This window comes from Undibacterium umbellatum (genome assembly GCF_014284125.1).
GTDB lineage: Bacteria > Pseudomonadota > Gammaproteobacteria > Burkholderiales > Burkholderiaceae_D > Undibacterium > Undibacterium umbellatum.
Window position 1 is genome coordinate 88,028 of the sequence record NZ_JACOFX010000011.1, and the last position, 56,827, is coordinate 144,854.

Consider the following 56,827-nt stretch of genomic DNA (forward strand, 5'->3'; position numbering starts at 1 on the left):
CGGGGTTGGGGTTGGGGTTGGGGTTGGGGTTGGGGTTGGGGTTGGGGTTGGGGTTGGGGTTGGGGTTGGGGTTGGGGTTGGGGTTGGGGTTGGGGTTGGGGTTGGGGTTGGGGTTGGGGTTGGGGTTGACTTTCGCAGTCCCCATGTGTAGCCGCCGTTTGTGCAGTACAGAAGATGGAAAAAGAAGGGCCGCTGTTTGAGCCGCAGGCGAGTTTCGGACCTTCCCATTTTTTGTACTGCTCAAACGGGAACCCCCTTTAGGGGGCGGCTACGCCTGGGTCGCCTTCTTTGGCTTACTTTTCTTGGCGAGACAAGAAAAGTGAGTAGCCGCCGGTCTACCACCGGCCTGCAATCTCAAATTACGTGTGCAGGCATTTGAAAATCCGAATGTTCATGCACGATGAATCAGAAATTAACCCACGCAATAGTTTCCAACGAACGCCACTGGATTCCAGCCAAAAGCACACTGGAATGACTTAGCTAAGGAGAATAATTTATTATCAAACAGGGCTTCGATATAGAACATTCGTGCAAGGCCTTGGGCACAGCAAGGCTATAGCCTTCCTCCCAGATCACAACCCCAGCCGAATATAAGTAAACACCGCCATCCCAAAAAATATCGTCTGCAACATATTCTTGCGCACCAAAAAGAACGCCGTCGCCAGCAAGCCCGCCAGCAGACGCGGGTTTTGCAAACCCACTTCGACCTGGCCATTGGTCAGCAACAAGTCCGGCACGATAATCGCGGCCAAAGCACAGGCAGGGGCATAGCGCAAGGCTTCCTGCACCCGCTTAGGCAGGTTGATGTGATGCCCCACCAGCCAGAAGCCGCTGCGCGCGATGAAGGTAGCGAGTGTCAGCAGGCCGATGACGAGCCAGATTTCCCAGTCACTCATGCTTGCTCCTCATTGTTCTTGTCAGTGGCGCTTTCTTTTTTACCGTCCAGATATTCTTCCAGCATCATGGCCGTGCCCATGCCGAGCAAAACCGCCAGCAACAGGCCCAGTTTGTAGGGCAGATTCACCGCCAGCAGGGCGACGATGCCTGCCACGACGACACCGGCAAAGGCAGCGCGGTTGATGATCAGGGGCAGCATAATGCACAGAATGGCCAGCGTGCCGGCAAAGCCCAGCCCCCAGCTGCTTGGCACCTGGCTACCCAGCAAAATGCCGATGATAGAGCCGGTTTGCCAGGCGCCCCAATTCGGGAAGACCAGGGATTTGAGGTAGGCCAGCTTGCCTCTTTCCTCAATGAATTTGGGATAACGCTGTATGAACAGGCTGACAGAAATGTCGCCCGTCATAAATCCCAGCCAGGCGCGGGTACGCCAGTGCAGGTGCGCAAAATGGGGGGCGAGGATGGCAGAAAAGATCAAGAATCGCAGATTCACCACCAGTGCCGTGGCAAAAATCACCCACACTGGGGCGTGTGCGGCAATCAGCGGGAGTGAAGCGAGTTGGGCAGAACCAGCAAAGACCAGCAGGGTCATACCGAGTGCTTGTGGCAGCGTCAGGCCAGCCTTGATCATGGCAACGCCAACCACCATTCCCCAGGCACCTATGCCAAACCATGTGGGTGCTCCTACTCTCAAACCTTCCTTGATCGCAGCCTTGTCTGATTCAAATGACATGAGAGTGTAGATAGAGCGGGAAAGTGCATCATTGTAACGTGGAAACAGGAAGCTTGCCTGTGAGGGCTGATTTGTGAGCAGATTGATAAATCACATTTTCCCTGCTGGAAGTATGCATTCTCACTCTGAAGAGTCAGAATCCGTTAAAATCGCGGTAGCAAAGTCTAATTGGAATTCTTCCTGCGCTGCCCACATGGCGCGCAAGCTTCCTGCACCACTTTTAATTACGGAGTCCCTATGTCCACCACAGCCAGCACCACCAATAACGTCGTCGAACTACAAGCCAGCGATTTGCCTGCGCACTGCCCTAACCCGGCCATGCCACTGTGGTCATCCCACCCGCGTGTTTATCTCGACTTGTCGCATGGCGGCACGGCTACTTGCTCTTATTGCGGCACGCAATACAAGCTGGCACCTGGCGTTGTGCTCAAAGCCCACTAATTCCCCTAATCCCACCAATCACCTGCCCCCAATCATGGCCGCTAAAAAACAGTTGAATGGCAGTGCCGACGACGTCGAAGCGGCCTTTTATGATGCACTCAGCCGTGCCGATCTCGATGGCATGATGGCCCTGTGGGCAGAGGATGAAGAGATCGTCTGCATCCACCCCGGTGCAGGCAGGCTGATAGGCCATGCTGCCATCCGCAGCTCATGGGAAGGTATTTTCGAGCGTGGCAGCGTGCAAATCCGCCCCTTGCAATTGCATGCGACCCACAATATGCTCACTGCCGTACACAGCATTGTGGAAGAATTCCAGCGCCCAGGCGAGAGCAGCCAGGATGTGCATATCATCGCCACCAATGTGTATGTCAAAACCCCGCATGGCTGGCGCATCACCATGCACCATGCATCAGTAGCGTCTGGCAAAGCACCGCTGGACATGTTCAAGGCCAGCATTCTGCATTAATGAAGCGTCAATGAAATACCTCTCACCTCGCTGGTTACCCGGTGGCCACCTGCAAACGATCTACCCTGCTGTGTTCATCAACAAGCCGCTGACGCCACTTCGGCGCGAACGCTGGACCACGCCGGATAATGATTTCATCGACATTGATTTTCTCGACGGTGAAGCAGGCAAACCCTTTGTCGTGCTCTTTCACGGCCTCGAAGGTTCCAGCGACAGCCATTATGCGCGCGCCATGATGGCTGCCTTGCGTGAACGTGGCTGGTCGGGCGCTATACCGCATTTTCGTGGTTGCTCTGGCGAGCTGAATCAGGCACCACGTTTTTATCATTCTGGTGATGCGCAAGAGATAGGCTGGATCATAGAGCGCCTGTACCAGCAATTCCACCACCGTCATGATGGTGGCAAGTTTTATGCGGCAGGTGTTTCACTCGGCGGCAATGCCCTGCTGCGCTGGCTAGGGGAATCGCAACATCATGCCGAGATCGTCAATGCTGCCTGCGCCGTTTCTGCGCCGCTTGATCTGGCACAGGGCGGTGCTTCACTGTCCAGCGGTTTCAATATGATCTACACCCGCATGTTCTTGAAGACACTGAAACCCAAGTGTCTGAAGAAGCTCGAGCAATTTCCCGGCCTGTTCAATAAGACGGCCATGCTGGAAGCCAAAGACTTGTACGAGTTCGACAATGTCGTCACCGCGCCCCTGCACGGCTATCTGGATACAGATGACTACTGGCACAGGGCCAGCGCCAAGCATATACTGGGAGACATTACCGTACCCACCCTGGTGCTGAATGCCAAAAATGACCCTTTCCTGCCTGGCCAGCATTTGCCCACCCATGCGGCCAAATGCGTGACGCTGGAATACCCCGACCATGGTGGCCATGTTGGCTTTGCAGCTGGCAAGGCCCCCGGTCATTTGAACTGGTTACCACAAAAGATCCTGCATTTTTTTGAGGCGAATAGCTAATGGATGAGATCGTCAAGGCAGCCATGGCCAAGTGGCCCAATGTACCGCATTGCTTTGGCTGGCTGGCGCTGGATGCGCGTGGCAACTGGCGCATGCGCGACGAGCGCAGCCAGACACTGAACCTGCCTGGCGACATCATCCGCCACCCTACCCTGCTGGCCTTCATCAGCCGCAATTACCTGTGCAATGAAGAAGGCTGCTGGTATTTCCAGAACGGCCCACAACGGGTCTATGTCGATCTTGAAGCCACACCCTATATCGCGAATACGACCGCAGACGGTAACTTTGCCCTGCAACATGGTGAACAGGCTTTCACCCCTGAGCTGGCCTTCCTCGACCCGCAAGGCAGGCTGCAACTCAGCAGCGGCACCACCCTGGCCCAACTCGACGACCGCGACCTGGCACACTGCCTGCCCTGGCTGACGCTGGACCAAAAAGCCGTCAGCGATGAAGCCATATTACAGTGGCTGGAAGATGGCGCGATGCCCGGCGAATTGCAATTGAATCCACCAGGCACGCCAGGCTTGCGCCTGAACGTGCAGCGCTGTGAAGAGGGGCAACTGATGCGGGAATTCGGGTTTGTGGCAAAGCCCAGAGCCAGTGATTGAAGGCCGTATTAATAGCATTCACATACAAATCAACACACAACTGCCAAGCAGCAGTTTAAAGAAATGAACAGGCATTGCAGACGAGATTATTCAGTTTGCGGCAAGCCGGCAGAATGCGACTCTGCGCGATGTTTCAATACTGCCGTAAACACTTGCGCCAGTTCCATTGCATCTTCACCTGCGTGATGAGTATGCGGCAAACCTTCGAGATTGAGTGCATACTTGATCTTGCCCTTGCGGCTTTCTACCCATTCGCAACCAGTCAGGCCCATCCAGTAACTACGCAAATCCACGCCAGAACCGGTAGCACCAAACGGGCTGGTGCCAACATATCTCATGAAATACCAGTGTACGAACATGCCATCCCACACCGCAGGCGCAGCCAAAAATACCGGTCTGCCTATTTTGCGCAAGGAATTCACCCAGTCATAGGCTGCGCGCATGGCTTGCGTGGCATCTGGTGCATTGCGGATTAAATGATCTCTGTCCAAGCCTGACACAGCCAGGGCAGCCGGATCAAACTCTTCCGATATGGGTTTGATCTCGGTATAAAAGCTCAACTCAGGATGCCCGGCTACGGCCATGCCCAAAGAGATCATGCTATACGGCCCTGGTATCGGGCCATCTGCCTCGACATCAACCGCAATAAAAATTTCCGGGAGTTCTTTGACTTTTTTTCTGTCATGTTTGTATTCTCATGTCATCAGGACTTACACAAAATTGTACCCACACGGGGTAGCGACGAAGAAAGTACTTAAACTACGCGACGCCCAAGAGATGAACTATAGCGCAGCAGGTGCAGATTCGCGCAAATCCTAAATCTACGCTTGTGGCCCATCCGCAGGAGATGCCTCTTCCAGCCAGGGGCCATCGTCCCACCAGTCCTGTGCCAGGATGGTGGCGACGTCATAGCTGGAATCTGCCTGCTCTTGATAAAATTCCAGTCCTAGCAAGCCAGCTATTTCCAAATCATAGGATTTGAATGCAGCATGTATAGCTGGCGAACACTGATGAGGGTACACGGCACAACAAAGCAGCCTGTCTTTTTCATCAATGGCCAGCAACTGCCTTGCGATCACCCTACCCTTTTCATTGCGGGCATAGACCACTTGCTTATTGGCGTCGAGCAGGCAGGCAACTGCAGAATAATCACAAAAACCACCCACGGATAAACAAGATCCGGCATACGTCCCCAGTTTGAGAATTTCAAACGGGTCTTGCTCAAATGCCAGTTGTACAGTCGCACCATCAATCGTCGTTGTTTTTCGCAAGCCCACCTGCCATTGCGTTTTTTTGAGACGTGGATGTGCTGCGTACCAGTCAAGATTGAGTGTGTGATCCAGATAGCTCAACGGCAACCCCGCTTTCGCGTTCTGTAAAAACCGGCGCAAACCCTTGCGATTGCTGGCGGGTCGACTATCTAAGCTCGCTGCCAAACGCAGAGCATGGCGAACCGATACAGAGTTCTCACGCAGTTGAAATGATTTATCCATGTCTTGCCAAATCGCCTGCTCCAATGCACGCAAACGCAGTGCAGGAAAACGTCTCAAGGTCATTTGGCAATGTCTCTGCACCTGCATCTCTGTCAGTGTTATCTCACCTTTAAAATACAGGCGCAGGCGACGTGGCAAAGGACTATCGAGTTGACTCAATTTACTCAGTGTCAGCATTTTATGGCTTGCTGCTTGCGCATCCAAAGTCGCCCAATCACAAACAAACCAATCCGTTTGCATTTGCTCACGCATGAATTGCAGCCTGCGCTCATATTCCATGCTGCCTAACAGCCGTAGAGTGTGAAACAGGCGTAGCGCAGCACTCTGCAAACCTTGCCACAAAAGATCCGGGCTGAGTTCTGCCATTCCGACAATACCAAAGGCAAGCAGGCGGGTATCATTTTTCACGACGGCAGGCGCGCTCAAATGTACGCCAAAAGTGCCCACCCAAACTAGGTAATGCACGACGCAGATGTGCTGGTAGATAGCTGATCAAATTCGGCAAAGCATAGCCATAGTCGATCTCGTTTGCATAAGGTGCCTGGCTAAGCATGTGCATCACAGGCAAGGCATCAATCACCGTAGCACACATGCCAGCAGCATCATCCAGGCTATCAATGAGCTTATACCAAAGCAAGGAGAATTTTTCTTGGCTTCCCCCTTCAAGTTGAATGAGCATGGCATGAAAGTTTGGATAAATTCTTAGATAAGCCCGCCATTTGGCGAGCCTATCGGCATCATCATCCAACCACCTGAATTGAAAAATAACATTGATCAAATTGTCGGCAGTCTGCGCAGTCAATGCTGACCAACAAGTTTCACGCAAGAGTTGGGTGAGGCCAGGTAATTCACCACAATTGCGCCAGAGTGACGTTTGCATGCGTATCCCTGCGCAATCACAAACTAGCGTGATGATATCGACCAGTTCTTCCTTACAGTCCTGACCGATGTCCAAGTAGCAATCGCGCAGATCAGCCACGCCACTGGTCTCAAATAAAAGACAACCATCCAGAGTATATTCCACACTCACCTGCCTGCCCAGATTGCGCAAGACACTGCCAAGGTAATGCTCAAAGCGCGCCTCATATTCTGACAATCCATGCAAGCGCATGAGCTGCCCGGCGCTCATCTGCTGTGCAGACAATTGCCCCTGCGCTTCACGTATCAACACGCGCAGGAAGATATTCTCGCGGGTGGCGGGCAATAGTTGCGCCAGTTCGGCAGCATGGCATTGCGATGGATTCAAGGCGCACAAGCGTGCCAGCAAGCCCAGGTTTTCTGCCCGGTATGCGGCTTCTGCATACATGCTCAGATGCCTGTGCCATATCTGTAGCCAGGCCAATTGCTGATGCGCACTGCTGGCGCGCAACTGCCACAAGAAGTAGCGACGAAAGCCATCCGATAAAACTGGCAAGGCTTGCACTGGTGCTTGCCAGTGACGGAAAAACAGTGAGGCACTGGTCGGCGGTAACTCATCTGCGGCCAGCACAATAATCTGTCCTTGCGCATCCAGTGCAGGCAAAGCGGCAAAATCATGCTGGGCAAAAAAGGCATCGAGCAAACGCGGGTCTGCCAGCCAGGTGCACAAGTCTAAGACAGGCTATGCAGGCTTGGGCGGTTGGTATTTGGTGCCGCGAAATGCGCGTGGATGGGCAGCCGTAGCGACTGGCTTTTTGATTGCCACTACTTGTGGCATGGCTGGCATCAAGACATAGTCAGGATCAGGCAAGGTCATCCAGAACATGCGCCAGAATGCTGGCCAGACACTGGCAAGATCTGTGGCCTTTTGCAGGCTATGCCAGTCAGCCACCAGGTCGGCAGCCTTGGGAAACAGCCTGGTATCAAGTTCAGCCAAGCTCATTTGGTGCAAGCTTGGTTGCAAGACGTGATCGATTTCATCACCTAGCAAGGCAATGATGTCGCCCGGCTGACGCAACAGGCTGATTAATATGGTTTTGGTGACTGGCGCCTTAAATGGTCTAAGTGCTATCTTGGCTTTGACAGGATGAGCTGACGACATATGAATGAAAAATGAAAATCAGCAAATAAAAAGCTGAACAAGCAACAAGCGTGTTATTTTCACGCAAGGCCGCTTGTAGCAATTCAACTGAGGAAACTGCCAAGTTAGACAGTTAAATTTTTCACTTTGAATTTCACATGGTTAAATATCTTTTGGTTTGATTAGCAGTTGCGATTTTGCATTTCTTTTCAAGCCAATTATACATTCAGAAAGGATTGATTCATCTCGATTATCAGACAAAAAAATAGTTAACTTAACCAGCTTTTGAGATTACATTTTTTTATCATGACAGAATCAGCTCGCCAATCGAAGTTAAAATCAACCTTATGACAACCCTTGAAAAATTTGAAATCGAGTTAAAAAACCTCATTGAAAAACCAACAGGCCTTCGCCCATTCGTGTGCAATGGTTCGCCTCTGGAATGTAAGGTGTTTATTGTTGGATTCAATCCAGCCTCATCTATGTCGACAGATTTTTGGAATTTTTGGACCACCCAAGAAGGTTTCGATAAAAGTAAGTGGTTTGAAGAATACAAAAAAGAACGCCAGCTAAGTCCATTAAGGCCAGGAAAAAAACGCCGTAATACTGTCAGCAATTCACGTCGGGTTATCGAATGGGTGTTAGAAGGTGCATCAACGCTTCAATGCCTGGAAACAAACATTTATGCACGTGCCACGGAACAAGCAGCGGACCTAAAAACAGAACTGCGAATTGCCACCAATTTTGACTTTCTTGTTAAGAAAATAAAGCCGCTCATCATCGTTACACATGGCAGGGACGCTGAGAGTCACATCCAAAGCACAGCTACAACTGCCAAGATAATATCAGTGCCACATTTTTCGCGTGGTTGGTCAAAGGAGAAAGCTCTTGCTCTTGGATTAAGGATCAATACTGAATATGATCTTCTTCAATTGAATTCCATTCATGCAGAACAATCTAACTAACGCCGTTTCTTCTCATCTGCGAGTTGCTCCTTATGCTTCTCTTTCCACTCACGCTCGCGGGCGTCGATGACGGACAATTCATAATACAGGGCATCTTTTTCGCGGCGAGCGATGTCGAGTTGTTGCAGGGCGGCGGCGAGGTTGCCTTCTATGCCGTAGGCTTCGGCCAGGGCGACGTGCTGGGCGGCCTGCTTGCCCTGGGCGGCGTAGACCTTGGCCAGCAGGTGAAACAGTTGGGATTCCTGCCGGTACAGGACGATCTGGTCGCGTAAAAAGACGGCGGCTTTTTCTTCCTTGCTGTCAGCCAGCAGTGCTTCTGCATATTGCAGGGCAACGCCGCGCGACAGGGGCAAGTCACGCATGCCTTTTTCTGCCTCTTTGACGGCGGCTGCTGTTTGTTTGTCGCCGATCAGGATGTCGATGGACAGGTCAACATACATATTGCTGTAACTGAGCATGCCCTTATAGACCGTAGATTGCTCCAGCATTTTGCGCGATTGTTCGAGCTGTTTGCGCGCGCTGGCAAATTCCAGTCGTTTATAGGCGACGAAGGCCAGGCCATAGCGGGCGGTGATCTGGTCTTCCAGCTTGCCGGATTTGAGCTGGTTATCAAAAAACGTGCTGGCATCCATCAAGCCCTGGATAGTGCTGTCCTGCAAAACCCTGACCCTGGCCTTGGTGAGTAAAAATTCAAGGCTGTCGGCATGCTGGCGATAACGCTCGTCTATCAGGCGCGACTGAATATCGGCGATCCTTTCGCTGGTCAGTGGGTGGCTGCGTAAATATGGTGGCAGGTTGTCGTTATAGTTGCGCGAAGCATTTTGCAGGCGGCCAAAAAAACTCACCATGCCAGAAGTGTCAAAGCCGGATTCACGCAAGATCTGGAAGCCGACACGGTCAGCCTCGCGTTCGGCATCGCGGCCAAAGTTCAATTGTTTTTGTATCGCCAGCCCCTGGCCACCAGTTGCAATGGCCATGGCTGCATCGGGGCTGGAACGGGCGGCCAGCACGGCCAATGCCAAGGCTGCCAGGGGGATAAGGGCGTCATTTTTCTGGCTGGTCAGCATGCGGGCAATGTGCCGCTGGGACACATGGCCAATTTCATGCCCCATGACCGAGGCCAGCTCGGACTCTGTTTGTGCAGCCAGTATCAGGCCAGAATGAAAACCGATAAATCCACCTGGAAAAGCAAAGGCATTCAGCACCGGATCGCGCACGGCGAAGAATTCAAAATTGTAGCTGGTTTCGCCGCGCGCATCCTGGCGGCTTTCCAGCATCTTGTTGCCAAGGCGGTTCAGGTATTCGCTGACGGGGGCGTCGTTCATGAAATCAGGGTCACGCCTGACGAAACTCATGATTTGCTCGCCCAGCTTGCGTTCAGCCAGGGGCGACAAATCTTCCCGCGAAGTATCACCCAGAGTGGGCAGGTTTTGCGCCTGGACTAGTCCGGGTGACAGATGAGCACTCCCCAGACTGACTGCCAGCAACACTGCCAGACGGAGTACCGGCAGGCGAAAAGCGCGCCGCGACGGTTTCTCAATGCTATGATGCTTGGACAATAATTCAGGCACGAATTTGGACACGAAGGTGAACACTAAGAGCTTCCTTTTCTTCAGGACTTAGGTAAAACAGCTTTTGCTGCAAGAACGTGCATCGCGCAAACAATTTTACCTAAGTCTTCATTTCGACATTCTTATCTTGACACAACAATGAGCACAGAAACTAGCAAGCCAGAACTGACCCATTTTGATGCCACTGGCCAAGCCCATATGGTGGATGTTGGCAATAAAAACAATAGCCACCGCATCGCCCTCGCCCGCGGCCATATCCGCATGCAGGCTGCCACGCTGGCCATTATCCAGCAAGGCAATGCAAAAAAAGGCGATGTCATCGGCATAGCCCGCATTGCCGCCATCATGGCTGCCAAGCGTACCAGCGACCTGATCCCGCTCTGCCACCCGTTGGCCCTGACCCGCGTTAGCGTTGATTTTAGCATTGATGCAAGTAACAACACCGTTACTTGCGAAGCCCAGGTAGAAACCGTCGGCAAGACCGGCGTAGAAATGGAAGCCCTGACCGCAGTCCAGGTTGGCTTGCTGACAATTTATGATATGTGCAAGGCCGTTGACCGGGGCATGGTCATGACCGATATACGGGTGCTGGAGAAACACGGCGGTAAATCGGGCGACTGGGTGGCGGATATCGACAAGTGATGACCAAACAAATTACTTTGCTGGCCATTGATGTGGCTTATGCCGACAACGGCGCACCTGACGACGGATTTGGCAATGCCACCAATGGCTGCAACAACGATGCCTATGCAGCCGGTGTGGTGTTCCATGACTGGGGCGATGACAAGCCCTCTAAAACCTGCATCAGCCACATCCCCACAGTGGCCGGGTATGTGCCGGGCGAATTCTACAAGCGCGAACTGCCCTGCGTATTACGGTTGCTGGCAGAACATGATGTGCAGCCAGACTGCATCATCATCGACGGCTATGTCTACCTGGATGGCAACAGCCAGCCGGGGCTGGGTTGGCATCTTTACCAGGCACTGGGCGGCAAGGTCGCCATCATCGGTGTCGCCAAGTCTTCGTTTTCAGCCATAGATGCGTCTTTTGGCATCTCCCGCGGCGGTAGCATCAAACCTTTGTACATCACCAGCATAGGCGTGGACCAGGCAACAGCCCAGGCCAGCATCGCCGCCATGCATGGCAAATTTCGCATACCGACTATGTTAAAACTGGTGGATCAGCTTTGTCGTGAGGCGGGGGACAAGCTTGTTGACACAAGCTAAAACAAGTGCAGACGCACAGCAAATCGATCTCCATGACCAGTAAGGATTTTGAGGAATTGCTTCTTCCGACTGAAAATCAAAAAATGCAAAACTCAAAAAGAACTCTGTTCGTCATTTATCTTGCATATCTTGCAGCCTGGCTTTGCATAGCCGTATTTTCCTGGATACATTGGAATGAATTAAGCTGGTGGCAAAAGTCTTTGTTGGTTGTAGGGGAAATTGTTTTTGCTCCTGACATTTCAAGCCTGCAACTCGCTTTCTTTCGAAAAAGATAATCGAACTGCTGAATAGTTGCATCAAGAAGTCCACATCACCGAATCCGCTGTTGTTGTAGAAAAAAACGATTGAGCTGGTTCAATTGCAAGCAAGATCAAGTGATCTCATTTTTAAAAAGCGTTAAGCATGCCAATATTTACCAGTTGGGGTCTCAAAGATGCACAATTCCCCAGCACCTTTATGAAGGGCGAAGACCCGCCGCGATTTAACGATGGGACACTGGAGCCTGATTGCGAAAAATTGTTTTGGCGCATTGAGGCAGACACCTGGGAAGAGGCCATGGCCATCTATCATCTGCGCCAGGGCTGGGAACCCTATAATCCGGGAGTCAAGGCAATGCCCTGCCCCGAATGTGGCTCCTTGTTTTATCCGGAAGGCAGTGGTCAATGCTGGAAGTGCGAAAAGCGAATTTGCTGAAACAAGTTGATCAGTTGTGCCGGGAGCCAGGGTAAGTAGTTACTGCTCCCACTCTGCATTAAGGCGCATCCCGCGCTGGCATCGTCTCAAACACCGCCTGATAACGCGGATCTTCACCGCCCTTGGCTTTCCAGTAATCGTAGTATTCCGGATAGGGTATGGGGTGCAGGCGTTGCAGGGTGAGCAGGGTGTGGGCGGCTTTTTTGGGTTGTCCATTGAGCACATACACCTCGGCTTGCAGGTTGAGGATGTGGACAAAACCAAAGCGGGGGCTCCAGCTTTCTACGTAGGCGATTTCTTCGGCTGACATGCCTTCGCGTGGCTTGATGCGGGTCAGTTTGAAGTATTCAAAAAATTGTGGAAACAGGGTGAAATCTGGCTTGCGCAAGAAATTCTCATCGGTCCGCATGCCTTGCTGTACAACGCGCAAGGCTTTGAAGCCACCTACTACGCGCTGGTAATCGAGGATGATGCCAGCCATCACAAGAAAGGCGCAGACATAGGCAGCCAGCACCACGCCGGGCTTGACGATGGTGCCCGCATCTGGCCAGCGCATTTGATGGACCAGGCCCATCATGACGCCGACAGGAAGGAGAACAAAGGCATACCAGAGCGGGAATTCGACCATGCTGTGCACGCCAACGGCGAAGAAGCACAGGCTGCAAAATTGCAGGGCCAGGCTCTTGGCTGGCTTGAGGCAGGTCTGATAAAACCACCAGCACAAGCCAGTCATGATGATGATGGCGGCGGGCCAGCCCAGCTCTGTTGCCAGATTGAGTGGCAGGTTGTGCGCATGTTCGGCATAAGTGCTGGAGGCAAAAAGACTGGCGACGCTGACCTGGCCAACGCCATAGCCAAACCAGCCTGTCCCCAGCCAGGGATGCTGCGCGGCCAACTGCCAGGCAGCTTGCCACAGCCCTGTGCGCTCGGACCGGCCACCCACATGTTCAGTCACAGAAACGGCATCGAAGCCTATTGCCTGGCTGATTTGTGGCAACAGCAAAATCAGTGCCAGGTAGAGCAGCATCAATGCGGCGAGCACGGCAATGGCCGTGTGTTTGCGCTTGCCCTGTTGGCCCAGCGTGCCCAAGGTATAGGCAAAAAACAGGGGGACCAGTATCCAGCCTATGCGTGATTGTGTGAGTACCGTACCCCACAACAACAGGGCTGCGATGATGCTGCAAACCACTGGCGGGAGTTTGCCTGCACGATAAAAATACCAGAGGCCCGCTAGTGCAAAGAAGTACAACAGGGCCAGTTGATTTGGTTGCGCGACGTTGGCAAAGGGGCGCAAGGCGGCATGTGGGGATTTGGCCATATACATGACCACAGGTGTGGCATCCAGGCCCATGATCTGTACATGCTGGAACACCAGCGACACGGCGGCGGCCAGCACATGGGCCAGGGCGATGGCCGACACCGCCCGCTCGATTCTTGCGGTATCGAGGGCCAGGCTGGCACCAAATATCAGGGCCACGGCAAACAAGAGCAGGTACATGACAGGGATGCCTGCCAGCGTGGCAGGTGAGATCATGCCCAGCAAGATTTGCAGAAGTATCACCAGCACTATACCCAGGGGCAAGGCCAGCAAGAATGGCAAGCGCAAATGTAATGCTGCTGAATGGCCAGGCAAGGGGGCGGGACGGCTGACGACAAAGTACACCATGCTGCTGATCAGGCCCAGGCAGGCAATCAGGTCATGGTAAAAAGTTCTGTGTGGATGGATATGATAAGGATGCGTATAGCTGAAGAAAATCGCTACTGCAAAAATAATCAGGGCCAGCTTGCCTTCCTTGTGGGATGCCATTCGGGATACATTTCAGAGCAACGGCCAGGTCTGCGCATTGAATGCCGACCTGGCCTGGTGAAAATTACATTTGCAGGCCATTGATGGGCATGATGCCCCGATAAGCCGCAGTCTTTGCATCAATCACCGCAGGGAAAATGCTGACGTTGATCTTGATCGGTTGAAATTTGCATTGATTGTTATCGCAATCATGCGACTTCAGCCAGGATTGTATCTCTGCCCTTTTGCCTTCATTATCCTTTGCCAGTGCTTCAAACTCCAGCGCATTCTTGAGTATTTCTTCGCGCATGTCTTCATACGGGATATGCAATTGCGGCAAATGGCCTTTGCCGCCTACATCGGCCATGATGTTGATCAAGCTGATATCTTCCTTTTCGGTTGGTTCTTTGGTACCGATCAGTTTTGGTCCCCATAGTGGCAAGGTCGCCTTGCCTTTTGCCAGGTTGCTGTCGGTAATTTCAGAAGCCTGCACCAGCACAAAGCTTTTGCCAAGGGCAGCGATATAAGCTGGACGTGCTTCCAGCAAGGTGCCAACACCATAGACTAGGGCCGACATTTGCAAAATGGCGATCACTGCCAGATCCGCGACCAGCCACTTCTTTTTGGGATTGAACACCACCAATGTCAGGGCCGGCCCCAACACTACGTCAATACCAACGATGAGGAAAAATATTTCATAACCGCCAATGGCACTCAGCATCGGCGTGGGGTACCACATGAACCAGCATAGTAACAGCAGGCCCAGGCCTATCAAGCAGCTCAGGAAAAAATGCGTGCCACTGGCACGATAACGGGTCATAGTTGTTTTCATAGCTTTGTAATTATCGAAAGAAAGAAACCGAACGACCAGTTCTGGTTCAGTCATATCAGGAGCTGTTGGCCCAATATGCCATAGCGATTCCATAGACCCAACACGACTGACCAGGTTTGCGGTCAAAATCCAATAAAATCCTGCGTATTTTAATGAGCTTTAGGGAGGGGATCAAGGCGTGATAAGCTTTTTTACACTATAAGTCTACCCATTGTGACATCGGGGCTGGCAATAATCTATGCTATCGGGCTGATGCCACACTTAAGCAATCAGCAATTGCGCCCTTTTACAATCTTCCCCTGGTGCCAGCACGCAGTACATCCCACGCGGAGAATTTGCTATAAAATTAACATTTACTCAACTTGCCTGTCTGCTCTCTCACGACCAACCTAGATTGCAAGCTATCCATGAGCGAAGTATCTCACCTCAGTCTTGCGCGACCTGGTCATCTGCTCTGGCTCGCCCAGTTGCTAAAAGACAGGCCAGCGACAAGCAGGACTACAGCAACGCCCGTTAAACAGAAGCGCACAGGAAATAGCAAGCCTGAAGGCCACCCTGCAACCTTAATCAATAAAGTGAATTCGATGAAAGTCTACCTCGACGATGAAAGGCCGACGCCCGTAGGCTGGTCAAGAGTTTACTGGCCAGAGGAAGCCATTGCCCTGCTGGAAACTGGAAACGTAAGCCACATCAGTCTCGATCACGACCTTGGCGACGATGATCATGGTACTGGCTATGATGTCGTCCTATGGATAGAAGAAGCTGTCATGACCAGGGGTTTTGCGCCACCGCAGATGAGCGTACATTCGGCCAATTCTTCAGCGAGACAAAAAATGGAGCAAGGCATACAGAGCATCTTGCGTTATCTGGATCAGCAAGTGCCATGATGGTGTTCACTGGCAATCCAGCGCCTTTGCTGCTGCCTCCTGCTTGAAGAAACGCGCATAGCCACAGGCGTCTTCACCGTACAAATCCTTTTTGCTACGATCAGCCCCGGCCTGCAACAAGAAGGCGATGGCAGGCAGTTGATTGTATTGGGCAGCGACCATCAGCGGTGTAGAACCACGGCCGCCATTAAAGACTTCATCAATCGCCAGGCCCCGTTGATGCAGGTAGCGCAGGCTCTTGAGCGCGCCTTTGTAAGCAGCATAATGGACTGGTGTCCATACCTTGTTGCTGGGTCTGCGCAGATCAGCATCAGCGTCAGCCAGTGCCTGCACGATCTCGACGGCATCATGATCGATGGCAGCAAACACGGCGGTGCGCCCGCCATGGCCATCGGCATCGACTGGAGTTGCCAGATCGACTTTGGCGCCCTGCTCCAGCAAATAGCGCACTTTTTCCAGGCTGACTTCATCCACAGCCTGCATCAACAGACTGCGCCCCTCTGCATCGCCGGCATTGACATCTGCACCGGTAGCCAGCCTGGCTTTTAGCTGGGCGAATGTTTCGGTTTGCGCAAGCGTTTGGGCTTGATCTGTGCTGCGTTGTTGCGTACTGCGTTGTTGCGTACTATCCTCACTCGCACTATTAAAAATGGCAAAGGCGGTAATCGCAATAAGGACAAAGAAGATGCCATAGGCCCAGAACCAGTTACGGGTTTGCTGTTTGGTGCCTTCTGGTGTTCTGGGAAAACCAAAGAGATTGATAGGTTCACGCGGGTACTGCTGCTCAAGTACATCGCGGGCATTGACTTGCCCGCCCATGCCCTGCCGCACTGGCAGCTTGAAGCTCAGTTCGGCATCCAGTACCTTGATCTGTAATTTCCAGATCACTTCTACTTCTTTGTGCTCAAGAATGCCGCTGATGGGCATGTCTGCAGGCAGGCTGATACTGAAATCCAGACTTTGCGCACCATGCACAACATGCCTCTCTCCTAGTTCCTGCGCCCACAAGGTCTTGGTGGTGGTATCTTCACCACGCCGGTCTTCATGCACGCACTGCACTTGTATCTGCACAGGATAATGAGTGGACGCCGTTTGCAGACGCAGGCCCAAGCCCGGTTCAATGTGCAGGCGCACAGCCAGATTGTCGATGCCAGTATAGGGCTGTTGCGTCAGGCTAAGGCTGACCTTGCCCAAACGCCAGCGCGCAAGAGCGATTTTGCCGGCGGCCCACATGAGGAAAATACCTGCCAACGGGAAAACTAGGACCAGCCATCCCCATTGAGAACCTTGCTGATCTTGCAGCAAGACCACGCCAGCAATCGGAAAAGACAACAAGTTCCAGAACAGGGCAAACAGACCGAGACCAAGCGCACCACTATTATCTGCCTGGAGTTCCAGCCTGCCTGCTGCATAACTTTGTGCCCCTGCCAATTGCTGGCCAGGTGTCACAGCCACGGCTGATTGTGTTTCCTCCTTGTCAGCTTTACACCAGATCGCCCACAAGGCCCACAAGGCGCCAAGGCTGACTGCCGGGAAGAGAGTGGCAAACGGGATCAGAAACAAGAACAGACTCAGGCGCAGGGTTTTGTCATAGACGGCAAATTCTGGCTCTTGCGGGTCCAGCCACAGCGTCACCTTTTGCTGGCTGTCTCGCGCTTGCTGCAGGCGGGCATAGGTGTCCTGATGGTAACTACCTATATTGTCACTACCGTCACCTGCGATATTGATGCGGTTGCTGCGATAGGTACGTCCATTATACTGATAGACAAATTCAGCCACGACACGCAGGGTTTTGGACTTGCCACGGTGTTCATCCATTCTTAGCTGATCAACCCTGGCCAGCACCGCCACCAGCTCATCCGCCCGCCACCAGCCCTGCACTTGCCGGGACATGGGCAACACACCACCAAACAAGCCACCTGCACCAAAGCCGATCACAAACACCAGTGCAAACAGACTGGCTCCCAATTTGGAACTTATTGTTTTTATTGTCGTCATGGCTGCAATGTAGCAAATGGCATTGCGCAACGCAATATCAAGCTGCCTGAGTGCGTGCAGTTGGCAACAGGCAGATGTACCCGCATGCGCATCATCGCTTTGTCACGAAAGTGTGTTTATTTTTTACGACACAGGCGACATCAAACCGAAAAGTGCATAAGAAACAAAAAACTCACCACAGAGACACTGAGACACAGAGGTGGCACAGAGATAATTTTTGAGAGGGTGTAATTATTCTCACCGCCCCTGTTTTTTCTCAGCGTAAGCTCTGTGTCTCTGTGTCTCTGTGTCTCTATCCGCCTGTAGCACCTGGTCTTGTGGTTTCTGGCTGTGCAAAGCAGATTTATTGTATGCCCTTGATGGCCGATAAATACGCAGGATTGCTACGCGTCTTGGCGATGGCTGCCCACAGCGCATCTACTTGTGCCGCATGTGCTTCGTAGTATTTTTTGGAGAAGGCCATGAAATAATGCGCCTCGGTAAATGGTACAGGCAGTGCTTCGATCTTGCCTGCAAACTCTGGCTCTTCCATGCGAATTTTACCCTCGTGTTCAAAACCGATGACCAGCTCCCCCTGGCCTGCCACCATCTTCAAGAGATTCTTTTGAAAGGTCGCCGTCTCATCATTAAACGGAACTTTCAATGCCTTGAGTTTTTCAGTGAACACGGAATTACCCTTGGCGAACAACACCCCCAGCTTGACGTCAGAAAAGCTGCTGCCGTTCCAGTCTGCCTTGCTGCCTTTCATGCGGTACACCACAGAACGCGCCGCCCCGACCGCCTTGCTGGTATCTGCCTCGCCAGGTTTTTTCATGGGATAGGCAGCAAACTCCTGGTTGACTGCGGTAAAACCCATGGCAGCGCCTGAGTTAATCGTGCCAGCCCGTATCTCTTCAGCGCACTTGGCTGGCAACATGGGCTGGAACTTGACCTGCAAGCCCTGCTGCTCTGCTGCCATGCGTATCAACACCTGTACCGTGCCATCCTTGCTTGGGAACAAAAATGGCGGCGAAGCAGTATTGCCTATGCAAATCGTAATGGGTTCAGCGGCCAGGCAAGTGCCTGAACACAGCAGCGTTGCAAAGGCAAGCAATGGCGCAAAGCCGAGTCGGGTGGACATGTGTATTTTCCTTTGGGGTTAAGCAATCTGAAGATGAATTTGAACAGCATCAAAACTCGACATCGCAACACAAGCTTTACTCCTGGCTGATACTTTATGCAGCGCATTTCATTTAAGACCCTGAACTGGTGGATGTCAAGAATAGACGAAGCAAATAACAATCCTGATTAACTTATGAACACCGACATATGTTATAAACATGGAACTTGTTCATTTAACAAAATCCAGACAGGAGCTTTCATATGACGAGCATTGCACAGGAAGCACCCCGATCACATGAGGCAGCTCCCCCATTGCTTGCATGGCATTGGTTGTGGGTAGCTCTGGCGCTATTCTTGCTCGGCACCATCGCTACCTGGACACAAGCACTCCGCCCCGTACCCGCCAATAGAGCAGCTTCGGATCTATCATTTTTTTGGCCAAACGAGACCAATCCTCACCGGCGTCCGCCTGCAACTAACAAGACGCTCACTGACGAGGAAGTGAAGTTACAAATTTCAAATGACAAGAAGTTTCGGCAGCACGCTGCTGGAAGTGTGCAAAGCCATCTCAACGCCATCCGTTTTCAGGCTGATGGCTTGCATGGCTGGGCAGTTGGCGATCAGGGTCTCATACTCTCAACGGCCGACGGCGGCAAGAACTGGCTGCAACGGCAAATAGGACGGCCATACGATCTGGATGCAATAGCAATTTCTAATGATAGTCGCAGTGTCATGGCCATTGCCACAAATGGTATGTCCGTCATGAGCGAGGACAATGGGCGAACTTGGGTAGAGAGTAAACTCAAACCTGACACTGGCTCGACATCTGACAAGAGCGGTGCAAACACGCCGGGAAAATGGTCTATCCCGCCAGCCTTTAGTGAAGATGTCAATCAGACCTTGGCAGAACAAGTGGCCAACTCCAAGGAATTTGGCTTCGCCATCAACATGAACATGGACAAACTTCGGGGATGGGCCGTTGTCGATGGTAGTTTGATTTACGCCACCACGGATGGAGGAAAAAAATGGGTGCAAGCGGAGCACTATAGCCGTTCGCCTGCACTGTGGTATTGGCTACTGGTTGCTGTTTCGGCTTATTGCGTTTGGCTGTCCTGGCATTTCCGCCCGAAGGCTCAAAGCAGTGATTCAGTTGCTGATGTTGCGGCATCCGATGCAGAAATACGATTTCCAGATGACGACAAGCTCGACTTTTCTGGATTGGCGCGTGGCATTTCCCGCTTCCTGCGCAACACAGAAACACAACCACCACTGACGCTGGCCATTACTGGCGAATGGGGCAGCGGCAAAAGCTCTCTCATGCAACTTGTCTGTGCGGACCTAAAAAAATATTCGCATAGTCCCATCTGGTTCAATGCTTGGCATCATCAAAAACAAGAGAACCTGTTTGCCGGTTTGCTTGGTGCCATTCACTCCCAGGCGGCACCATCACTGTTGACCCTGAATGGCCTGCAATTCAGGCTGCATCTACTGTGGATACGTTCAAGACGTCACTTTGGAGCGATGATGCTGGCAATTATTATCGCCAGTTGTCTTTGCTCGATCAGCTATGATAGTTTTCAGCGAGGTGGAATACAGCACTTGCTCATCATTTTGCCTGATGTTCAAAATGTACTGGCAAAGCATAATATCGCCATCCTGCTTGATTCAATAGGTGGTGTCATCGCCACTTTTGGTGCGGCGTTCACCGCTTTGTACGGTCTTACAAAAGGTTCTAAAATCTTTGCTGCTAACCCAGCGACACTCATGACCGATATTCGCGGCAGCATGAGTTTGAAAACGGCGAAAGAAAAGAATGACTTTCGCGACGACTTTGCAAACCAGTTCGGGGATCTCACCAAAGCACTTCCCTATCGTCTCGTCATCGTTATTGATGATCTGGATCGTTGCCAGCCATCTGCCATACTCGAGGTAATGGAAACGGTCAATTACCTGACATCTTCGGGTGACTGCTTTGTCATATTCGGCATGGCCAAGGAGCGTGTGCTTGCGGCCCTGGGGCTGGCATTCAAGGATATTGCGGCTGAAATGGTGGCAATGGACAAGCATGTGAGCCAGGATGATCATCAAGACCCTCTGCAAGATCCCGTTCTGATCAAACGCCGCGCCTACGCCATGGATTATCTGCAAAAGCTGGTCAACATAGAAATCAAGGTGCCTGCAACAAAAGACAAGCCTGTGCATCAGTTACTGTTTACCAAAGACATTCCGAACAGAAGGCGCATCAAGGAATTTTTTAGATTGGCGACTTTCATGTGGCCAATTGCTGCGGCAATTATTGCTGCATGCATAGGTTTGTACTTTGCCAAATTCATCATGAATGATGAGCAGTATTTCAAGAATAAAAGAGTTGAAACCAGGGCTGCACCTGCAGTTCAAAAGGCGAGCGAAACCATGCCTGCCCCAGCAAGTGCCGCTGCAATTGCACCAGCACCTGCTTCTGCACCCGCCGCTGCAACTTTGCCTGTACCAGCGTCAGTTTCTGGTACAAGTAATCAAGCAGCATCTGCCGAAACAGAATCCACCTCGTGGAGTGCGATCTATTTCTGGTCAGGTTTGGCCTTGCTACCGCTGCTAGTCCTTGCCGCAATTCTGCTTAGGCTGCTGCTAAGAAAAAACATTCTGGAAACCAGAGACTCACAGCAATTCCGTCAGGCGCTGGAAATCTGGACAAGCGTCGTTGCCACATCGCGCCATACGCCGCGTTCAATCAAACGCTTTGGCAACCGCCTGCGCTATCTGGCCATGTTGCAGCAAGGTGAAGCAAAAGACGAGACTATCCTTGACCAGGCGAAACTGGTACTTAGCAAGCTTTTGAACAGAGATAAATCAGATGACGATGAACAACTACTTTTGAAGGATGCGCTGGCGGAGCATCAGTTAATCGCCATTGGCGCGATGCATGAAGTCTTTGGTGAAAATTGGAAAAATCAACTCAACGGCGAAAATGCCTTTGTGGATGGGTTCAATGATGTCCAATCCGATGCAGCCCGCGCCAGGGATACAATTATAGAAACAGCTATCTGGGAACACAGGAATTCGTTTGACGATGCATGGCCTCCCAACGACGCAGAGCTTGAGGTCTTTGAACGACTGATTTCTGGAGTACGTCTGGCAGGCGACCCGCAAATCATACTTCCACAAAGATACGAAGAGAAAATGGAAGGCAGCTCACCGCGATCATCATCGTCCTCGTGAATAGCAGCTTGAATAACGCATGATAGTGCCCGCATTAGCAGCGCACTATCACTTACATATGCTCTCTTACCCCAGCCATTCCTGAAACTCAATACCATTTTGTATCACGCCGATCACCAGCGCCTGGTTTTCCGTGCTTTCGCAAAAACTGGCGAGTGCGCCAGCGGCGCTGATCTTGCCGCTGTCCATGGCAGTCAGCCAATAGTCAAAGCCTGCCTTGTCCGGAGAGCGGTGCAAGACATTGCTGTAGAAATTGGTGATCAGTGTAGTGTTGCTTGGGGCTTTGCCATACAGCTTTTGAAACTCGGCAGAAGAGAAAAAGCCAGCCGCGACCGTCGTCAGGCTGGAACCTAGTTCCATGTCTTTGATCCAGTAACCCAGGCCAGCAAAATCAGGCTTGCGGTCAAAGGCAGCCTGGTACAAACGATAAGCCTGACCAGCAATGCCGTTGACATCAAATGACATATAGTGATCTTCAAACTCAAGCAACTCTACATTGCTCAGGATATCCGTGCCTGCCTGTCCTGTGCTGTCCTTGACGATGAAAGAATTACCTGATTTGCTGACCTGATAGCGGGATGCGTTGCCCGCATAGTAAACAACATCCTTGCCTGCAGCACCATCGATGCTGTCATTGCCGGTAGAGCCAGACATGAGATTATTGCCAGCATTGCCCGTCAGGCGAACGCTGGCGCTATCATAAGCGCGCAGGTTTTCAACGTTGGCAAAACTGCTCAATGAACTATTGAAGTTCACCCATACAGTATCTACACCCTCGTTGACATTTTCAATGACTTTGTCGAGGCTAGTATCAAGGACATAGCTATCATTACCTTTACCACCCATCATGAGGTCGTTGCCATCACGGCTATACGCTAACCAGTCAAAGCGGTCATCGCCATCACCACCGAGCAAAGTGTCGTTCCCGGCACCACCTTCCAGGCTGTCGTTGCCAGTGTCACCTGCCATAACATCATCGCCACCCTGACCGCCTATAAAATCGTTGCCATTGCCACCTTTGATATTATTGGCCAGTGAATTTCCAGCAATGAGATCATCATTTGCCGACCCTGTGGCATTTTCATATTCACCATACAACCAGCGCAGGCTGACCGGGTCGCCATCTTTGACAATAGTATTCACCCCGTCATAATAGCTCATAGCCACACCAACCATATGGCCAGCGCCAGTGATGCTGGTGCCCATATTCAAATATGCTCCTTGGGTGTATTGCGATAAATCGATAGTGTCAATACCACCTTTATCGAAATACGTGCGATAACCGTCAGTACCGGCGACGATGGTATCGTTGCCGCTGCCACTGGTACCCTTGCCTTCACCATAGGCCTGCTGCAACGCTATCACATCCAGTATCATGGGCGTATAGGCGTGCAAGTAAGCAGAATAATTCTGGTCGTCATAAGACATGACAGAAAAATATTCCTTGTACATGTCCATGGCGCTACTGATTTTAAAACCCAGCGTATCAAAACCCAGGAATTGGGTTGCGGCATAGTCGGCAGTAATGACGGGCACACCATTCTTGAAACTACTATGTGGATGTGACAAGCCAAGAGAATGACCCAGTTCATGGATCAGGGTTTGGGTCGCATGACTATAAGAGCCCAGGGAATAGTCGCCCTGGAATTTAGTCGTCGCCTGATTCAGGGCAATGTCACCTGCCCCGCCAACATAACCAAACGCTTTATCGGTATTTCCGCTTGACGCGCCACTATAGGTCAGGTCTTTGCGATTGAGCCAGTTGATATTGATGTCAGACAAATTTGCCTTGCCTACCACCGCTGGTGTCACCAGTGCATTACCCTCGTACACGTCATAATCCACCACGCTGGAAAACGACAGGTTGGCAAACTGGGAATACATATCCAGTATGGCATTGATATTATCCAATTGCGTTTTCGACCAATTCCAGTCGCTGGGACCCGAACTGACATCATTGGTAAAACTATCCGACACGGATACCCGGATATACCCTGACAAAATGTAATTGACGAATCCAGGCACGATGCCATCAAAATTGAACATCGCCCTGGTGATGGGATTAGAAGGATAATAGGGTATATAGGTGGCCATGAAAAAGTCGTTTTGCTGGTGAACTGAAGGAGGCAGAATGAATCAGGCTGAATGAAGACAGCCACAAACGCAATATTGTACGCGATCCCCCTGTTTTCAGTCATCGGCTTTTAGTGGCCATTCTCGCTGACTGCCTCCTCATTCTGCCATCAGGGCTGACTCATGCCACCATGCTCGCCGCCTGGATTTCTGCCTGGGCTGCTGTTGCTAACCTGGTTGGTTCTACGCCCATGGCACGCATGGCGCGTATTGCCACGCCATATTGTGCGGAGCAGGCGGCCAGCAGGATATGCGCACCCAGCAAGGCGACATCTGCCGGTTTGTTTTGAGCGGCCAGGGCCCGCATCAGGCTTTGAGCAGATGCCTGGGCCTGGTACAGCATGCCAGTTGCGGTCGCTGCCAGTGGCTGCGTGCCAGGCAAGGCACTACTATCGACCTGCACACCGATACCCTGCAGGGCATCTGCCGCCTGCTGCACTATTGCCTCCTTGTACTGCCTGCCATTGACACCCAGGCGGGCAAATGCGGCACTTGCAGTACCATCTGGCAAATCCAATGCAGCCAGGACAAGATGCTCGGCACCGGCTTCTTTCTGACCACTGTCGCGGGCATGTTGCTCGGCCTGCTCACACAATTGTTTGATGGTTTTCATATCACGGAAACGCTGCTGTAATTTGCGAAACATGCTTACTCCTGTAAAAATGATGTTGTAGTAATGGGATTAAGTTTGCCTGACGAGACCGGCCAGACGCTTGTGCGCCGCCTGCTTGGAAACCCCCAGCGCCTCGGCAATTTGCGACCATGACCAGCCCTGCGCCAGGGCATGGTTGACAGCGTTGAGCTCCAGTTGATCTGCCATCTGGCGCAAGGCCAGCACGGCAGCCAGCGCCGCCTCAGGGTCATCGGGTGATGGGAGTGATTTGGTATTTTTCATTCGTCAATCTTAGTTGACGATAAAAAGAATGTCAACCTTTGTTGACGACTATTTTTTAGTTGTGTATTCCTGCATTTCCTCTCGCACCCGCCGTCCTGTTAAATGCGAAGGACGAAAAAAAACCAGGCATGCTAGCCCGGTCTCTTTTGTCTTACAGGTAGCCGGTCAAAGGCCTAGCCTTGCCACACCGTATAGACGATGCCGTTTTGTATTTGCCCTATCAGCTGCGCCTGGTTTTCTACGCTTTCACAAAAACTGGCGAGTGCAACTGCCTGTGTCACCACGCCTTTATTGAGCTGGTTGGACCAGTAATCCATGCCTGCCTGGTCAGCTGCGCGGTGCAAGACATTCTGGTACAGCTGGTTGACGAAACTGGCGGTATCAAGATTGCTGCCATACAGTTTCTGGAATTCTGCCGACTGGATAAAACTGCCAGCCACCGAGTTCAGGCTGACACCATAGTCCATGGATTTGATCCAGTACCCCAGCCCCGCCTTGTCAGGCTGATGGGCAAATGCCGCCTGATAGAGGCGGTATGCCTGGCCTGCCGCGCCATTCACATCAAAGGCTATGGCCGCATCTGAAAACTGCACCCTCTCGACCATGTGTAAAGTATTTCTGCCGCCCAGGCTGCTCGTATCCCTGATGCTGACATTGGCTGCTGCGTCCGCCGAAACCGCATAGTTTGCCATCTTGCCCGACACCATCAGCGTATCCAGCCCGGCACCACCATTGAAATAGTCATTACCACCGCTGGCGACCACAATGTCATTGCCGCCACCGGTAGAAAAACTCTCATTCCTCTCCGTACCAATGAGATAGTCATTCGTTTCAGTGCCATTGATTTGCAAAGTCAGTACATTAGGGTCTATCGCGATAACACCAATCGAGCCTGTGACGTTGATGAACGTGTTTACCCCCATGGCTTTCAACTGGCTTGCGTTATAGCTGCTGACATTGCCTGCCTTATCAAAGACTTGCACATCCACGACCTGATACACACGGTCCTGGTTAACCATGGTGATGGTATAGGTCTGGCTGGACTGGCCGTCGACCCAGGTATCGTCTTCGCCATCCATTTCAAAGGTGCTGAGTGTGCCACCATGTCGTTTGACGTTGTGACCCAAAAATGAATCCAGCTCTATCACCACGCTGCTGACGCCAGAACCCTCGTCGCTCGCCACGGCAGTGATGACCAGAGGTGTATCGCCTTTCGATAAATTCACGCTGGCAGGTATACTCAGCGATTTCAAGATCGGTGGCGTGGTATCAACTGCCGCCTTGATGGTCAGCGCAGGCAGGGGCTGCGGCTGCAGAGAATGAAGGCTGGCAAAGAGCGACACCTCTGCCGGATATTCAGTTGGACTAACTACCTCAGGGATTGCAGTATGCACCTTGGGCCACCTTAGTAAAGATTCAGAAATACATGGCAAGCGCAGGACCTTGCCATCATATTATTGCAGGATAGTCAATATTTACAAATATGACAAGCCTTAATTTGCAATACTGAAACATTTTATATCTGGCAATCATTTACCGTTAGAGCGGCCATAAAAAAGGGCGGCACTAGCGCCGCCCAATTCATTGCTCATTGCTTACAACACCAATCCTGGCCACCATTAAGAATCACTAGCCCAGCCACTCAGTATAGACAATCCCGTTTTGTATCTGCCCTAAGACTTGCGCCTGGTTTTCTGCGCTTTCGCAAAAACTGGCGAGTGCGCCTGCGGGAGTGATCTGGCCGCGGTTGAGCTGGTTGGACCAGTAATCAAAACCCGCCTGGTCTGGTGCGCGGTGCAAGACATTCTGGTAGAAATTCGTGATCAGCGTGGTTGTGCTGGGGAAAGAACCATACAGCTTCTGGAATTCTGCCGACTGGAAAAACCCTGCTGCCACCTGGGTCAGGCTGACGCCGTGGTCCATTCTGTCTATCCAGTATCCCAGGCCCGCCAGATCGGGCTTACGGCCAAATGCAGCCTGATACAGTCGATAAGCCTGGCCAGCAGCGCCATCCAGATCAAAGGCCAGCGCAGCGTCGGTGAACAGCAGGCGCTCTACCTGTGACACGGTGTCAGTGCCATCTGTGCCAACCACATCCTTGACGACAAAATTGCCTGTGCTGCCAGTAATTGAATATTCGCCCAACCTGCCCGACATGACCAGAAAGTCGGTGCCGCTGCCACCATTGATGATGTCATTGCCCTTGCCATTATCAATCAGATCATGGCCCGCCCCGGCGACAATATTGTCGTCGCCAGTTGTCCCAACGAGGTGATCATTGCCACTGGTGCCATAGATATTCTTGCCCGCCACAGAATTGATGTTAAGGCCGAGAATATAGTCAGTATTGGCATACGCCAGATTACTGACTTTTACAAAGAAATCACCATGGGTATAGCCGCCAGCATAGGCAAAGCTGATGCTGCCGTCGGTGCTGGTATTGGCATAACTGATGTCAACGCCTGACAGTGGATTGCCATTGATATCGGTGATCTCAACCTTGATGCCGCTAAAGGTTTCGCGCCATTCATTGGTGGGGCTGTAGTTATTCAGCGGGTCGGTCGATACCACCAGCGTATAGTTGCCGGGGCCATCCAGATTGAGCTGATACCAGTCTGTCAGATCAGATGAAGACATCTTGCCAAACGACACCATGCCCTGGCTGACCTGGAAATTGCTGCTGCGGGAAGCCGAATCGTAACCCTTGGTTCTTTCATCGAAGACCGTCGCGTCGCCATATACGTATGCCATAAATCACTCTCTCTACTCACATCAGGTGAGCACAAATAATCAAAACCTGGTAGAAATTGGAGAGCAGTGCAATACAAACTACTGCTCATCCATCCCTTTTCTGAGAGACAATCCGCGGTTACCTCTTGCTGCATTAACGCAAACAGAGCATCAATGGATGACAGCATTGTCAAAAAGCGTTAAAGAAACCGGCGCTATTTGACAAAGTATAGTGTGGCAGTACCAATGGTACTGCCATCACCTTGCAAACTACCTATTTCAAAAAGCTCCTGACCTCAGCCTGAAATTGATCAGGCTGGTCCCACATGATGAAGTGGGCGCTGGCGGGGATGTGTTTCAGGCGGATCTCTTTCACGTTGGCGTAAGCCATTTTGTAAAAACCATCCATCTGCTCCGAGCTGAGTGGCACACCGTTTGGCACCACGTACACGACTGAGGTGGGCACGACGATGTTTTTCAGCTCGGCTGTCAGGTCTGTCGTAACCAGCTCATGATAAGCGCGGGCAGATACATCCGGGTCACTCCTGAGCCCGTCTTCCACCGCAGGCGCTCGCATGGCGGCGGTGTTGATCATGCTCTTGATCGCAGCCTCTGTCCTTTGTGCACGCGCTTCTGGCGTGGCGGCGCGCATCTTGGCCAGCATGTCGTCAGCCACGGGTTTGATGCTTTGTGCCGTCGTCCCCGGCGGGCCAAACATTGCACCCAAGAATGGCAGCATATCCACCACCATCAGCTTGCTGACTGCTTGTGGATGGCGTGCCGCCAGCATCATGCCTATGCTGCCACCCATGGAATGGCCGATCAGCAAAGGTTTTTGCACACCTGGCTGCACAATACTGGCGATATAGCGGGCGATTTCTTCCGCCACGGGTGCCGCCACTGCGCCCTCAGTATTGCCACCCACTGCCTGGCCGGCAAAGCCGGACACTTGCACCAGGTGATATCGATAACCTGGCACCGCCTTGACCACCTCTGCCCAGACCCGTGGCGAAGAACTCAGGCCAGGCACCAGGATGACATCCCTGCCCTCCCCTTCGGTCTTGATACTGATACGGTCAGAACTGAAAGCAGCAGCCCAGGCAGCTACCGGACTGAGTGCGGCGCAAGCAAGCGCCAGTATCGTTTTGAGCAAATGACGGCGGAGTGGCATGTGTATCCTTTTCGTTATTGAAGATCGAACTGCATTAAATCACAGAAACAGGCGGCAAAGCGGTGCACGCATTCTGCCAAGTCTTGTGCGGCCTGGATTGAGGATAGAGTCGCATCACTCGCAACACAGATAGTGAGACAGGGCTGCAAAGCATGAGGTAGAGTGGCATACTATCGTCACATCCACGTCAGGACATTTGCACCATGCCATCAGACACATTACAAGCCGCCCTCGATACCCAGCTCCAGTCGTGGCTAACCGCCACTGACTCTGGCGACTGGCAACAGATTGCCAGCACCCAGGCACAACAGCTCCCCTATCTGCTGGCAGCACGTTTTTCTTACGATGTAAGCCAGGGCGGTTTTGCCCAGTTCCTCTACAATATGCGGGGACATATGCTGGCGCAGATAGAAGACATGTTGATCACTGCCCAGGCCGATATCGCGCATGATTATTATGTGCAGGCGATCAGCCTGTGCCTGAAAAACAAAGCCGACTACCAGCGTTTTTTGGCCAGCAACTACATTGAAGCAAACCCATTGAAAGACCAGCTACAATTACTCAGCGTAGCCTATCTCGGCAAACGCATCGATTTCAGCACCGAGGCCCATGCTTTTCTGGTGAGTGGCTTGCCAGCCTGATGGCAAGTCGGTTGTGAACCCGTTCACACCCTCAACAGGCCCAGCTTTTTCTCTTCGCTTAGTCGCCTCAGTTTTATGTTGCTGATCGTCGCCAGCATCAATAGCACCAGCCACCAGACCGTGTGCATTGCAAAAGAAGCCCAGCGGCTGCCATAAGTCCAAAAATCTTCCTCAGAGACATAGCCCACGCTGTCACTTTTTGCCCAGGAAGGGCTGGCCGCACGGTTATTGCCTGTCCAAAAACTCAATACATACGCACCCTCAGGAGCCGGGCCAAATTCATGGATCAATTCATCAGAAAAATCTTTGGCCTGATATTCTATGTTAGACCCTTTGACACGGTAATCGGCATGCGACCAATAAACGAAATCTGCATCCGACGGCATACGGCCATGCATTTCTTGATAGGCACGTACATAGTCTCGGCTCGTCTGCATTTGGATATACCGGTCAGCATGCATCTTCACGTAGAGATTAATCGGCATTACTGCGACGTAAATTGAAAGTGCCAAAGCAGGCAGGCCGAACACGACAAAAAGCCCGGTCAGTACAATGTTCAAGAAATTCATCCACACCAGTTTCATCTTGTTTCCTGCTGCCTCACGCTATGATCCTGCTGCCAGCCCATGCAGCTCATCGCCAGTACATCAACAAAATTAACCACCATAGGCAGTCATCGCACAAGAAAAAAAGTGCTCACGCAAAGGCAGCGGCTGGCAAGTCATCGCACCAGAAATTTTATTCAGACGTTCCTGTTGTGGCACTTGGGCAGATTCAGGCACATATAACACACCTCGCTGGCCTGAAAACGAAAAGTGCAGGGGATAAGGAAAAAACACATAGGGCGGCTGGCCGCCATCAGCATAACAGGCCAGCGTTTGTCCGCAGTTATCCGGGGATTGATTCTGGACTTGCATGACCTCGTTTTTATAATGATTGTGGAACAAGCCGGCATCCACATGCGCTGCAAAATCAGACGATGGCAAATACCAGAGCGCCAGCCAGGACGCCAACAGCAGCGCCAGCCGCCCGCTACAGGCAAGCCGCTGCTGACTAAAAAACCTCGGCAACAGCATCAATGTCTTGAAACTGGCACGCGCGCCAAGAGCGAATAGCAGTAGCAACGCCAGAATAGAACCTAGCAAGGAGAGTTGTATATAAAATGCAGAAAAAACCAGCACCAGCGCGGCAAAAATGCAGGCAGACAACGACCATGAAGTGGGAGAGGCTGCGGTCTTCACAGGCAGCCGATCAAATCCATGCCCCGCATTCAAGCCTGCCCCATCATTTTGGCAAACCTGGCACGCATCTCTTCATAAGACACATCTTCCTTGCGACTTGCCAGCAGCCAGACATGACCAAATGGATCGGTCAGTGTGCCGCGCCGGTCACCATCAAACTGATCCGCCACGGCCATGGTGGCTGTCGCGCCCAGCGCAACTGCGCGGGCAAACACGCTGTCCACATCGTCCACATACAAATGCAGAGAGACCGAAGAGCCACCCATACTCTGGGGGCCACGATAACCCATGTCCGGGAATTCATCCGCCAGCATGATGCGCGCATCAGCTATGTCCAGTTCGGCATGCATGATCTTGCCATTGCCGTCATCCAGGCGCACCAGTTCACGCGCACCAAATGCCGATGCATAAAACTCCAGCGCCGCAATGGCTCCCTGGACGATAAGATAAGGTGTCACGCGACGATTTGCAGCAGTTGAGGGTAAATTGCTCATGGGTGGCTTTCAGAGTGAAGGGGGCGGATAGACAAAAAAAGCGTGCATTCATCAGCACCTGAGCGCCATGATCCATGCAAGCAGTGCGTCAATAAAAAGCCTCAGACGCCACATCAGCAGCACCTTGGGTATTTGTATTTTATCAACGAATTGGAGATGCAGGTAAACGCATTGTGAAATGCGATTATGTACATAGGGTGCTTCCGTTCTGCCACACGCGGATTAGATTGCGCAGCGCGCTACCACTCACTGTCCCGCCGCATTCTTCACATCCGTAATCACCATGAACACATAGCCGCCATCAAACGGTGCGCGGTAGATGCCCTTGGCTTTCAGGAGGTAATTGGCGACTGCCGCCATTTCCCAACCGTCGCTCAACTCGCCAGTCCAGTTGCGATCTGTCAGTTTTTTGAATTGGTGTTTTTCGCCCAGGCTTTTCATCATTTCCATGCGCTTGTACAGGGCAGGGTTGATACTGGCATTACCCCAGCTCCAGAGCCAGCTCTTGTCACGCTCGGAATAAGAACCCACGAATTGAAACCTGGCCAGCAGCTTGGGCTGGCCTTTGTCAGAGAATATCAGCTCGCCGGTTTTTTGATCCACGTCCCAACGCTCATAACTCAGAATCTTATAATTGTCTTCCAGCGATTGCTGTGTGGTTTGCGCATAGTCAGCGCTGGCGATGACGATTTTTTCCCAGTCAGACTGACGCGCCTGAGCCGCTGTTGCCTGTATGGCCAGCAGGGCCAGCAACATTGTCATTAAAGTCTTTAGCACGCTTACAGGCATCAACCATGCCTGGCCTGGTTTTCTATCTTGCATACCATCTCCTGCAAAAAAAATAGAACTCATTTCATCAATAGGGATGAGTGCGAGCTAGGTGATTCGGGATGCAGTGCAAGGCGTGACGCGCAGCTAAGGCTGGTGCCTTAGCAAGCGGCGCAACGCAGCAATGCGCCCGAATCGCCAGTTCCCGAAGGGTTTGTCTTATAACGTGTGCTGGACTGCGTTGAACTCGTTGTCAATAGACCCGCGATTGACTGCCTCATCCGCCTTGCCAGCACACGTTATAAGACAAACGCATCTCACCCCTATTAATGAAATGAGTTCCAACTCAGTATCACCTCACCCAGCACCATCAATGCGGCACCAGAAAAATAAACCAGCAAGAATCTCCCATAATAATGTTGGCGCTTCGCCCACAGCAGCGGATAGCCGGGTACCAGCAAGCAGAACAGTCCCTTCACTGGATCAGTAGCAAAAATCATGATCGCCAAGTATAGCTGCGATAGCACCAGGATTGCTATACCAGATAATCATGTAGTGACACCAAAGATATGCATAGGATCTACATTGATAGTAGATGAATATGGCAATGTAGCATATTGTCTGGGAAATGAGTGCGTCAACAGGTGAGTGGCGCATTGAGGCTGCCGCACCCTGCCTAAGCACAAGTAATATTCACACGCGCTATCCTCGCACGAAGGCGTGCCGCCTGTTCTTCATCAAGCCTGATCCCGTCGAGCCAGATGTTTTTCAGTGAAGCCAGCGCTTCCAGTTTAGGGATGAGTTCTGCCGCATCAAAGCTGGGCATGTCTTCAAAATTACCCAAGAACAGATACTCCAGATGCGGCAAGCCGGTCAGCAAATCAAGATCAGCGATTGTGACTTGCGTTGCCCATAAGTCCAGCGATTTGAGTTGCGTCATGCGGCACAAATGCGCCAGGCCGGGACCGGTGATTTTGGTCGCGCCCAAATCCAGCGCATGGATTTTCTGGCTGGCGCTCAGGGTTGCTGCCATGGTGTCGTCGAATTCCGTGGCTTCCAGATCCAACACTTCCAGACGTGGATGCGCCAGCATCATGGCGATAATACGTGGTGACAGGCTCGCATTTTGTATGCCCAACTCAAGCAGAGAAGGTGCTTGCAATGCTTCAGCAACATCCTCTTCAGTCAAGTATAAATTGGCCCGAAAAATCTCCAGTCTCTTTGCATCAGCAAAGGCTTCCAGCCTGCCTGGCCCCTTGATGGACAATATGTCCAGCACACGCAAACCCGGCGTCTTGATGACATGGTGCAAGGCCTTGCGCGTCACATCACACCACAGCCATAGCTGTTCTACCGATTGCAACGTGGGCAAAGCCTGTGCCAGCTTGACTGTCAGCGTGGGTGATCCTGACATTTTTAGCTGATGTATCGCTCCTCTGGCACGCAAGTCTCTCATATCGGCGGGCTTGATATTGCCACTCAAAACGACATCATTTTCTTGTTCAATCTTTTTTATCATCAGTGTATTTCATTCCCTCTATGTATATCGCTATGAAAAGGCAACACGACGACCTCAATGCATGGCACCGGAAAGCAAAATGTTTTTCCCTTGCGCCTGTGGGACAGCCGTCAGCAAGGCCTTGGCAACGGCAGCCGCCGCGATAGGCTGGTAGTTTGCAGGGATGAGGAAGCTGAGTACCTTGCTCAACGCAAGCCCCAGTTTCTCGCCACGTCGCGCTGGCTGGCCCAATGCCTCGCGGTCGCCGACCAGTAAGGACGGGCGGGCGATGACCAACCCGGCAAAGGACATCTTTTCGAGCGCCTCTTCCAGTTCACCTTTGACGCGGTTATAAAAGACGCTGGCGCTGGCATCTGCCCCCATGGCGCTGACCAGCCCCAGCTTCGTCACGCCCGCAGCCTGCGCCGCCCTGGCAACAGCCAGGTTGGCATCGTAATCTATGGCACGAAAAGCCTGCTGGCTTCCGGCGACCTTGATGGTGGTCCCCAGCGCCAGATACACTTCGTCTGCCTGTGGCAAAACTGGAATACTGGCAAAGTTGACGACATGCATCCTCAGTTTGGGATGCGTCGTCGGGGGCGGTCTGCGGCCCAGGCAATGCACTTCGGTTACGGCATCGTCGGCCAGCAGGCCGTCAAGAATTGCTCTCCCTACCATACCGGTGGCCCCGGCAATGATGACCGTTCGCTTTGCCATGCCAGATACTCCTTGGTGAAATGCTCAGTGAATTAAATTCATGTCCAGCTTTTATCAACGCTTCGTGAATGCTGCTATTCTAAGCTACGCTTGCGCATTGCAAATGAACGCTGATGATTATCGCGTATTTTTGTCACAAGCCTTTACTTTAGAAAGCTGCCCCATGGCTGAGATCATTCACCAATTCTACGAATCGCATCGCGACGCAATGCAGGAAGCCATGCGCCATCGCCTCGAGCTTGCCGAAACGATGTTGCGTAAGCGCGCACATCTTTCAGACATTAATAGAATCAAACAAGAGGTGATGGACGAGTTCGACATCGTGCTGACCCAAATGCCTTATGTCGGCGGCACGACAAATCGCATGAGCGATTTCTTCATGCGCCTGCTAGGCTTCATGGCGATCAGCCGGGTTCTCAGGCGACACGGTGTATCGCTATCCGTGATAGGCGACATCGAGCGGGAAAGCTACCAGGCGCAATTGCTCTGCATGCCAGAAGGAGAACGTCTCGCCGCGGGACAGCAATTCATGTCCCCGGAAAATCAGGCTTTGCTGCGCGAACAGGCGGCACAAAGCGCGACCATAAGCCATCAACAAGCGTTTCCTGAAGATTTTGTCTACGATTTCGTCGCACCAGGCCCGGGTGACAATTTTGAATTTGGCATCAACTACAAGGCTTGCGGCTTTTGCAAATTTGCAGCCTGCCATGGTGACAAAGAAATCCTGCCCAATATTTGCGGGCTGGATTTTGTCGCCTATGCAGCGCGAGGCATACACCTGGAAAGAACGCAAACCCTGGCAGGCGGCGCGAGCCACTGTGACTTCCGGTTTTCAAAGCTACCAGCTAACTGAGCCGATCTCTACTCATTATTGACTAAGTAACAGAGAAACCTCTCTGTGTCGACTCTGTGCCTCTGTGTCTCTGTGGTGAGAGTTTTGGTCTTGATTTTGGCAATTTAGCAGAGTGCGCACGGCATACCTCGCTGAAATCATGCTACCACCACAGGCAGCAAAGTCCGCAAGCGCAGGGTAATCAGCAAGCCCACACTGAGTATGCCACCTAGCAGGATGACTACGCCAGCCCAGCCGTGGCTGGCCCAGACCACGCCAGTGAAAGAACCGATCAGGCTGGAGCCCAGATAGTAAAAACACAGGTAGATCGCTGAAGCGACTGCCTTGTATCCCTGCGCCCGGCGGGCTACCCAACTGCTGGCGACTGAATGCGAAGCAAAGAAACCAAAGGTGAACAAGGCCACGCCAGGGATCATGATGAACAGCGAATTAGACAAACTCAGCAACAAGCCCGCCATCATCACCAGCAAGACGACCCACAGCACACCGCGACGGCCTATGCGGTCTACCAGACGCCCTACCCAGACCGAGCTGCCCATTCCCAGCACATACAGCAGGGCAATCGCGCCCGCCGTACTCTGGCTAAAGCCAAACGGCGTGCCCTGCAAGCGATAGCCTATGTAGTTGTACACACTGACAAAGCAGCCCGTCAGCATGAAGGCCAGGCAAAACAACATGCACAGGCCGCCATCTGCCAGGTGCAGGCGCAAGCCCTGGTGCAGGCTGCCCCACACCCGTGCCGCAGGTTTGAAGTTGCGCGCCAGCGGCAAGCTGCGCCAGAACTCCCATGCCGCATAGATGCCGGCAACACCAATCACAGCCATGGCAGTGCGCCAGCCAAAATGATCGCTCAACAGGGCCGACAGCAAGCGCCCTAGCATCCCGCCCATGGCGCTGCCTGCGATATACAGGCCCACCGCCGTGCCCATGGCAGCGGCCTCTATCTCTTCGCCCATATAAGCCACCGCCACAGCAGGCATGCCGCCCAGCGCAAAACCCAATAGGCCACGCAAGAGCAGCAACTGGCTAAAGTCTTGCGTCAGCGCGCACAGCACCGTGGCAATCGCCGCCAGTGCCAGCGCTGCCACCATCATGGGCTTGCGGCCTATGCGTTCGCTGATGGCGCTGCTGATCAGCAAAGACAGGGCCAGCGACAAGGTTGAAATCGACAAGACCCAGCTGCTTTGCGCCGGTGTCAGGCTAAACTGCAAAGCCAGCGATGGCATCAGCGGTTGCATGCTGTACAACAGCGAAAAGGTAGAGAAGCCGCCAAAGATCATGGCGCGGGTGATGTGCCTGAACTCTGGCGTGCCTGCGGCGATGCGGACGGGCTGTTGCGGGGTAGTGCTGACGACGGTCATGATGGCGACACTGGACGATCAAGGAGCGTTCATCTTATATTTGCGCTTTTATAGCGTCCAATATATATTTAAGTCGTTAGTAATACATTTTTTAGATGATTAATTGGTGAGTGTGGTTGTGATTTCGTAGGTTGGGCAACGTTTTACCTGCCCAACGCTGGGCCTTAACAATCGGATACGTTATAGAAAAGCCGAGTGTTGGGCTGATAACCCGTAGCCCAACCTACGCAGCTGAAACGTATACGGTTTTGCAAACCCTACCTCCCTCACTACAAGAAATTTCTTTCCCCACAAAACCATGGAACTCCGCCACCTCAAATACTTCATATCCGTCGCCGAAGAACTCCACTTCACCCGTGCCGCAGAGCGCCTGCACATAGGCCAACCGCCTTTGAGTCACGCCATCCAAATGCTGGAAGCCGATATCGGTGCACAATTGTTTGAGCGCAGCAAACGCTGGGTACGCCTGACGGAAGCTGGCAAACTGTTTTTGCAGGATGCTAGGCATATCCTCGCGCTGTCAGAGCAAGCCAGCGAAAAAGCCCGTCGCGCCCAGCGTGGCGAGATGGGAGAATTGCGCATAGGCTTTACTTTCTCCACCCCATTCACCCCGCAGTTTGCCGCCGTTATCAACAGCTACCGTCAGCGATATCCCGACGTGACGCTGACCTTGCGCGAAATGGCGACCAACAAGCAGCTTGAAGCATTAAGCCAGCACAATCTCGATGTCGGTTTCATGCGCCCGCCCGAAGGGGGCGAGCTGGCACGCGGGGTATCCTCACCGCTGCGCTTTCTCAAGCTGCGTGAAGACCAACTGGTGGCTGTGCTGCCAAGCACCCATGCCCTGGCGAAAAAGAAAAAAGTGCCGATGAAAGACCTGGCGCAAGAACCCTTCATCATGTACCCGCCCAGCGCAGGCACCGGCATTTACCCGAACATCCAGCGGCTCTGCCGCGCTGCAGGTTTTGTCCCAAAAGTGACACAGGAAGCCAATGACGCCTCCACCATCATCGGCCTGGTAGCAGCAGGCTGCGGCATCTCCATCCTGCCGGGTTCGTTTTACACTATCCATTTTGATGGCATCTGCTACCGCCCCATCGCCGATGCGGGCGCGACCACCTCACTGCTGCTGGCAAGGCGCAAAGGTGAGGTGTCGCCGCTGGTGGATGCGTTTGTGAAGTTAGCGGGAGGGTTGGTCTAGGACGGATGGCAATTCAGATTTCAAGCATTGATAATCAAGGGCAAGTTCGTGTCACGCCATTCACGATCGCCCTCAAAACTACCACGCAAATCTTTCTCCTCTGCGTCCTCCAGCGCGCTAAAAAGTTGACGTGCATTGACAAATCCCAGCCGCTCACCTGTTTTTCCGAGATCATCAATCGACTGCTCAGAAAACTCTGCACTCTCATACAAATCAATCAGAAAATCGGCTAACAAATAACGAAAGTCAGAGCCGTAATCTTGCCCAAGTTCACTACTCTCAAGGTAAAGGCGGGCAAATTTTTTCAGCCCATCTCTTTCCATGTGAACATAGTAGATATCACCATTGCTATTGTCAAAAACCGGAGTGATATTCCAGCCAGCGAGATAAGAATTTTCCCCAGATATCTGGGGAAGATAAAAATAGGCAGCCTTAGGGAATTCCCATTCATATTGTAATTCCGAAAATTCATCAGGGTGATCCTGCGCGTAAAGAAACTCTGGAAAAACACCAGCGGCTTTCAGTTTTTCTGTTCTGTTTTCAATGGGTGTAAGCATCTGGCTTTACTCTCTTTCTGGCACTTTCAATCAAACAAATCCATATTAACCGGCACAATAATCTGCGGTTTTTTGGGCTTGATGACTTTCGCTACCTTTTCCACTTTAGGCTTAGGTGCAAACTCGGCAAACATGCGATCAGCCGGATAAGGGCGCAAGAAAGCGCGGGCGAATTCCGGGTCACTGCAGGATAGCCAGTCGTCAAAATCTTCTGGCGGCACGATGACGAGGGAGCGTTTTTCTTCACCGGGTTTGTGGAAGCGGTTCATGAGCGGATGCTCGTCGGCGTTGATGGTGATCTGGGTGAAGGAATAGCTGACGCTGCCGTCTTCTTGCGGCCATTCCTTATACAACCCGGCGACGGCAAAGTCTGGTTCTTCGATGAGGCCTATGCGCCAGCGCTCTGCCTCGCCGCTTTCATAATTGGGTTCAAAGAAGTTTTGCATGGGCACCAGGCAGAGTTTGCCGCTATGCCAGGATGGCGCATAGCTGCGCAGCGATCCCAGCGTTTCTGCCCTGGCATTCATGGTAGAAAAGCGTTTGACGCCGGGTTGCATCCTGGACTTGGGTATCATGCTGTAAGCGCCCAACATAGCTTGCCGCCTGCCCTGATCATCATGACGGATGATGGGGGCATCGTAGTCTTGCCAGACTTCAACATTCCAGTCGTTCATACTCCTGCCGTGGACTTTAAAGTACTCCATCAGCTCTGGGCGCGTGGGGGTGTAGTTGATGCACATTGTAAATTATTGCTGAGGTGGCAGACGGGATGAATACGCCTATTTTCTCACAACATCTGCCGTAGTGAAAATGGTCACCGATTACCGCCTTTCAGTACGTAGGTTGGGCTACGGGGTTTCAGCCCGACACTCGGCGTTTAAACGATGAATACGTTTATTAAAGGCCCAGTGTTGGGCAGATAAAGCGTTGCGTACAACGCCCGGCTCAAGTTACGGTTAATGCTTGCACATCTCCCCTTACCCCTGAAACGCAAAATTAATCTGCCCCGTCAAAGCCGCAGTACCATCCGACGGTACATACACTGCCTGTATCGCGTACCCCACCAAAGCCGCATTTGATACCACCGTTGTGCTCGCCCCGGTCGCATCGGTATTGGCATTTGCACTCATGGTCACCGTGGTCGGGTTGAAGGATACTACCGTCGTGCCTGGTGGGATGCCAGTGCCGGTCAGCACTTGTCCTTGTGTCAGATTGTTGGTGCTGCTGACATTTTCTATCTGGTTGTTGTCGCTGGTGACGGTGCCGGTAAAACTCAGCACATTGGCGGGTATGTCAAAGGCAATGACGTTGGTGGCTGCATTGACTGTGGTGGGGGCGACGCTGGCGGCGACGGCATTCGTCGAGTCGATCAGGTTCAATGCGAGGGTGCCAGCTACCGTTGCGACAGGCAGCACGACGGTGACGCTGACATTGGTGCCTACCGGGAATTGTGGCGGGTTCAGGCTGACGGCAAAGTCGCCGCTGGGGCCAGTCAGTTGTACAGTGCTGGTGGCAACTGCGGGTTGGTAATTGACGTCGCCCGAATACACGGCGGTCACTGTATAGGTATGGGTGTAAGCACCGTCGGGCAGAGCAGGTATGGCAAAACTGGCGCTTGCTGCCTGGCCATTTGCCAGTGGCACTGTCGTTGTGCTGCCCAGCACATCTGCCATGACACAGCCATCGATAAAATAACTGATGCTGCCAGTTGGTGATGCGCCACTACCAGAGACGCTAGCCGCCAGTTGCAGGCTGCCACCTTGCGTGCTGCTGGCGGGTGCTGTCAGTGTCACAGTGGGCATGGGCGAGCTGCCCCAGGTGCTGAGGGTGATGCTGATGTTGCCGACACTGCTTTGCTGGATGTTGGTGCTGCTGCCAAACTTGTCATCGTAAGGAAAGGCATAGGCCAGGCCACTTTCTGTCAGGCCATTTTGGTGCCAGTATTTGACCCAGTAATTGAAAGGCTGCTCGTCTGGATACCAGGTTGTGCTATCGCCCCAGGTTGAGGGGTCACTGAGGATGATGCCGCGATTGAATGCGGCAGAGATGGAATTTTCCAGGTCGCCCTGTACTGCCAGCGCCGCCCCGCTCAGGCCACGCAGAGTGTTGTCGGCAAACACGGCATCACAGGCGAAGATCATTTGCGATGCCGATTCCATGGCCATCGCCGCACTGATCCAGGATGGTGCGGCAGCGACAGGGAAAACCGGCGTGTAATCTGCCAGCGCATTTTGCGTTGAGAAGGGGTAGTAAATCGTATAGCTATTGGGGTCGGTGTTGCTGGCATCTGCCAGAGCCAGCGCATAGCTGCCATCAGACTGCAAGGCGACGCTGCCGCTATACGTGAGTGGCTGACCAAAGGCAGATGATTGCAGGCTGAAGGTATTGCCACCACCGTTCGTAGGCACGCCAGGGCTTGGTGTTGCCGGGCTGGTGAAATACTGCAAAAAGAAGTGATCAACCTGCGCGTTGAAATAATTGCTCAAGGCATCGCTGGCAGAGACGCTGGGGTTTTCGCAAATGTCCTTGGGCGAGACGATACGCATGGGGGCAGCGTCCAGGCATTCCATGAAAGGGCTGGCATAGTCCTTATTGCTTTGCTCTTTGATAAAGGTCGCAAAATTGCTCATGTCAGTGCCGTTGAAAATATCATCACGCACACCAATCACACCCACCGGCCCGGCCATCACCGCTGTCAATGCTGCCGCGCTGGCAGTGGCGGTGGCATCCAGATTCAAGATCATGCTGCTGGGGTTGGCACCTGTTGGCACGCTGACGACGGCGCTGCCTGCGGCAATGCCGCTACCCGTGACAGGCACGCCTTGGACCAGCCCAACCGTGGCCGTCAGATTATTGACTTGATTGCTGCCCGCCGTTGTGTCGCCAGTAAAATTGACGTTATAGGTCTGCGTTGCCGCCGCATCCTTGAAGAACTGCAATTGCATGGGAAGGCCAAAGGCATCGACCTGCGAGGTATCGATATCGACATTGATGCTGCCATCTGCATTTGACTGCACAGTAAATTCCAGAAAATCATAAAACGTGCCGGTACTGGGGTCTTGCGGGCTGGCCGGGCTAGGGGATGATACTGACACCAGCGTCGGCGTCACCGACACTTGCGCCTGCGTCGGTGCGCCGACAGAAATCAAGATGCGCCCGGTATATTGCTGGTTGTTGTTGCCACTGGTATCCCCCGTATAGGCAGGCGCTGGCAAGCTTAGATTGCTGCCCCATTGTGCCAGCGTATAGCTGGGCAAGATCACCCCATCTGGCGAAGCTGGCCCCGGAGGCGGCAAATCATTGACCGCTGTCGGCACCACCTGCGTCTGCCCCTCAGCCGGTGGCACCAGATAATACGTCACCCCAGGCGCTGGCGTCTGGTTGTTACCGGGATTGGTAATGAGGCTGCCGTATATCGTGACCCAGACATTGTCTGCGCTTGCTGGCGTTTTATTGGTAATGACGATGGGGGCGGAAGACTGAATGGTAAAGGAAGACATGGTGAAACGCTCCTTGTATGGTGATGGCATCGCAGGCTGAACAAGCATAAAGCTTGATGCTTATATTTTAAGCAATGCCGATACGCTATCACAATTAAAGCAAGGATGGATACACATTGCCCAGAATTTATGCAGTGCCAGCTGTCAGCCCTCGCAATGTTGACTAGAAAAACTTTTTGATTGGCAGTCTACCCATGAGCATCGACAGCATGATGAATAAACCATTCCAGATCCCACTGATATTTGCCTGAGCTTGAATGCGCTGCAGCCGCTCCTCGCCTGAGTTGCTGACGAAAATAGATCCTGAAAAGTCTCACGCTGAAGTGACCAGGTCACCACGCTATCAAGCCGACATTGACAGGGCAAAGCGCGCACTGAAGGAGCTTGAATAATTCCTTGCCGCTAAAAACCGGTCACCTGCTTAAGATGCGTCACACCGGGATGTTGCAACTTTTTCTCACTTGTCTGCTGAATTGTTGCATACTCGCTAACGCGCAATTACTTGCACAGCCAGCAAGATCAGCGGGAGAAAAAAGTGAAGCACAAGTTCACGCACAATACGGAGAACCTCATGAATAAAAAAATCGCTAGCGCCCTGGTAGTCAGTTTGCTGGGAGCGCTATTGGCAGGATGCGGTGGCAGCTCAGGTGGCAGCAGCAACAATGTGCAGGATACAGGTACGCAAATCCCCCTCAGCACGGGCCTCGTGCCCGTGATATTGCCGGGGCCGGTTCCTGCGAATTCCCCTCCTCCTCCAACCGGTGCCACCTATGCAATGTCATTGGCGATTCCGCCACGCCACCAGTGGAATACCAACTACGGTTATTGCGGTGAAACGGCATTGATCAGTGCGGGTTTGTATTACGGCCAGTATGTGTCGCAATACACGGCGCGCGCTGCGGCGACACCAGGCGTAAATCAAAGCGACGTCAATAGCCAGTTGCTGATTTCGGTCAACGATTTGACTGCAGCAGCCAATATGCATCTGAATGCGGTGGGATGGAATGGGCAATCCAACACGACTACGACCAACCAGTACCTGGCCTGGATCAAGGGCCATGTGCTGGCAGGTTATCCGGTGATTATCGGGGTCTACAATAATTTATATAAGTCAGGCAATCCGTCGGCTGGCTTTTCCAGCTACGATCATATCGTGCCCGTCAATGGCGTTGCCTCCAACCACCCTTTGGTACAGGGATTTAATCAGACCTATTACGCCGACGATATTTTGCAGCTCAGCGACAACGGCGGCAATAACAATGTCAACTACCCCAATCCGGGGGCCAATCCACCGATGGCTGCCTATTTGTTCCAATATGACTTCGGCAGCTTCCAGAAGACTCGCGCCCAGGCTAACTCCCCAACTGCGCCGCCGTATTCGCTGGCCTTGCATAGCAACAGCAGCAATCAAAATGCCGCCGTTGCGATCACCGGTGTCATCGACCTGAATAAGGAAACCGTCCCGGTGCGTCTGGCCACCGATCTAAATGACGAAAGCCTGGCAATCACCAATGGAGCCAATACCGAACCGGCAGCAGTACCACTGACATTGACCGCAACCGTCTACGGTTTGAGCACCGGGGTCAAATACAATGTGTATCAATACAATTCGCTGAAGGCTATCCCAAATTCTGCCTTCAACGCCAACGCGGCTGCAGCCTACCAAAACTTTACGTTCACCGCCACAGATTCGAGCTATGTGCTGCCTGCGGTAAAAATCATGTCGAACCAGGTTGCCGCTTTCCGCGCTGTGCCTGCATCGGCGCGTTAAGGTGGGGTCTTGATTCATTGGTCAAAACCTCATTACTCTAAAATGATCTGTAAAATCACCCGCAAGGCCTGACATATATGAATGCCAGGCCTGCCCCTTCAGCACATCACCACATCGTTAAATAATTAACCTGATATATACCCATGATAAACAAAAGCATATTGATCTTCCTGTTTGCTGCCTTGATTCCATTTTCTGAATGTAAAGCTCAAGATACCAGTGAACTCAACTCCAAAAACACACCAACAAAAATCGACAAACTCTTCACCCCCGAAATTGGTGGAATAAAACAGTTTGTCGAAATTAAGACAGATGATTCAAACAAGCCCGTCCTGCTATTCCTGTCTGGAGGGCCTGGAAGCTCAATGATGAATAATGCGGGTTCCTTTACAGCTATTTTAAAAAGTAAATTTACGATCGTTCAATGGGATCAGAGAGATGCAGGGAAAACCTTGAAGTTAAATCCCTCACCTGTCCAGCCGTCGATTGCGCTCATGGAGAAGGACACCTATCAAGTCATCGAGTTTATAAGGAAAGAGTTAAACCAGGAAAAAATATACTTACTGGGTAGTTCCTGGGGCAATGTTCTGGGTTTTTACATCGTAAAAAATCACCCGGAATTGCTGCATTCTTATTTCGCTGTCAATCCTGTTATCAGTCAGTTAGCCAGTGAAAAAGAATTGCTGGAAGTTTTAAAACAACATTTCAAAGATAATGCTGTCGCCAGCAATGAATTGGCCAGCGTCAATATCCCTCTCAAAATAGATGAAGACCTGCTCTATTTGAGAAAGTGGCTCTTATATAAAGAAGGCAAAGAGTATGCGACAAGTCCTGAATTCAAAAACGGTTTTCTGCAATGGTCAAAGACATGGTCACCTGTGTGGAAAGAAGCAACGAATATTGATTTGCCAAAGACTTTAAAGGAAGTTAACTGCCCAGTTTATTTCCTCGTTGGAAAAAACGATATTCAAACCTTGACCAGCATTACACAGAAATATTTCCAACAATTGAAAGCACCTAAGAAAGATCTATTTTTATTTGATAACTCTGGGCATCAAATTCACAAAGATGAACCAGAAAAGTTTCAGCATATCATCATCAATACACTGCCCGCGACCATCGCTGAAAAATAGAAATTGATTTAATACCTGTCTTGCTTGCCCAGGCGTGCGGCAGTGTGCACGACAGGTCGTTAGCATGTACATGTCTTTACGTTTGGCCGCGAACATTTTTGCTGCATTTGCTGTTCGCGGCGCAAGCCGCTCTCTCTTGAGCGTCAGCCAATGATGTAGCTGGTCCCCTTGAAACGGATAGTGCCATACTGGTATTTGGCAAATGCCATCCATTCGACATAGTCGAAACCGCGTGACATGACTGCATAGAAGCACTGCGTAAGTTTGTTAAGAGCCCAGACAAGTGGCCAGATACGATCCCACTCATCCATGCATTGCCCAATCTCTTCCTCATGGACGGTCGCCACATGCAACTTGGCTTGATCATCCGGGTTACGCTCATACTTTTCCCATGGAAAACCTGCCTTGCGCAAGAGGGCGATGCCACTGAGTTCGGCCAGGTTCTTGATCTGCATGGAGGCTTCCAGCGTGGTTTCTGGATAGATTTCTGTCCAATGCCGGCCGGGGCAAAACTCTTCGCGATAATCGACTACCGGACACTGCCCCTTGCTGTTGATGCGTGCTGCATACTTTCTGACCTTGCTATCCACAAAATTCCAGGCACGGTTTCCCAGTTAATGCTCATGGCTTCGAACACACAAGCCTTACCCGGTATGACAACAGCCTGGTTACTGACAAAGGCTTTACGCCTGGTCAGGCAGCGCACCAGTTGCTTGCCATCTTTGAGCCTTTTGACCGACTGAGCCAGATCGCTGGCACTAAGCACCTGCACTATAGGTGCTACGTCGCAAGAAAAATAAGGGATTTCATATAAGGTGACGGGGATCATTATTTTCTCCCAAAAAAAATCCCAGATGCTGGGCGTACGTGCAGGGTAATCACGGTAATTGTCTACCGGAATTTTATAGTCTCTTGTATGGTTTTGGGGGAGCTGAGATAGTCTGGAGCATAGAATATGGTTCCAGGCCCCAGAAAAAGCGATCTCACAGGAGCACACTTTGATCATCCAGTTCTCTGCCAACGAAGCAGCCATGGACACCAAATATAAAACCGTCACCAATGGTGAAGATTACCTGCTTTTCCAGCGCCATGAAACCCACGGTGGCGAAGACGACACCGGCGTGTACATCGAATACCTGGACCAGGGCGAGGCCGGTGAAAACATCGTCGCCAGTGTGGACTTGAGCAGAGACCTACTCACCATCATACTCGCTGCCCCGCTCTTTTCTGCCAGACACCAGCGCAAAGAGATCCGTAGATTTGAAGTCTGCCTCAGCATCAGCGACGTGCAGTTTTTGGCACTCAGGCAAGGGCTGGAATTGACGTTTTGGGACAGAATGAAGCAATTGACGCTTGCTGAATAACACACGGAAATCGAAAGCTGCACGCGGCACGAGTGCCCACAGATCGGTCAGGCATGTTATTTGTTCGCACATATAGCTATTTTTTTGCACACTGAGTTTGCACACAACTACAATACCAAGACATTCAACTTCATCATGAAAACACGCATATCAGCAAAAATTCAGCACCTGCTGTGCCTGGCTTTGGCACTGCCGATTATGTACCCCACAGATAGTCTGGCTACTACAGACATACCTGTTGCAACCATCAGCAAGCAAATCAAAGAGCTGGTGGCGGCCCAAGAAGTGCAGCTACAGCAGATACGCAAACAGGCTGCTGCAGACCCTGAGCAATACTTGCCCGCGCTGATCACTGCCATCAACCAGCTGGGCAATATCTATCACTATGAAAACCATAATCTGCAAGCCCATGCTGCCTATGCTGAGGCACTACAACTCTGTGAGAAAGCAGAGGCCGACAAGCCCGGCAAATACCTGGCCCAGTTGTATATGCTGCTTAACAATCAGGCGCTGCTATTCGAGACAGAAAAGAACTGGACACAAGCAATCCTGTTCAATGAAAAAGCGGCCACAGTCAGCCGCCTGCAGGCAGCGAAAGCTAGTGAAACTTATTTGCCACAACTCACCACGGTCTTATATTACCTGGCAAATCTTTACAGGGACCAAAGGCTTATCACAGAGGCAAAGGCAGCTTATGTTGAAGTGATAGCGCACTGTCGGGAGTTGATCAAAAAAGATGCAGCATCTTATGAGCCATTCCTGGCCTTCTCGAACTTTTATTTGGGCTTGATACATTATGGTGAAGAGAATTATGCTGCTGCAAAACCGCTTTTAGAAGTTTCATTGCCCTTATACCGTGCAGCAATCGCGCGGGATCCTAGCCTCAAAAAAGAGCTTGCTATCGTCCTTGGAAATCTGGGTCACATCGCCATGCTGGAGCAGAATTACGCCCAGGCAAGATTACTGCTTGATGAAGCCTATCGCGTGTATCCGAAAGTCAAGGTTAGCAACCCGGGATTCTTGTATTCCTATGCCACCACGCTCACCGATCTGGGAGAGTTAAACCAGATGGAAAATCGCGAGACGCAAGCACAAATTTTCTATGACGAAGCGATCTTCATCTATCGACAACTTCCCGCCCGTCATCTGGAAATAGTCCGCCCTTTGTTTGCGGCTGCACTGACAGAACTGGGCAATAGCTATGCCCAGGCAAGGCTGACCGACAAAGCGCGTGTGGTGTTTGAAGAAGCAGTTGAACAATGGCGCAAGCTGGCTACCGCCCAGCCTGATCCCTATACCCTGAATCTGGCCAGAATGCAGGTTCAGCTTGGCCTGATCTATGTCCATCAGAACAAGTCCCTGCAAGCGCAAACTGCATTTGAAGAAGCCAGCAAATTGTATGCTGCTGCCCGCCCAGAAAAAATTCAAGATGTACTGTCTGATCACATTCTGGCGCTATCCCAATTATTGAGACTCAGCGTGGCAGAAAAGCGTGATGATGACGCGTATAAACTGTCTGACCGACTGAAACCGCTGTTGCTCCAGCAATCCCAGACGCATCCGAAACCTAAATAATGAAGTGAAACAGCTGAAAAAATCGTCAAGCTGTGCGCAAATTCTTTTTACCAGTGCTTACGCAAAATTGTCACAGCAAGGCTATCGCTAAGGAAACCTCCCTGGCAAGGGAGGTTCGTTCCGTTGGCGGACAACATGTTGTCCGAAACCCCAACTTTACCTATCGCTAAGGAAACCTCCCTGGCAAGGGCGGTTCGTTCCGTTGGCGGACAACATGTTGTCCGAAACCCCAACTATACCTATCGCTAAGGAAACCTCCCTGGCAAGGGCGGTTCGTTCCATTGGCAGACAATATATTGCCTGAAACCCCGACTACACCGTAGCGACGAAGACAGTACTTTAGTATGCGGCTCATAGGAGAGGAGCTGCAACGCAGCTGGGGCGGTTTTGCGCGAGTCCTATTTACAATACTTTGTAGCAAGCTTTTTAAGCGATGCACCAGTACAATACCGGCTGATTCATTTTCCAATATTAACAAGATGATGCTGGTCAAATTTCGCCCTCTGTTATGCCTGGCCCTGGTGCTGCCTGCCGTATATAACCCGACTGCCTTCGCCGCCACAGAAAAACAGGCCACGATTACCAGTGAGAAAATCAAAAAGCAGGTCTCTTCCAATGAAACCCTGATCAATGATCTGCGCAGACTGGCAGCAGAGAACCCTGACAAATATCTGGCACAACTGATCGCGGCCATCACCCGGCAAGGCACGGTTTACCACAAGGAAAATCGTTATCAACAGGCGCACATCGCTTATCAGGAAGCGCTGGAACTGTGCGAAAAAGTGGCTGCAGAGAAGGCAGAGAAGTATCAGGACAACCTTTATATGGTGCTCAACAACCTGGCATTGCTATTCCAGGCAGAAAAAAATTGGTCACAAACCAGGGTCTATTTTGAAAAAGCGATTGCCGTCAGCCGCCTGCAAGTCGAAAAAAGCCGCGAAGCCTACCTGCCGCAATTGACCTCAAGCTTATATACCCTGGCAGATTTTTACAAGACACAAGGCCAGCGTCCACAAGCACTGGCTGCCTATGATGAAGTCATCGCCAACTACCGCCAGTTGATGTTGCAGGATGCCTATACCTACACGCCCAGACTGGGCAGCGTGTTTTTTTATGCCGGTGTGGCTCAGTATCAGGAGAAGAAAATACCTGAAGCAAAGCAGATGCTTGAAGAGTCCATTGCACTGTACCGGCTTGCCATACTAAAAGAAGAAAAATTCAAACCAGAATTGGCGCTCAGCCTGTCCAACCTTGGTGTCGCCAACAAGGCCGACAACAAGTACGCTGCAGCACGGCTGGCCTTTGATGAAGCCATCGCCATCTATCAGGCTGATGACAAGAAAAGCGCCCATGCCCAGTTTGTCTATGCCAATACACTCAAAAACATGGCAGATTTGAATGCCATCGAAAACAAGAGAGAGCAGGCACAAATATCTTATGAAGAAGCGGTCAAGGTGTACCGACAGATACCTGTCATTTACGCGAATGAAGCACTTCCATTCTTTGCCTATTCTCTTCTTGAACTGGCAGGCATTTACAAACAGAAAAATCTCTACCCGCAAGCAATCAACACCTTTGGTGAGGCGGTCGCCAATTATCGTCAGCTAAGCCAGAAAGATACTCAGGCTTACACACCAAATCTGGCCAAAGTACTTTTGAATCTGGGCTTTGTCCTGCACATTGATAAAAAATATGCCGAGGCAAAAAAAGCGTATGAAGAGTCAGCGAGTTTTTACCGCCTTGCGGCATTGAAAGAACCCAGGTTCAATGCCGGGCTGGCGCAGGCCCTGAGCAATGTTGCCCTCATCAGCAAGCTGGAAAACAAAAGCCCTGAAGCGCGGCTGACATTTGAAGAATCCATCGCCCTTTATAAGGAAGATATAAAAAACAATCCCGCGTCCCTGCATGGTTATGCGGTGACACTGGAAGCCTTTGCCGAATTGAACAAGAATGAAAAAAAACTGTTACAAGCCCAGGCAGCGTATGAAGAAGCCATCAGCGTTTACAAGCAAGAACTGGGGACAGAGCCAGCCCAGGCCTTGCCGGCGCTGGCATCGGCACTCAACAATCTTGGCGATGTGTACTGGGAACTAAAGCTGAAGGACAAGGCTGTCAGTACATTTGAAGAGGCTGTCGGCCACCTGCGCCAACTAGCCGCCACCACACCCGACCCGCATGCGATGAGTCTGGCAAGAACACGCCTTTCTCTGGGCCTGTTATATATTGAAAATCGCAAGCTCCCGCAGGCGAAGCAAGCGCTGGAAGAAGCCATCAGCCTGTATCGCCCCTATCTGGATAAAAATCCGGGGCTGACCAATAATCTCGCGCTCGCTTATAGCAAGCTGGCGGATATCCTGGATAAAAAGACTGAGACAGAACAAGCCCGTGCTGCCTATACTCAGGCACTGCCCCTGTATCGCAAGCTGGCCAAGCAAGATCTTGACAAATATTCGCCCTCTTTGGCGAGTGTCATACTTAACCTGGCTGAACTTGAATATCAGAAACTACGCTTTGATGAGGCCCGCATCTTATATGAAGAGGCAGCTAACGAATACCGTCGTTTGTTTTCAAAAAATGCGCCACTATACGCCGTCAGTCTGGCAAAAACACTGCGCGATATGGGAAGTCTTCTTATTATCAAGCAGGATAGCCGACGTGCAGAAGCAATGCTCAATGAGGCAATCGGCATATACCGTCGCCTTAACACCAGTGATGCTTCCCATTTGATGGAACTGGCCAAGGCAAGAAGTCATCTGGCGTCACTTTTTATGCAGCAGTCCAGGCTGACCGAGGCCAGAAAAATCTATGAAGAGCTGGTTCCGCAATTCCGCACGCATGTGAAAATCGATCCCGACATCAACATTTATTTGAATATTGCACTCTACAATTTATCAGAGATTAATTTAAAAGAAGGGCGCAATGATGAGCTTCGCAAAAATTATGCAGAGTTGCTGCCGCTCTTGCGCACACAAAGTGAAACACAAGCAAGCACTGAGAATTACCTTCTGGCATGGGTAATCAGAAATTCAGGCGTCATGGCAATACAAGACAATGATTATGCCAAGGCGAAAACACTGCTCAAAGAAGCAAGCAGTATCTATGGCAAAGTCATAGAAAAGCACGTGCAGCTATTGCCCCATCTTGCCAACAGCCTCTATTATCTTGGACGCGTGGAACAGCAAACCAGCAATACCGCTGAGGCACTCCATGCATATCAGGAAGCTTATGCCATCGTACAAAAACAGGCTACATTAAGCCCCGAACAGCAAAATGAAAAAGCAGACATGCTTGTCAGAATAGCCGATATCAATATCACCAATGGCAACCTGGATGCGGCACAAAAACTGATCAACGAAGCGCTGTCTATCCGCCGACCACTGGCAAAAGAGCAAGCTGATCTTTACATAAAAGACCTGGTTCAAACTCTTTTCATACAATGCCGCATTTACATCAAGAACAAGGATCAGCAAAAAACCAGGGCAGCTTATGAAGAAATAACCCAGCTCGCCAATCGTGCAGAGTTACTGACACCTTATCTGCTATCGCGTATTGAAGAATTGAAGAAAACCGTCAGCGCCTTTGAGAAGCAATAGGGTTTAGCTGGGCAGTTCAGCAAGCTGGAGTAACGAGAAACAGGAGAATATTTCACTGCTACAAACTCAGGATACTGTCACGTATCCAAAAGTGCGGCAATGGGTGGCGGTGCTTACTCGTCACCTCATCAGCATAGTCAGGATAAAAAAATTACTCCGCCGGTATCCTGCCACCGCCCATCCGGGCACGCGTGGATGCGTTCAATCTTGTAGTCGCCAGGATGGAAAGCAAATAGGCACAAGGCTGAAAAACATGCAGGAACCATTGTTACTGCATGTTTTATTTCGATGGCCTCCATTCAGCCGCCAGTTTCTTTGCTTGCGCGATTTCGGCATTGGTCATTTTCTGTTCCAGATTCTGCATCTGCCCCATGGCAGAGTAATTGCCCTTGCTATTGGCCAGATAAAGGAATTTATAGGCTTCGACATAATTGTCGTTAACAGGCTGCTTACCTTGCAGAATCAGGCCCATCCATAAACAAGCTTGAGGATCACCATGTCTGGCAGCAGTGGCAAAGAGTTTTTCAGCTTCTGCCTTGTCATGAAAATTTTTATCCGTCATATAAATCAGGCCAGCCTTGACCCTGGCTTCATCTTTTCCATCAGACCAATCCAGGTCAGAATCAATCACCTGTCGGTAGAGAACCATTGCCTTTTGTTTGTCACGGCTTGTTCCTACCCCTTCATCATGCAGTTTGGCCAGTTCCAGTTTACATGCGTCCATCTCTGCACATTTGGAATACCAGTAGTAAGCTTTTTTTCCGTCTTCCTTATTGCCATTGCGTGCATTTTTCGCATATTGATAACCCAGGTGTACCGGTGCCACCAGATCACCTTTTTCTGCCAGTTCTGTCCATATTTTCATGGCCAGTTTGAGGTTGCCTCTATCCATCGCCACTTCTGCATCGCGCATGTCTGCGGCCATTGCCTGAGATGAGAAGACGAACATGGATAGCGCCAGGTATTTTTTGATCATGGAAGACATCGAAGGTACGCGCCAATTTTTGAAAACAAAATCATATAACTGTATCGGCAAAAAGACTATTTTTATTTCATACAGAACCAGCCTCCGGCGCAGACACATGCCCCACTTCATACACCTGCACATGCGCAGGAAAACCCGCGGCTAGTGCGGCAGTTTTAGCCACTGCCGCATCGCGCCATAAAATAAAACGCACCAGTGTCCATTCATTGGGATCAAAGGCCACTAGTGTTGCCAGCACGCCATCTTGTTCGCTGATGCTCTTTGCGGCGCTCGTTTCTTCTTCACGCAAGTTGCCCAGTGCAGTATAAGGCGCAATAGTGCTGAGCTGCCGGGTAGCGAATTTCGCGTTGCGCACCTGCTCACTAACGTGGCTATGCCATACCGACCACTGCTTGACCGCAGGCCAGCTAAAGGCATGCGAGACAGCCTTGAAGCCATCGCCGCAGAGAAAATTATTCATGCCCTCATTGTCATTCCACAGATAAAAAGGAGCGTAGACATTCTGGCTCGATGCCGTGGCTATACTGTCTTTGCTGGCATGCAGATAGGCCTTGAAAGCCAGGCCGGGGAAGTTGTCCAGCATATGGCCTTTGCTGGCAATGCGCTGGCGCACGATGTCCATGTCGTAGTCGGCAGGGAGGGTGAAGTTGTATTGCATGGCGATCATGTTGTTTTCCTTTTCAGGTGAAATTGCTTGTCATTGGTAGTTTTTTTAAAAACCGGAAATCTCACCACAAAGACACAGAGACACCTAGGTGGCACTGAGGTTTTTAAGAGGAGAAAATCGCTCGGCATCAATGAATACCGTCTCTGTGTCTCTGTGTTAAGAGGTCTTGATTCGTCTCGTCTTCAGCCGGGATGTGCCTCACTCATACCGCGCCACCCCGTCATATATCACCCCACCACTGAACGACCAGTCCTCAGCCGCCGTGGTATTGATGATGACCATCACATCCTCTGCCCTCAGCCCCGGCGACTGTGCCAACAGCTCAACCAGGCGCAGGTAAAACGCCTGCTTGATAGCGGCACTGCGCTGGCGGCCAGCGGTAATCTGTATCAGCACAAAATCATCCGACCTTGGCTGGCCCTGGTGACTCAGATAATCTCGGTCAAACACCAGCTCATAGTCTTCATGCTGCTGGATGATCTGGAAGCGGTCTTTGAGTGGCACTTCATACGCATCGACCAGTGCCTGATGCAAAGCATCAGACAAGGCTTGCAGGTATGCAGATGATTTACCCTTTAACAGGGATACGCGGCTCATGGGCATGATTTACTCCTTTGATTTTGCCGTAGTTTGATTGGCAGGTAACTGGCGCAGTGCACTGATGGCCGACGCAGCCGTAGGCCAGCCCGCATAAAACGCCAGGTGGGTGACAACTTCCACCAGCTCGGCCTGGGTGATGCCGTTGTCCAGCGCACGCTGCAAGTGGAAGGGTAATTGTTCACTACGATTCAGTGCGATCAGGCTGGCAACTGTGATGAGGCTGCGTTCTCGCAGTGGCAGGCCCGGCCTTTGCCAGATGTCATCGAACAAGATTTTGTCGGTCAGTTCGGCAAACCTGGGGGCGATGTCGCCCATCAGTTCACGGGCGATGGTGCTGGGGGTGATTTGCATGCTGTAACTCCAAAAAAGAGGTTGACAGACACAAGATACGCCACTATCTTCATTCATAAAATCAGATAATTTCAAACCAATCATTCCAAAAAACGGGATGGACAAAAAATAAACAAAAGGAATAAGCCAGTGAGCAAGATCACCTTTGACCTCGACGTCATGCGCACCTTTGTGACCGGCATAGAACTGGGCAGCTTTGCCAAGGCGGCAGACAGGCTGGGCCGCTCCACCTCGGCCGTCAGCGCACAGCTCAAGAAACTGGAAGACCAGGTCGGCAGCCCCATCCTGCGCAAATCCGGGCGCGGCATGCTGCCGACGGCAGCGGGCGAAACCCTGCTGGCCTATAGCCGCCGCCTGCTGGAACTCAATGACGAAGCCGCCGCTGCCGTGCGCGGTGTTGACCTCGAAGGCTGGATCAGGCTGGGCATACCCGAAGACTTTGGCGAACGCATACTCACCGACGTGCTGGGCCGCTTCGCCCGCGCCCACCCCAGGGTCAGGATAGAAGCCAGAATCGCCCGCAACGCCACCCTGCTCGACCTCATCACCAGCGGCCAGCTAGACCTGGCGCTGACCTGGAACAGCGACATCACTACCCCGCACAGCGAGCACCTGTGCGACTTTGCCATGCACTGGATAGGTGCGGCATACCCACAACTGCAAGCCAGCTATTCCGGCGATGAACCCTTGCCCCTAGTCGCCTTCGAAGCGCCCTGCCTCATGCGCAGTTGCGCCACCAGCGCGCTGGACCGCGCCAACATTCCCTGGCGTTTATCCTTCACCAGCCCCAGTCTCAGCGGCATCTGGGCCGCCGTCGCCGCAGGCCTGGGCGTGACCGTGCGCACCGCCGTTGGCCTGCCCAATCACCTGCGCATCATCGATAACCCCACCCTGCCCGCCTTACCCATACTGGGCCTGAGCCTGCACCGCCTTGAAGCCGAGCCAGCCGTGGCAGTGCAGCGACTGCGCGAGATTATTGTGGAGGCCTTGATGGGGGAAGATATGGGCCAGCAGCTCAGGGCGGCGTAACGGTTGGAAGGGTGGTCGCGCAGGCTACAGCAACATTACGCAGCCATGTCATATCAAAAACTTTCAGATCAAATTCGTCTTTTCCTACATAACAACATGCTCACAAAACCCGATCTCATTACAATGATAAGAACTGCCTGGACAGACGCAACACCACCGCAGCCAGACAACATCTCGCAGCCAACTTATGACGACGAGGGCGTTGCCGACTACTTCAGCAACAAGCCATGGCAGGGGCAAAGTGCTGCACAACTGCGCCGCCTGACTCATGCACTCACATTTTTTACCGACGAGGCATTTGTCTATTACCTGCCCGCATACCTGATTGCCGACATCGAAGAACCGGAAGTGTCTGACACCAACGCAGAAGGTATATTATCCAGACTTGCCAGCTCTGAAGGCCCGACAATGGCGTCAAGGCTGAATGCTTTGCAGAGATCAGCAGTGCGCGCTTACCTATCGTACTTTCAAGAGCGAGACTCTGGCCCCTACGATGACAAGTGCGCACGGATACACAGATTTCTTGATAAAGTGGATGAGCATGGTTGAATAGTGTTTCAACGCTGACGAGGCTACTGTTTGCATCGCCTGATCTACTCAGGTAGCATCTGTGCCAGGTGGTGATTCAAGAACAACGACTTTTCAGCAGACATCTACCAGGAGGCAGCATGAAACGTGTAGTTGGCATAGGCGGTGTGTTTTTTAAAGCAAAAGATCCCAAAGTCCTGGGTGCATGGTATCGCGAACATCTTGGTTTTGACTTGAGCGAATGGGGCGGCGCAGTATTCGACGCCAATGGTGCCAGCACTGACGCGAAAACAGCCTGGTCATTATTCCCGGCAGACTCCACCTACTTCGCCCCCAGCACCCAACCCTTCATGATCAACTACCGCGTCGATGATTTGCACGCCCTGCTCGTCGCCTTGCGTGCCGAAGGCTGCTATGTCGATGCCAAGGTGGATGAGTCAGAATACGGCAAGTTTGGCTGGGTCATGGACCCTGAGGGTAACCGGGTGGAGTTGTGGGAGCCGCCAAAAACCTGATATGCCATATCCCCGCCTTTGGAACTTTCGCATGAGAACCCATAGATTTCTGGATGAGGATAGCAGATGAGATATCATTATGGAAATACGATGGAAGGATGCCATGAACAATACAAGCAACGAGTTTGACGAAAAAGAGTATGTCCGCGATCAACTGATCGACCGGGTGAAAAACATTATCGGTGGTCTGATCGGCATTCGCTCAGAATGGCTGGGAGACGAAGACGATAAGGCATCGCCTGATCAGGCACTCATACAACGGCTGGTGCAGGAGCAAAGTGCCTATGATGCTTTGCGATGGGATATTGCCTTGCTCAGTCATGACGAACTCGAAAAAGCCGTGGTGAACTATGGCGCACAATTGGAAGCAGAACAGGCGCAAAGAGTCGCTTTCATGAAGGTTGCGGGCAGCCATGGATAATAATGGAAAATTGCCAGATGAACGGCACGAGAAGATTTTCAGGGAACGTATCGAAGCGCCCATGCTGGCGCGGACGCGCGCAGTTGAAGGGTCTGAACAGCTTACCGCCATTTTTCTGGGTGGGCAGCCAGGCTCAGGCAAAGGTGGTTTGACCCGCAAGGCAGAGCAAGAACTGCAAAAGGAAAATACCATCGTCATTGACGTCGATGCCCTGAGAGAGAATCACCCCAAGTACCAGGCATGGCAGCGTAATCCGGAAACTGAAAAAATTGCCGCTGACCTGAGCCACGAAGATGCCAGTGCATGGAGTAAAAAACTGTTTGCTTCAGCGGTTGAAAACAGGCGGAATATCCTGGTCGATGGCACGCTGGGCAGCCCGGCCAATGCCGAGAAGCAATTTGCTGTCTTGAAAGAGGCAGGCTACGACATTATCGTGCGCGGTCTGGCAGTGCAGCCAGAAGTCAGCCACCTGGGCGTGCTCAAACGTTTTGAAGAGGGCAAGCAAAGCCAGCAGCCACGCTGGGTGCCACCAAATGTTGAAGGGGCAGCGTATGAGGGCTTACCAAAAACCCTGCACCTCGCTGAAGTCAAGCAGGCAGAGTACGGTGCCAAGGTCCAGGTTCTCGATCGTGGCATGAACGTCCTGTTTGATAATC

At 51.8% G+C, this 56,827-nt stretch carries 58 protein-coding genes (1 of these 58 only partly in view); 24 read left to right on the forward strand and 34 right to left on the reverse strand.

Features of this window, described 5'->3' with window-relative positions; genetic code table 11:
- Positions 1–572: 572 nt before the first annotated feature.
- Together H8L47_RS18970 and H8L47_RS18975 are read right to left on the reverse strand one after the other, a co-directional pair.
- Positions 573–896, reverse strand: coding sequence for an AzlD domain-containing protein (locus H8L47_RS18970; protein WP_162059979.1), 324 nt, complete (start codon positions 894–896; stop codon positions 573–575).
- Complete coding sequence (locus H8L47_RS18975; RefSeq protein WP_186955173.1) at positions 893–1,630, reverse strand: AzlC family ABC transporter permease; 738 nt, start codon at positions 1,628–1,630, stop codon at positions 893–895. Before H8L47_RS18975 ends, H8L47_RS18970 begins: the two co-directional genes overlap by 4 nt.
- Before the next feature lie 237 nt (positions 1,631–1,867).
- Between H8L47_RS18975 and H8L47_RS18980 the strand changes: the two genes are divergently transcribed.
- The 4 genes from H8L47_RS18980 to H8L47_RS18995 are packed head-to-tail and all read left to right on the forward strand — an operon-like array spanning position 1,868 to position 4,112.
- Positions 1,868–2,071 carry a zinc-finger domain-containing protein gene (locus tag H8L47_RS18980; RefSeq protein WP_186955174.1) on the forward strand — a complete coding sequence of 68 codons (204 nt, stop codon included), beginning with the start codon at positions 1,868–1,870 and terminating at the stop codon, positions 2,069–2,071.
- 34 nt (positions 2,072–2,105) lie between these two features.
- Entirely contained in the window at positions 2,106–2,537 is a 432-nt protein-coding gene (locus tag H8L47_RS18985) for a YybH family protein (RefSeq protein ID WP_186955175.1), read from the forward strand.
- Between the two features lie 10 nt (positions 2,538–2,547).
- Entirely contained in the window at positions 2,548–3,504 is a 957-nt protein-coding gene (locus tag H8L47_RS18990; RefSeq protein WP_186955176.1) for a YheT family hydrolase, read from the forward strand.
- Positions 3,504–4,112 carry a DUF2946 family protein gene (locus H8L47_RS18995; RefSeq protein WP_186955177.1) on the forward strand — a complete coding sequence of 203 codons (609 nt, stop codon included), beginning with the start codon at positions 3,504–3,506 and terminating at the stop codon, positions 4,110–4,112. The genes H8L47_RS18990 and H8L47_RS18995 overlap by 1 nt, the downstream gene beginning before the upstream one ends.
- Positions 4,113–4,198: 86 nt before the next feature.
- On the opposite strand, the gene H8L47_RS19000 is transcribed toward H8L47_RS18995, so the two are convergent.
- The 4 genes from H8L47_RS19000 to H8L47_RS19015 all read right to left on the reverse strand — a co-directional run bounded on the left by H8L47_RS19000 (position 4,199) and on the right by H8L47_RS19015 (position 7,625).
- On the reverse strand, positions 4,199–4,711 hold the full coding sequence (locus H8L47_RS19000; RefSeq protein WP_222616600.1) for a hypothetical protein: 513 nt from the start codon (positions 4,709–4,711) through the stop codon (positions 4,199–4,201).
- 222 nt (positions 4,712–4,933) lie between these two features.
- Positions 4,934–6,031, reverse strand: a complete 1,098-nt coding sequence (locus tag H8L47_RS19005; RefSeq protein WP_186955178.1) for a hypothetical protein — start codon at positions 6,029–6,031, stop codon at positions 4,934–4,936.
- A complete protein-coding gene (locus H8L47_RS19010) occupies positions 6,003–7,193 on the reverse strand; it encodes a hypothetical protein (protein ID WP_186955179.1) in 1,191 nt (396 codons plus the stop codon). Before H8L47_RS19010 ends, H8L47_RS19005 begins: the two co-directional genes overlap by 29 nt.
- 12 nt (positions 7,194–7,205) lie before the next feature.
- On the reverse strand, positions 7,206–7,625 hold the full coding sequence (locus tag H8L47_RS19015) for a hypothetical protein (RefSeq protein WP_186955180.1): 420 nt from the start codon (positions 7,623–7,625) through the stop codon (positions 7,206–7,208).
- 326 nt (positions 7,626–7,951) lie between these two features.
- Between H8L47_RS19015 and H8L47_RS19020 the strand changes: the two genes are divergently transcribed.
- Positions 7,952–8,569 (forward strand): hypothetical protein, encoded by a 618-nt coding sequence (locus H8L47_RS19020; RefSeq protein ID WP_186955181.1) that lies wholly within the window; start codon positions 7,952–7,954, stop codon positions 8,567–8,569.
- Here the strand turns inward: H8L47_RS19020 and H8L47_RS19025 are convergent.
- Entirely contained in the window at positions 8,566–10,164 is a 1,599-nt protein-coding gene (locus tag H8L47_RS19025) for a M48 family metalloprotease (protein WP_329605470.1), read from the reverse strand. The genes H8L47_RS19020 and H8L47_RS19025 overlap by 4 nt on opposite strands.
- Positions 10,165–10,278: 114 nt before the next feature.
- Between H8L47_RS19025 and moaC the strand changes: the two genes are divergently transcribed.
- The 4 genes from moaC (at position 10,279) to H8L47_RS19045 (ending at position 12,059) form a co-directional block, all read left to right on the forward strand.
- Positions 10,279–10,782: a cyclic pyranopterin monophosphate synthase MoaC gene (gene moaC, locus H8L47_RS19030; RefSeq protein ID WP_186955182.1), complete on the forward strand. Its 504-nt coding sequence runs from the start codon at positions 10,279–10,281 to the stop codon at positions 10,780–10,782.
- Positions 10,782–11,366, forward strand: coding sequence for an endonuclease V (locus H8L47_RS19035; protein ID WP_186955183.1), 585 nt, complete (start codon positions 10,782–10,784; stop codon positions 11,364–11,366). Before moaC ends, H8L47_RS19035 begins: the two co-directional genes overlap by 1 nt.
- A gap of 32 nt (positions 11,367–11,398) precedes the next feature.
- On the forward strand, positions 11,399–11,641 hold the full coding sequence (locus tag H8L47_RS19040; protein WP_186955184.1) for a hypothetical protein: 243 nt from the start codon (positions 11,399–11,401) through the stop codon (positions 11,639–11,641).
- Between the two features lie 127 nt (positions 11,642–11,768).
- Entirely contained in the window at positions 11,769–12,059 is a 291-nt protein-coding gene (locus H8L47_RS19045; RefSeq protein ID WP_186955185.1) for a hypothetical protein, read from the forward strand.
- A 58-nt stretch (positions 12,060–12,117) separates the two neighbouring features.
- Here H8L47_RS19045 and H8L47_RS19050 read toward each other — a convergent pair whose 3' ends face one another.
- A complete protein-coding gene (locus H8L47_RS19050; RefSeq protein WP_186955186.1) occupies positions 12,118–13,866 on the reverse strand; it encodes a PglL family O-oligosaccharyltransferase in 1,749 nt (582 codons plus the stop codon).
- Positions 13,867–13,930: 64 nt separating this feature from the next.
- Positions 13,931–14,677: a hypothetical protein gene (locus tag H8L47_RS19055; protein ID WP_222616602.1), complete on the reverse strand. Its 747-nt coding sequence runs from the start codon at positions 14,675–14,677 to the stop codon at positions 13,931–13,933.
- 407 nt (positions 14,678–15,084) lie between these two features.
- On the opposite strand from H8L47_RS19055, the gene H8L47_RS30295 reads away from it, so the two are divergent.
- Positions 15,085–15,564: a cyclic-phosphate processing receiver domain-containing protein gene (locus H8L47_RS30295; protein WP_329605471.1), complete on the forward strand. Its 480-nt coding sequence runs from the start codon at positions 15,085–15,087 to the stop codon at positions 15,562–15,564.
- A gap of 6 nt (positions 15,565–15,570) precedes the next feature.
- Here the strand turns inward: H8L47_RS30295 and H8L47_RS19065 are convergent, their stop codons facing one another.
- Together H8L47_RS19065 and H8L47_RS19070 are read right to left on the reverse strand one after the other, a co-directional pair.
- Entirely contained in the window at positions 15,571–17,562 is a 1,992-nt protein-coding gene (locus tag H8L47_RS19065) for an ankyrin repeat domain-containing protein (protein WP_186955188.1), read from the reverse strand.
- 343 nt (positions 17,563–17,905) lie between these two features.
- On the reverse strand, positions 17,906–18,682 hold the full coding sequence (locus tag H8L47_RS19070; protein WP_186955189.1) for a type 2 periplasmic-binding domain-containing protein: 777 nt from the start codon (positions 18,680–18,682) through the stop codon (positions 17,906–17,908).
- Between the two features lie 536 nt (positions 18,683–19,218).
- Here H8L47_RS19070 and H8L47_RS19075 point away from each other — a divergent pair.
- On the forward strand, positions 19,219–21,879 hold the full coding sequence (locus H8L47_RS19075) for a P-loop NTPase fold protein (protein ID WP_222616603.1): 2,661 nt from the start codon (positions 19,219–19,221) through the stop codon (positions 21,877–21,879).
- Positions 21,880–21,945: 66 nt separating this feature from the next.
- On the opposite strand, the gene H8L47_RS19080 is transcribed toward H8L47_RS19075, so the two are convergent.
- The 6 genes from H8L47_RS19080 to H8L47_RS19105 all read right to left on the reverse strand — a co-directional run bounded on the left by H8L47_RS19080 (position 21,946) and on the right by H8L47_RS19105 (position 28,808).
- A complete protein-coding gene (locus H8L47_RS19080) occupies positions 21,946–23,973 on the reverse strand; it encodes a DUF4214 domain-containing protein (RefSeq protein WP_186955191.1) in 2,028 nt (675 codons plus the stop codon).
- Between the two features lie 160 nt (positions 23,974–24,133).
- Positions 24,134–24,658, reverse strand: a complete 525-nt coding sequence (locus tag H8L47_RS19085; RefSeq protein ID WP_186955192.1) for a Clp protease N-terminal domain-containing protein — start codon at positions 24,656–24,658, stop codon at positions 24,134–24,136.
- A gap of 36 nt (positions 24,659–24,694) precedes the next feature.
- Entirely contained in the window at positions 24,695–24,907 is a 213-nt protein-coding gene (locus H8L47_RS19090; protein ID WP_186955193.1) for a helix-turn-helix domain-containing protein, read from the reverse strand.
- Positions 24,908–25,080: 173 nt separating this feature from the next.
- Positions 25,081–26,301, reverse strand: a complete 1,221-nt coding sequence (locus tag H8L47_RS30300) for a DUF4214 domain-containing protein (RefSeq protein WP_186955194.1) — start codon at positions 26,299–26,301, stop codon at positions 25,081–25,083.
- 235 nt (positions 26,302–26,536) lie between these two features.
- Complete coding sequence (locus H8L47_RS19100) at positions 26,537–27,658, reverse strand: DUF4214 domain-containing protein (RefSeq protein WP_186955195.1); 1,122 nt, start codon at positions 27,656–27,658, stop codon at positions 26,537–26,539.
- Positions 27,659–27,911: 253 nt separating this feature from the next.
- A complete protein-coding gene (locus H8L47_RS19105; RefSeq protein WP_186955196.1) occupies positions 27,912–28,808 on the reverse strand; it encodes an alpha/beta fold hydrolase in 897 nt (298 codons plus the stop codon).
- 203 nt (positions 28,809–29,011) lie between these two features.
- On the opposite strand from H8L47_RS19105, the gene H8L47_RS19110 reads away from it, so the two are divergent.
- Positions 29,012–29,449, forward strand: coding sequence for a DMP19 family protein (locus H8L47_RS19110; protein ID WP_186955197.1), 438 nt, complete (start codon positions 29,012–29,014; stop codon positions 29,447–29,449).
- 23 nt (positions 29,450–29,472) lie between these two features.
- On the opposite strand, the gene H8L47_RS19115 is transcribed toward H8L47_RS19110, so the two are convergent.
- The 7 genes from H8L47_RS19115 to H8L47_RS19145 form a co-directional block, all read right to left on the reverse strand.
- Positions 29,473–29,886 carry an RNA-binding protein gene (locus tag H8L47_RS19115; protein WP_186955198.1) on the reverse strand — a complete coding sequence of 138 codons (414 nt, stop codon included), beginning with the start codon at positions 29,884–29,886 and terminating at the stop codon, positions 29,473–29,475.
- A gap of 219 nt (positions 29,887–30,105) precedes the next feature.
- The gene (locus H8L47_RS19120) at positions 30,106–30,690 is read right to left on the reverse strand and encodes a hypothetical protein (RefSeq protein ID WP_186955199.1); all 585 of its coding nucleotides are present in this window, start codon (positions 30,688–30,690) and stop codon (positions 30,106–30,108) included.
- A gap of 29 nt (positions 30,691–30,719) precedes the next feature.
- A complete protein-coding gene (locus H8L47_RS19125) occupies positions 30,720–31,184 on the reverse strand; it encodes a VOC family protein (RefSeq protein ID WP_186955200.1) in 465 nt (154 codons plus the stop codon).
- A gap of 246 nt (positions 31,185–31,430) precedes the next feature.
- Complete coding sequence (locus tag H8L47_RS19130) at positions 31,431–32,006, reverse strand: DUF6882 domain-containing protein (RefSeq protein WP_186955201.1); 576 nt, start codon at positions 32,004–32,006, stop codon at positions 31,431–31,433.
- A 272-nt stretch (positions 32,007–32,278) separates the two neighbouring features.
- Positions 32,279–32,461, reverse strand: a complete 183-nt coding sequence (locus H8L47_RS19135; protein ID WP_222616604.1) for a hypothetical protein — start codon at positions 32,459–32,461, stop codon at positions 32,279–32,281.
- Positions 32,462–32,628: 167 nt separating this feature from the next.
- Complete coding sequence (locus H8L47_RS19140; RefSeq protein WP_186955203.1) at positions 32,629–33,471, reverse strand: leucine-rich repeat domain-containing protein; 843 nt, start codon at positions 33,469–33,471, stop codon at positions 32,629–32,631.
- 54 nt (positions 33,472–33,525) lie between these two features.
- A complete protein-coding gene (locus tag H8L47_RS19145; protein ID WP_186955204.1) occupies positions 33,526–34,167 on the reverse strand; it encodes an NAD(P)H-binding protein in 642 nt (213 codons plus the stop codon).
- Between the two features lie 163 nt (positions 34,168–34,330).
- Between H8L47_RS19145 and H8L47_RS19150 the strand changes: the two genes are divergently transcribed.
- Positions 34,331–35,020, forward strand: a complete 690-nt coding sequence (locus H8L47_RS19150) for an L-2-amino-thiazoline-4-carboxylic acid hydrolase (protein ID WP_186955205.1) — start codon at positions 34,331–34,333, stop codon at positions 35,018–35,020.
- Between the two features lie 137 nt (positions 35,021–35,157).
- Here the strand turns inward: H8L47_RS19150 and H8L47_RS19155 are convergent, their stop codons facing one another.
- Positions 35,158–36,381, reverse strand: a complete 1,224-nt coding sequence (locus H8L47_RS19155) for an MFS transporter (protein ID WP_186955206.1) — start codon at positions 36,379–36,381, stop codon at positions 35,158–35,160.
- Between the two features lie 298 nt (positions 36,382–36,679).
- Between H8L47_RS19155 and H8L47_RS19160 the strand changes: the two genes are divergently transcribed.
- Complete coding sequence (locus H8L47_RS19160) at positions 36,680–37,582, forward strand: LysR family transcriptional regulator (protein WP_186955207.1); 903 nt, start codon at positions 36,680–36,682, stop codon at positions 37,580–37,582.
- Between the two features lie 20 nt (positions 37,583–37,602).
- Here the strand turns inward: H8L47_RS19160 and H8L47_RS19165 are convergent, their stop codons facing one another.
- The 3 genes from H8L47_RS19165 to H8L47_RS19175 all read right to left on the reverse strand — a co-directional run bounded on the left by H8L47_RS19165 (position 37,603) and on the right by H8L47_RS19175 (position 41,639).
- Positions 37,603–38,139: a hypothetical protein gene (locus tag H8L47_RS19165; RefSeq protein ID WP_186955208.1), complete on the reverse strand. Its 537-nt coding sequence runs from the start codon at positions 38,137–38,139 to the stop codon at positions 37,603–37,605.
- A 26-nt stretch (positions 38,140–38,165) separates the two neighbouring features.
- Complete coding sequence (locus H8L47_RS19170; RefSeq protein ID WP_186955209.1) at positions 38,166–38,879, reverse strand: SOS response-associated peptidase; 714 nt, start codon at positions 38,877–38,879, stop codon at positions 38,166–38,168.
- A gap of 237 nt (positions 38,880–39,116) precedes the next feature.
- Positions 39,117–41,639, reverse strand: a complete 2,523-nt coding sequence (locus tag H8L47_RS19175; protein WP_186955210.1) for a beta-1,3-glucanase family protein — start codon at positions 41,637–41,639, stop codon at positions 39,117–39,119.
- Positions 41,640–42,210: 571 nt separating this feature from the next.
- Between H8L47_RS19175 and H8L47_RS19180 the strand changes: the two genes are divergently transcribed.
- Together H8L47_RS19180 and H8L47_RS19185 are read left to right on the forward strand one after the other, a co-directional pair.
- Positions 42,211–43,410: a C39 family peptidase gene (locus H8L47_RS19180; protein ID WP_222616605.1), complete on the forward strand. Its 1,200-nt coding sequence runs from the start codon at positions 42,211–42,213 to the stop codon at positions 43,408–43,410.
- A gap of 143 nt (positions 43,411–43,553) precedes the next feature.
- Positions 43,554–44,543, forward strand: a complete 990-nt coding sequence (locus H8L47_RS19185) for an alpha/beta fold hydrolase (RefSeq protein ID WP_186955211.1) — start codon at positions 43,554–43,556, stop codon at positions 44,541–44,543.
- Positions 44,544–44,686: 143 nt separating this feature from the next.
- Here the strand turns inward: H8L47_RS19185 and H8L47_RS19190 are convergent, their stop codons facing one another.
- Both H8L47_RS19190 and H8L47_RS19195 read right to left on the reverse strand, forming a co-directional pair.
- A complete protein-coding gene (locus H8L47_RS19190; protein ID WP_186955212.1) occupies positions 44,687–45,133 on the reverse strand; it encodes a hypothetical protein in 447 nt (148 codons plus the stop codon).
- The gene (locus H8L47_RS19195) at positions 45,073–45,372 is read right to left on the reverse strand and encodes a hypothetical protein (protein ID WP_186955213.1); all 300 of its coding nucleotides are present in this window, start codon (positions 45,370–45,372) and stop codon (positions 45,073–45,075) included. The genes H8L47_RS19190 and H8L47_RS19195 overlap by 61 nt, the downstream gene beginning before the upstream one ends.
- A 169-nt stretch (positions 45,373–45,541) precedes the next feature.
- Between H8L47_RS19195 and H8L47_RS19200 the strand changes: the two genes are divergently transcribed.
- From H8L47_RS19200 to H8L47_RS19210, 3 genes are all read left to right on the forward strand, one after another.
- A complete protein-coding gene (locus tag H8L47_RS19200; protein WP_186955214.1) occupies positions 45,542–45,907 on the forward strand; it encodes a hypothetical protein in 366 nt (121 codons plus the stop codon).
- 135 nt (positions 45,908–46,042) lie between these two features.
- Positions 46,043–47,482, forward strand: a complete 1,440-nt coding sequence (locus H8L47_RS19205) for a tetratricopeptide repeat protein (RefSeq protein ID WP_186955215.1) — start codon at positions 46,043–46,045, stop codon at positions 47,480–47,482.
- A 482-nt stretch (positions 47,483–47,964) separates the two neighbouring features.
- Entirely contained in the window at positions 47,965–51,075 is a 3,111-nt protein-coding gene (locus tag H8L47_RS19210) for a tetratricopeptide repeat protein (RefSeq protein WP_222616606.1), read from the forward strand.
- Between the two features lie 280 nt (positions 51,076–51,355).
- Here the strand turns inward: H8L47_RS19210 and H8L47_RS19215 are convergent, their stop codons facing one another.
- The 4 genes from H8L47_RS19215 to H8L47_RS19230 all read right to left on the reverse strand — a co-directional run bounded on the left by H8L47_RS19215 (position 51,356) and on the right by H8L47_RS19230 (position 53,678).
- A complete protein-coding gene (locus H8L47_RS19215) occupies positions 51,356–52,051 on the reverse strand; it encodes a tetratricopeptide repeat protein (RefSeq protein ID WP_186955217.1) in 696 nt (231 codons plus the stop codon).
- A 76-nt stretch (positions 52,052–52,127) separates the two neighbouring features.
- The gene (locus tag H8L47_RS19220) at positions 52,128–52,727 is read right to left on the reverse strand and encodes a DUF4865 family protein (protein ID WP_186955218.1); all 600 of its coding nucleotides are present in this window, start codon (positions 52,725–52,727) and stop codon (positions 52,128–52,130) included.
- A 198-nt stretch (positions 52,728–52,925) separates the two neighbouring features.
- The gene (locus tag H8L47_RS19225) at positions 52,926–53,330 is read right to left on the reverse strand and encodes a tautomerase family protein (RefSeq protein WP_186955219.1); all 405 of its coding nucleotides are present in this window, start codon (positions 53,328–53,330) and stop codon (positions 52,926–52,928) included.
- A 3-nt stretch (positions 53,331–53,333) separates the two neighbouring features.
- Positions 53,334–53,678 carry a carboxymuconolactone decarboxylase family protein gene (locus tag H8L47_RS19230; protein ID WP_186955220.1) on the reverse strand — a complete coding sequence of 115 codons (345 nt, stop codon included), beginning with the start codon at positions 53,676–53,678 and terminating at the stop codon, positions 53,334–53,336.
- 129 nt (positions 53,679–53,807) lie between these two features.
- On the opposite strand from H8L47_RS19230, the gene H8L47_RS19235 reads away from it, so the two are divergent.
- The 5 genes from H8L47_RS19235 to H8L47_RS19255 form a co-directional block, all read left to right on the forward strand.
- Positions 53,808–54,707 (forward strand): LysR substrate-binding domain-containing protein, encoded by a 900-nt coding sequence (locus tag H8L47_RS19235; RefSeq protein ID WP_186955221.1) that lies wholly within the window; start codon positions 53,808–53,810, stop codon positions 54,705–54,707.
- 123 nt (positions 54,708–54,830) lie between these two features.
- Positions 54,831–55,256: a DUF6714 family protein gene (locus tag H8L47_RS19240; RefSeq protein WP_186955222.1), complete on the forward strand. Its 426-nt coding sequence runs from the start codon at positions 54,831–54,833 to the stop codon at positions 55,254–55,256.
- Positions 55,257–55,375: 119 nt separating this feature from the next.
- Positions 55,376–55,750, forward strand: coding sequence for a VOC family protein (locus H8L47_RS19245; protein ID WP_186955223.1), 375 nt, complete (start codon positions 55,376–55,378; stop codon positions 55,748–55,750).
- A gap of 103 nt (positions 55,751–55,853) precedes the next feature.
- Positions 55,854–56,171: a hypothetical protein gene (locus H8L47_RS19250; RefSeq protein WP_186955224.1), complete on the forward strand. Its 318-nt coding sequence runs from the start codon at positions 55,854–55,856 to the stop codon at positions 56,169–56,171.
- Positions 56,164–56,827, forward strand: partial view of a zeta toxin family protein gene (locus tag H8L47_RS19255; RefSeq protein WP_186955225.1) — the 5' portion only. 437 nt of this gene lie beyond the right edge of the window; 664 of the gene's 1,101 nt are visible here — the first part of the coding sequence; it begins with the start codon at positions 56,164–56,166; its stop codon lies beyond the right edge, outside the window. Before H8L47_RS19250 ends, H8L47_RS19255 begins: the two co-directional genes overlap by 8 nt.

Bases quoted from the DNA above. Each gene is read 5' to 3' on its own strand.
- H8L47_RS19215 (WP_186955217.1), bottom strand. From the start codon at position 52,051: ATGATCAAAAAATACCTGGCGCTATCCATGTTCGTCTTCTCATCTCAG.
- H8L47_RS19105 (WP_186955196.1), bottom strand. From the start codon at position 28,808: ATGCCACTCCGCCGTCATTTGCTCAAAACGATACTGGCGCTTGCTTGC.
- H8L47_RS19040 (WP_186955184.1), top strand. From the start codon at position 11,399: ATGACCAGTAAGGATTTTGAGGAATTGCTTCTTCCGACTGAAAATCAA.
- H8L47_RS18975 (WP_186955173.1), bottom strand. From the start codon at position 1,630: ATGTCATTTGAATCAGACAAGGCTGCGATCAAGGAAGGTTTGAGAGTA.
- H8L47_RS19065 (WP_186955188.1), bottom strand. From the start codon at position 17,562: ATGACGACAATAAAAACAATAAGTTCCAAATTGGGAGCCAGTCTGTTT.
- H8L47_RS19170 (WP_186955209.1), bottom strand. From the start codon at position 38,879: ATGTGCATCAACTACACCCCCACGCGCCCAGAGCTGATGGAGTACTTT.
- H8L47_RS19225 (WP_186955219.1), bottom strand. From the start codon at position 53,330: ATGCCCATGAGCCGCGTATCCCTGTTAAAGGGTAAATCATCTGCATAC.
- H8L47_RS19165 (WP_186955208.1), bottom strand. From the start codon at position 38,139: ATGCTTACACCCATTGAAAACAGAACAGAAAAACTGAAAGCCGCTGGT.
- H8L47_RS18970 (WP_162059979.1), bottom strand. From the start codon at position 896: ATGAGTGACTGGGAAATCTGGCTCGTCATCGGCCTGCTGACACTCGCT.
- H8L47_RS19080 (WP_186955191.1), bottom strand. From the start codon at position 23,973: ATGGCCACCTATATACCCTATTATCCTTCTAATCCCATCACCAGGGCG.
- H8L47_RS18985 (WP_186955175.1), top strand. From the start codon at position 2,106: ATGGCCGCTAAAAAACAGTTGAATGGCAGTGCCGACGACGTCGAAGCG.
- H8L47_RS19230 (WP_186955220.1), bottom strand. From the start codon at position 53,678: ATGCAAATCACCCCCAGCACCATCGCCCGTGAACTGATGGGCGACATC.
- H8L47_RS19115 (WP_186955198.1), bottom strand. From the start codon at position 29,886: ATGCAGACGAGCCGAGACTATGTACGTGCCTATCAAGAAATGCATGGC.
- H8L47_RS18990 (WP_186955176.1), top strand. From the start codon at position 2,548: ATGAAATACCTCTCACCTCGCTGGTTACCCGGTGGCCACCTGCAAACG.
- H8L47_RS19130 (WP_186955201.1), bottom strand. From the start codon at position 32,006: ATGCAAGATAGAAAACCAGGCCAGGCATGGTTGATGCCTGTAAGCGTG.
- H8L47_RS19160 (WP_186955207.1), top strand. From the start codon at position 36,680: ATGGAACTCCGCCACCTCAAATACTTCATATCCGTCGCCGAAGAACTC.
- H8L47_RS19000 (WP_222616600.1), bottom strand. From the start codon at position 4,711: ATGATCTCTTTGGGCATGGCCGTAGCCGGGCATCCTGAGTTGAGCTTT.
- H8L47_RS19090 (WP_186955193.1), bottom strand. From the start codon at position 24,907: ATGAAAAATACCAAATCACTCCCATCACCCGATGACCCTGAGGCGGCG.
- H8L47_RS19245 (WP_186955223.1), top strand. From the start codon at position 55,376: ATGAAACGTGTAGTTGGCATAGGCGGTGTGTTTTTTAAAGCAAAAGAT.
- H8L47_RS19205 (WP_186955215.1), top strand. From the start codon at position 46,043: ATGAAAACACGCATATCAGCAAAAATTCAGCACCTGCTGTGCCTGGCT.
- H8L47_RS19240 (WP_186955222.1), top strand. From the start codon at position 54,831: ATGATAAGAACTGCCTGGACAGACGCAACACCACCGCAGCCAGACAAC.
- H8L47_RS30295 (WP_329605471.1), top strand. From the start codon at position 15,085: ATGAGCGAAGTATCTCACCTCAGTCTTGCGCGACCTGGTCATCTGCTC.
- H8L47_RS19050 (WP_186955186.1), bottom strand. From the start codon at position 13,866: ATGGCATCCCACAAGGAAGGCAAGCTGGCCCTGATTATTTTTGCAGTA.
- moaC (WP_186955182.1), top strand. From the start codon at position 10,279: ATGAGCACAGAAACTAGCAAGCCAGAACTGACCCATTTTGATGCCACT.
- H8L47_RS19210 (WP_222616606.1), top strand. From the start codon at position 47,965: ATGCTGGTCAAATTTCGCCCTCTGTTATGCCTGGCCCTGGTGCTGCCT.
- H8L47_RS19195 (WP_186955213.1), bottom strand. From the start codon at position 45,372: ATGATCCCCGTCACCTTATATGAAATCCCTTATTTTTCTTGCGACGTA.
- H8L47_RS19250 (WP_186955224.1), top strand. From the start codon at position 55,854: ATGAACAATACAAGCAACGAGTTTGACGAAAAAGAGTATGTCCGCGAT.
- H8L47_RS19110 (WP_186955197.1), top strand. From the start codon at position 29,012: ATGCCATCAGACACATTACAAGCCGCCCTCGATACCCAGCTCCAGTCG.
- H8L47_RS19045 (WP_186955185.1), top strand. From the start codon at position 11,769: ATGCCAATATTTACCAGTTGGGGTCTCAAAGATGCACAATTCCCCAGC.
- H8L47_RS19035 (WP_186955183.1), top strand. From the start codon at position 10,782: ATGACCAAACAAATTACTTTGCTGGCCATTGATGTGGCTTATGCCGAC.
- H8L47_RS19070 (WP_186955189.1), bottom strand. From the start codon at position 18,682: ATGTCCACCCGACTCGGCTTTGCGCCATTGCTTGCCTTTGCAACGCTG.
- H8L47_RS19015 (WP_186955180.1), bottom strand. From the start codon at position 7,625: ATGTCGTCAGCTCATCCTGTCAAAGCCAAGATAGCACTTAGACCATTT.
- H8L47_RS19055 (WP_222616602.1), bottom strand. From the start codon at position 14,677: ATGAAAACAACTATGACCCGTTATCGTGCCAGTGGCACGCATTTTTTC.
- H8L47_RS19150 (WP_186955205.1), top strand. From the start codon at position 34,331: ATGGCTGAGATCATTCACCAATTCTACGAATCGCATCGCGACGCAATG.
- H8L47_RS19220 (WP_186955218.1), bottom strand. From the start codon at position 52,727: ATGATCGCCATGCAATACAACTTCACCCTCCCTGCCGACTACGACATG.
- H8L47_RS19020 (WP_186955181.1), top strand. From the start codon at position 7,952: ATGACAACCCTTGAAAAATTTGAAATCGAGTTAAAAAACCTCATTGAA.
- H8L47_RS19145 (WP_186955204.1), bottom strand. From the start codon at position 34,167: ATGGCAAAGCGAACGGTCATCATTGCCGGGGCCACCGGTATGGTAGGG.
- H8L47_RS19180 (WP_222616605.1), top strand. From the start codon at position 42,211: ATGAATAAAAAAATCGCTAGCGCCCTGGTAGTCAGTTTGCTGGGAGCG.
- H8L47_RS19100 (WP_186955195.1), bottom strand. From the start codon at position 27,658: ATGGCATACGTATATGGCGACGCGACGGTCTTCGATGAAAGAACCAAG.
- H8L47_RS19175 (WP_186955210.1), bottom strand. From the start codon at position 41,639: ATGTCTTCCTTTACCATTCAGTCTTCCGCCCCCATCGTCATTACCAAT.
- H8L47_RS19085 (WP_186955192.1), bottom strand. From the start codon at position 24,658: ATGTTTCGCAAATTACAGCAGCGTTTCCGTGATATGAAAACCATCAAA.
- H8L47_RS19155 (WP_186955206.1), bottom strand. From the start codon at position 36,381: ATGACCGTCGTCAGCACTACCCCGCAACAGCCCGTCCGCATCGCCGCA.
- H8L47_RS18995 (WP_186955177.1), top strand. From the start codon at position 3,504: ATGGATGAGATCGTCAAGGCAGCCATGGCCAAGTGGCCCAATGTACCG.
- H8L47_RS18980 (WP_186955174.1), top strand. From the start codon at position 1,868: ATGTCCACCACAGCCAGCACCACCAATAACGTCGTCGAACTACAAGCC.
- H8L47_RS19125 (WP_186955200.1), bottom strand. From the start codon at position 31,184: ATGAGCAATTTACCCTCAACTGCTGCAAATCGTCGCGTGACACCTTAT.
- H8L47_RS19140 (WP_186955203.1), bottom strand. From the start codon at position 33,471: ATGATAAAAAAGATTGAACAAGAAAATGATGTCGTTTTGAGTGGCAAT.
- H8L47_RS19185 (WP_186955211.1), top strand. From the start codon at position 43,554: ATGATAAACAAAAGCATATTGATCTTCCTGTTTGCTGCCTTGATTCCA.